Here is a 53,578-nt window from a genome sequence, read left to right on the forward strand (position 1 = left end):
TCGGTCGGATAGACATAGCCAGGGCAATTGACCTCGAAACCCACGTAATAGGCACTCACTGACGTCCTGCTGGTCTTCGGGCATTTGCTTTCACCGGCATGGTAGCCCCAGGACAACCAGTCCATATTCGACGGCAGGTAGATCTTGCCGCTGCGGCTGATCGTGACATAGGCGAAACCCTGTTCCTGGCCGGAGCGCAGCGTGTTCTTGCCGCCCCATTCCGGATCGTCGGCCCCGCGAGAGGGCACGCGCCTGCCGGCATCGTAGTGGACGATCGCACCTTCCAGCCCGTTCGGCCGCGTTCCACGCCAACGGTGCTGCACCGATGGCAGCGTGACGAAATCCGGCTCATCCAGTGATCCCAGATGGTCATCAAGCGTTTCACCGAGATCGCTGCGACTGGGCCGGTCGGGTTCCACGTCCTCCGACGGCGACACCTCCGAAAGAAGGCTCTGCGCCTCTGCCATCAGTCGTTCGACCTTAGCAACATAATCCCGATCGGCGGCGTAGCCTCGGCTTTTCAAGAAGCGAAGATAGCCGCACGGGTCCGTGGCATAGCTTTGCCAGCCGGCATAGATGCTGCGTCCAATGAACCGCCAATATCCCTGGATGAAGGCTTCGGCCGAGGTGAAGGCGCAGTAGTCATCAGCGCCGTCATGGGCGACATATCGGATCTTGGTGGCATAACCGGTCATTTCCTCCCGCCATTTCAGCCCGGCAAAATTGTAGTGCAGCCGCGCCAGATCGGAGGTGCCACGCCCTGACTCCAGGATCCATTGGGCCAGCGTGACGGCGCGCAAGGCGGGTGCCGGGATCTGCGCCACCCGTGCGGCTTGGACTAACTCATTCCAGATGCTCACGTTCTTCCTCCATGATAGGGTCGCGCGTCATCAGCCACGCGGCTGGCCGGCCCCGAGAAATCTGTCGATGATCGATGTGTGTTAGGCGTGGATTTCAGCGGCGCGTGCTGCCGCTATTTAAAGGCTGCGCGCAACTGGTTGACTGCATAGGGAGCAAAGAGCGATGCCCCGGCGAGGAAATAGGTTCCGACTGAGTTGATGACGGTGGCGAGGTCGCCCGCCTTGCCAATCAGCATCATGTAGAAAATGACGTTTCCGAGACCCCACAGGAAGCAGGCCATCACGATCATGCCCACCAGTCCGGTTACCCGGCTGTAGCTGGTTTCAGGATTTTCTACAGATGTACCAGCCGTCTCGGCAACGCCGGAGGTTGTAGTCGGAGCCTTCTCCAGGGCCGCTTCCTTCAGACTGACGCCGGCCAGGATGTATTTGAGAAGGACCATGATCCCGAGGTTGTAGACTGCCAATACCAGAATCAGAACGATAAGATCTTGCGAATTGCCATGCATGGCCCCCTCCATTTGATGGTAATGCAATCTTAAAATGCATAATTAAGAAATACAACTAATTTGTGTATCCATTTGCCGAACTCGCTTCGGTGCCAAGGTGAACATCCGGGAAGGAAGCCTCCGCGACCATCCACCTCCTTTTCATGACAGGCGGTCTGCTCTAGGTATCGGCGCTCAGCCAGCAAAGGAGGCCCAGGCCATGACCCTTCCCGCCACCATGCGATATGTCGATCTGCCGTCCTTCGGCGCGCCTGATGTGATGACGATCAAGTCAGGGCCCTTGCCGGCGGTGCGGCCGGGCGAGGTGCTGGTGCGGGTGGAGGCGGCGGGCGTCAATCGGCCTGATGTCGCGCAGCGCCAGGGTCATTATCCCCCGCCGAAGGACGCAAGCCCCGTTCTCGGCCTGGAAATATCCGGCGAGGTGGTGGCGCTGGGGGAGGGCGTTGTCGATCTGGTGCTGGGCGACAAGGTCTGCGCACTCGCCAATGGCGGCGGCTACGCCGAGTACTGCGCCGTTCCCGCCAGCCAGGCCCTTGCCATTCCCAGGGGATATGACTCGGTCAAGTCGGCGGCCCTCCCGGAGACCTTTTTCACCGTCTGGGCCAACCTGTTTCAGATGGCAGGCCTCACCGAAGGCGAGACGGTACTGATCCATGGCGGCACCTCAGGCATCGGTACGACCGCGATCCAACTCGCCCGCGCCTTTGGTGCCGAGGTGCTGACGACGGCAGGCACGGCGGAAAAATGCGCCGCCTGCGTCGATCTGGGAGCCGCGCGCGCCATCAACTACCGCGAGGAAGATTTCGTCGCCGTGGTGAAAGAGCACACCCAGGGACAGGGCGTCGATGTCGTGCTCGACATGGTCGGCGCCTCCTATTTCCAGAAGAACCTGGCCTGCCTTGCCAAGGATGGCTGCCTGTCGATCATCGCTTTCCTTGGCGGCGCCCAGGCCGAAAAGGTCGATCTTACCCCGATCATGGTGAAGCGCCTGACGGTGACCGGCTCGACCATGCGTCCCCGCACGGCGGAGGAAAAGCGCGCCATTCGTGATGATTTGAAGGCGCAGGTCTGGCCGCTGCTGGAAGCCGGGCAGGTGGCGCCGGTCATCCATACGGTCCTGCCATTCGACAGGGTCGTCGAGGCGCATCGGCTGATGGAATCGAGCGATCACATCGGCAAGATCGTCTTAACCCTGGATTAACCAGTCCTAATACCGGGTTAAAATGGGCTTCCCAGGTCTGCAGGCTGGCGAATGATAGGAGATTCTCGTGAGATATCAACTCACTTATGGATCGAAACCGTTACATAACGTGGCTTGAAACATGAGGCGTCTGCGCCTACCTTTTACCCATCGGCAACGTAACGAAAGGAAGGTGATCCAATGTCTAGTGAGATTTCGGTCTGTGTAGCGGGCAATGGAAAGGTAGCGGTTTTGACGGGGCAGCCCTCGGCCTGAACGCATCTTCCTTCGGACCGTCGAGAGACGGCCCGGGTTCGTTGAACCGGACCAGATTTCATGGAAGGGTCGCTTCGTGCGACCCTTTTTGCGTTTATGGCCAGCCGTACAATGCATCACAAGCCAAGGCTGCCAATGCCGGGCAGCTTGATGGCCGGGCGGGAAAAATCGATGCCCGCCACGAGGCCGAGGAAATGCACCTCCAGCCCGCTGCGCTGGCCGGCGGCAAACCCAAGCAGCCCCTGATAGCTCACATGCACATCGCGACCGTCGCTATCGATGGCAAGCAGCCGCCCATCGGCGATGTAATCGCGCCCCACCGCATCCGGCGGCAGCACGGCTCCGAGTTCCGGCACGGAGCGCAGCACATGGGCGACGAAGGTATTCGAATTCGGTCCGGGATAGATGCGATAGTCACCGGCCGATGAATGCGGATAGTCGGCAATGGCTTTCTCGACCGCCGGGATCAGCCGTTCCGCGGCAGGCCCGTGCACCGCGACAACCTGTTCGGGGGTGTTGGAATACCAGAAGGCATCCGGCGGGCGATGGTTGCGGCGGATCGGGCTTCCCCATCCCACCTTGTCATAGCGCACATAGTCGCCACCCTTTGCCTTGGTGACGATCCAGGCATGGCTGGCCACCGAGCCCTTGAAGCCGCCGGTACGGGCTGAAAACACGTAGATCGCCGCATCGCCGTCATCCGATGCCGGCTTCAACAGACCTGACGATGACCAATCCGCATCCCGCCAGTTGGCCGGATGGTCCCTTGTCACCCACAGGCCGGCCGAAACCAGCGTCGGCAGGATGAACACGACGAGGATGGTGAGCAGGAGCCGTTTGATATGCTTCATCAGGAGTCCCATGGAGCTGAGCGTCTTGATCTTATCGCGAGGGCCTTCCGGCGGGCCATCAACAATCCCGTTACCGCCCCCGGTCAGCCTGGCGCAATTCAGGCGCGATACCGCCCATAATGGAGCTTTGTGGCTGCTTGCGGGCCAAGGCTCCATCGCTGTGGCACAAGGGTCCGGACCCCATCCATGACGCGATCGAAAGCTCTGATCCGGAGGAGGTTGCGGCGTGGCCCAGGCGCTTCAAAAGGCAGTGCGCGAGTATGAGGCAAAGAACCTGCCAAAGGCGCTGACGATGGCGACCCAGTCTCTGGGCCGCAACCGCGCCGAAGATCCGGGGCTGCAGGCGCTGATCGGCAAGATCCAGTTCCAGCTCGGACGTCACCGCGAGGCCGCCGATGCCTTCGTACAGGTGGCCGAATACGGCACCAACGCGCCTCATATGCTGAAGCTCGCCGTTTCCCTCTATCGGACCGCCGGTGCTGATATCGAACTCATGCGCATCGGCCATGCCGCCGTAGACCTCAACCCTGCCGATGCCGATCTGGCCTTCTCCGTCGCCCAGGTCTTCTTCGCGCGCGGGCTTCTCGACGACATGCTGCCGCTGATCCCTAGGCTCGACCGCCGCAAGCCGCAGCATATGGCCCTGATCGTCAATCATCACCGCTTTTCCGGCCGCGACCAGGCCTTGTCCGGCCTGCTGCGCGAGGCGCTGGCTGAAGATCCGGGCAATGGTTTCCTGCAGGCGACCGCCCATATGATCGCGCGGGAAAGCTGCGACTTCGCCACCATGGAGCAACATGCGGCCCTGATGGCCAATCCCGGCCAGCCCCTGGTCGCCGCGATGCGGGAGCACGAGGCCGTGCTCAGTCGCCTGACCTGGAGCGATGACGAGGCCATCAATGCCCTGCCATCGCCGGAAAGTGCCGCCGCTGAGGCCACGCGTCCGGCGCCGGGCACGCCGCGCCGGGCCATCGGGCCAGCGGACCGCAAACTGCGGATCGGCTATCTCTCCAATGATTTCTTCCAGCACGCGACGATGACGCTGTTGCGTGACGCGCTGGAATGCCACGACCGCGACAAATACGATGTCACTCTCTTCTGCCACACGCCGGCCAACAGCCTGCACTTCCAAGCGTCATGGCCTCAAGTGCTGCGCGACAGCATCGTGCGGGTGGACGGCCTGAGCGACGCGGAGGCGGCGGCCCGTATCGACGAGGCCGGCATCGACATCCTGGTTGATCTCAAGGGTCACACGATGGGCGCGCGGCTCGGCATCGTCAATCTCTGCCGGGCGCCGATCAAGGCCACCTATATCGGCTTTCCCGGCAGCGTCACCGGCGTCGATCTCGACTATGCCATCACCGACCGGATCGTCACGCCGGATACATCCAAGCCCTTCTATGCCGAGAAGCTCTGCCGCCTGCCGGACAGCTACCAGGCCAACAGCCACCGCAGCCGCCCCCTGCCGGCACCTGCCAGCCGCGCCGATCACGGCCTGCCAGAGGATGCGCTGGTCATCGCCTCCTTCAACGCCACCCACAAGATCAACCCGCAGACGCTGGATGTCTGGGTTCGCGTGCTGAAAGCCGTTCCACAGGCGATCTTCTGGTGCATGTGCCCGAAGGCCCATGCGGCGGAAAACCTGCTGGCGGAACTGGAGCGCCGCGGCATCACCCGCGATCGCGTCGTCATCGCTGGCATGTGCCTTTATCCCGAGCATATCTCGCGCGTGGCGCTGGCCGATCTCGCGCTGGATACCTGGCCCTATAACGGCCATACCACCACATCGGACATGCTCTGGGCCGGGCTTCCGGTCGCCGCCGTCACCGGCAACAGCTTTGCGTCCAGGGTCTCCGCCAGCCTGCTGCACGCCGCCGGCCTCTCCGATCTCGTGGTCGCCAATCACGACGCCTATGTCGATCTCGTCGCAGCACTCGCCACTGACCGGGACCGTCGTGAGTCCATCCGCCGCCGCATTGAGGCCGCGCGCTTCACCGCCCCGCTGTTCGATGCCGAGCGTTTCGCCCGCCACCTGGAAACGGCCTATGAGATGATGGCGGAGCGCGCCCGCGCCGGCCTGGCGCCCGATCATATCGACGTGCCGGCATTACCGCCCCGTCAGGGTGGTTTTCAATCCGGTCAAACGTGAGGCCATCTACCCTGAAAACGATTCCGCTTTGGCCCGGAATGCGCTAAAGCCTCGCAATCCGTTTCTGCGAGGCTCTCCATGTCCAATCCCGTTACCGTTGAAGTCACCCGCGGCGCTCTTGTCGAAAGCCGCCATCGCGGCCTTGCCGTCGTTGTCGATGGCGACGGTCGGCTGGTGACCGCGCTGGGCGATCCCGATACGCCGGTCTTTCCGCGCTCGGCCTGTAAGGCCATGCAGGCGCTGCCGCTGGTGGAAAGCGGTGCGGCGGATGCCTATGGCTTCGGCGCTCGGGAATTGGCGCTGGCCTGCTCCTCCCACTCCGGCGAAGATGCCCATGTGGACCTTGCCGCCTCCATGCTGGCGCGCGCAGGGCGTGACGTGAACAGCCTGGAATGCGGCGCTCACTGGTCGTCCGACCAGGCGACGCTGATCCACCAGGCCCGCACCATGGACAAGCCGACCGCGCTGCATAACAACTGCTCCGGCAAGCATTCCGGCTTCATCTGCGCCTGCTGCCATATCGGCTATGAGCCCAAGGGCTACGTCACCTATGACCACCCGCTGCAGGCCGATATCCGCGGCGTCATGCAGGCTTTGACAGGCGCTGCCCTGACCCATGAAAACTGCGGCACCGACGGCTGCTCCATCCCCACCTATGCCGTGCCGCTATCGGGCCTGGCCCGCGGCTTCTCGGCCATGGCGACGGGCAGGGGACTTGAGCCGGTGCGCGCCAAGGCCTCGCGCCGCCTGATGGAAGCCTGCATGGCTGAACCCTTCTATGTCGCGGGGACCAAGCGCACCTGCACACGCATCATGGAACTGGCACCGGGCCGCGTCTTCGCCAAGACCGGCGCCGAAGGCGTGTTCTGCGCCGTCATCCCCGAGACCGGCGTCTCGATCGCCGTCAAGGCCGAGGACGGCACCACCCGCGCCGCCGAAAGCATGGTGCTCGCCCTCATCGCCCAGCAATTCGACAAGGGCTCGGCCGAGCGCGAGGGTTACCTTGCCATGGCCAGCCACACCATGAAAAACTGGAACGGCATCGCGGTCGGCGATGTCAGGGTGACGGACGCGTTGTTTGGGTGAGGGGTGATCGCGGCCGCGCGCCTGAACGCGAGGGGGCAGGATTGTCCTTTTCAGTTTGCCAAATAAAGAGCATATTGATGTGATGACCGAGCTACTTGAACATGCGGTTGCGCGCCTTCGCGCTCTACCGCACGATCAGCAGGATGAACTTGCCCGCGTGGTTTTGCGTCTCGCGGGCGAAGATGACGATACGGGTGTTTATCAACTCACCCAAAGCGAAAGGGCGTCACTCGAAAAGTCCCGATTGCAGGCGGCGCGTCGCGAGTTTGCAACGGATGAGGAAGTCCGCAGCGTCTGGGCGAAACACGGCCTGTGAAGCTGGCTCATGCCAGACCGGCTCTGACGCCTTAAGTCTTTGAAGATCAATCACGTCGTTCTTCTCACCTCATCCCCCAATCACCTCCACATCCGCTTCCCGATACGGCGCCAGCATCGCGTCGCTCAAGCCCGCCGGCACGATCAGCCCGGTGATGCCCTCCAGCGGCAAGATCCGGCAGGGTGATATCATGTCCAGTTTCTCGCTTGTCACCGGCAGGTAGGTGGCCGCGCTGCGCTCAGCGATCAGCCGCTTGATTGCCGCCTCCTCGAAATCGCCCGTCGTCAGCCCATGCAGCGGATGCACGGCGGTGGCGCCGAGGAAGAAGATGTCGGGCCGGATCAGCCGGATGGCATCTGCGGCGATTGCGCCGACCGCCACCATCGAGTGCTTGTAGAGCCGCCCGCCGATCAGCAGCACCTCGGCACGGTGATGTTCCAGTGCGGCCGCGATGGTCGGTGAATGGGTGGCGACCGTCAGTGCCATGTCATGCGGCAGCGCCGCGGCGATGGCGGCGGTCGTGGTGCCGCCGTCGAGGAACAGGGTTTGCCCCGGCTTCACCAGCGCCACGGCCAGCGCTGCCAAGGCCACCTTTTCGTCTGTCGCGATCACCTGCCGGCGGGAGAAATCCGGCAGATCGGGCGAAATCGGCATCACCCCGCCATGGACGCGTTTCACCAGGCCCTCCGCCGCCATGTCCCGCATGTCCCGGCGGATCGTGTCTTCGGACACCCCGAGTTCTGAGGCAATGGTCTTGGCGATGGCCTGTCCGTCGCGACGGAGGCAGTCGAGGATATGGGTTTTGCGCCTGTTGGTCAGCATGCACGATCCTGCACGAAATTTAACTTAACTGCACGATAGCACAAAATTTGACTCGACAATCAAGAAACTTCGCGCATATTCGTGCAAATTACCGCATGGGCGGGAAATCACGGAGAAAGACAATGTTGATTTTGATTGCTGGCCCCTATCGTTCGGGCACCGGAGACGATCCGGCCAAGATGGCCGCCAACCTGAAGGTGCTGGAAGCGCCGTCGCACGCGCTGTTCAAGGCCGGGCATGTTCCGATGATCGGGGAATGGGTGGCGCTGCCCATCTGGCATGCGGCCGGTGGACGCCATGTCGGAGACGATCTCTACGAGGAGATATTCCATCCCGTTGCCGGGCGCCTGCTGCAGCTCTGCGAAGGTGTATTGCGCCTGCCGGGAGCGTCCAAGGGCGCCGATAACGACGTGCGCATCGCCACCGAACGCGGCATCCCCGTCTGGTACCGGCTGGAAGACGTGCCCGGCTGCGCGTGAGCCGTTAACCAGCCCGCGATGACACCGGAAGCAATCAGGACTGCGGGCCGAGCCGGCGTTCGATTGCTTCTATCCGCTCGGTCAGCTCGCGCAGCAGAATGTTGTTGTGCGTGCTGCCCTGGATGGCGTTCAGAACGTCGTTATACTGCGAGACGGCTTCGGTTTGCAGCGTCTTGATGTCCAGGCCGTTGCTGTTGACCGCGTTTTCCAGCTCGTCCAGCCGCAATAGGATGCCATCGAGCTGATGCGAAATCTTGGTGTGCATTTGGCTGATGTCGCCGCGCACTTGGCCCATCTCGCCGCGCACCTGCTCCACCCCGGATCTGACGTCGCCGAGATCCTGCCGGTGTTGATGCGCGTGCCGGTTGAGCTTGACGATTTCCGTCTCGAAGCGTCCAACCGCTTCGATATGCCGGCCGATGCCCGTATTCATCACCTTGATCGTTTCGATCAAGGATGAGAACTGACCGTAAAGTCTCTTTGTAAACTCCAGCTCTTCGGACATGTGGCTCTCGCTCTTCAAGCCTTTTGAAGATAGCGGTTTTTGCAGCAAGTTACAACCTGCGGTCTGAGGGTGGCGCAACCAGCGAAGCCGCCGGCGGTTGCCATCCCTACACCGCGAAGATGCCCGCCTCGTCGGCAAAGGCCTTGAACTCCAGTGCGTTGCCGGAGGGATCGTAGACGAACATGGTTCTCTGCTCTCCGGCCTCGCCCTCAAAGCGCAGCTTGGGTTTCAGCCCCCATCGGGTCGCGGGGTCGGCTTGCAGTCGGCTGGCCAGGCTGACGAAGTCATCGACATTGAGGATGACACCGAAATGCGGGATCGGCACCACCTCGCCATCGACGGTGCCGCTTGCCCGGTCCACCGGCATGTCAGGGCGCAGATGGGCCGACATCTGGTGGCCGAAAAGATCGAAGTCGAGCCATTTGCCCGGGCTTTCCCGGCCGATCCGGCAGCCCAGCACATCGCCATAGAAGCGGCGTGTCGCTTCCAGATCGGTCACCGCAAAGGCGAGGTGGAACGGGCGCATGATCTTCTCCCCCGGGAAAATACGTCTCCCCCTTGTTACCGCAGGATCGATCCGGTGCAAACGGGGGAGATGCGTGCAGGGCAGGGCTTCCAAGGAAGGAGCCAGAAGCATGCACCCTTAAAGGCCTCCTCAGGCCGGCTCGGCCAGTCGCTTTTCCCACATCGCCTTGAAAGCGGGGCGGGCCTGGCAGCGCGCAAGCCAGGCCGAGACGGCGGGATGCGCGTCCATCAGCACGGTATAGGGCGAAGCATAGCGCACGATCTCAGCCATGTTGACATCCGCCGCGGTGAAGCGGCCACCCACGGCATAGTCATTTGCCTCGAAATGCTTTTCCAAGACCCCGAACGGGCGTCGCAGCAGGCGCGCATGCACCTCGGCTTCCTCGCGGCCGGCCTCGGTCGCCAGCTTGCCCTCGGCGGACTGCGTGGAGATCTTCAGCGCCGTGCTCTCGATTTCCGTGGCGGCGAACAACGACCACTGGGTCATCAGCGCATCCTCCTCGATGGTCTTCGGGCCGAGGTCGCCGCCATATTTCTTGGCGAGATACAGCGTAATCGCCAGGCTTTCGTTCAGAACCAGGCCATTGTCCTCGAGCGTCGGGATGGCGCCCATCGGATTGACGGCCATGAAGGAGGGGGTGCGGGTGTTAAGCGGCGCGTCGGCGGCATAGGGGTCGGCCAGCCGATAGGCCTGGATCACCGGGATATGCTCGAAGTCCAGGCCGATTTCGCCCGCCATCCAGAGATTGCGCGTGGCGCGGGAACGATAGACGCCATAGATCTTCAGCATGCCGGTCTTCTCCTCAAGAGTGTTTCGCTGGTCGGAAGCTAGCCCCAAACGCCCGCCCGACAAAGCGCGTGGCAGTGATGCCAGCGTGAATTTTTGTGAAGCGTCGGCGGGCAGGCGGGCCTTATGGTCCACCTTGACAACCCATGAGGTCCTGATTTCAGCTGACCCCATGGAAACGATTATTGTCAGCTTGGAACCCGCGCTTCAGACTGAGATCCAGGACCTGTTGCGGCAATCCGATGCCGTGGCCGCCGCGCTCTATCCCGGCGCATTTCGCCGGGCCATTACGGCGGCATCGCTGAATCATCAGGGCACCCATGTTCTTGTGGCACGCCGTGCCGGAAAGGCGGCGGGTCTCTGCGTCCTGTTCGACCGTGGCGATGGGGCGATGGAACTGAAGCGCATGATCGTGGATGAGGCCGCCCGGGCAACCGGTGTGGGCGTGGCGCTGGTGCGTGCTGCGCATTCCACTGCGCGCAATCTGGGAGCCTGCACCCTCCTGCTGGAAGTCGGCACACGCAATCTTGCAGCCCAGGCGCTCTATGCACGCGAAGGCTATCGCCTGCGAGATGCCTTTGCCCCGTATCATCCATCACCGATAAGCCTGTTCATGGAGCGGGATCTGGTTGAGCTGCAACAGGCCCATCCTGATTCTTGACAGAGACAAACCTAGCCGCTATGCGGGTATCAAGGTCGGCAGACCACCTAGGCGTCACCGCCCCGTAAGGGGAGCTAAACCTGCCATCGATACCTTCGACCGACACATTTTTCCGTGCCTCGTCGCAAGCCGGTGACCATCGACACTCCTTTTCGGCACCACCAAAGGGAAAAATGCGATGTCGCGTACGCTCATTCCATATCATGCCGACGACCTGTCGGCGCTTGCCCGCGCGCTGAAGCGCGAAATCGACGCCCGTGAAAAGCTGCCCGGCCATGTCGAATGGCTGAACATCCTGGCCCGTGCCACCGGCCACCGCAACTTCCAGCATTACAAGGCAGAGGTCGCGGCCGTATCACCGCTTGCCTCGACCCCTGTCACGCTACCAGATGTGAGACGGCCGGCGCCTGAAGCCATCGACATGAAAAGGGTCGATGCCGTGGCCCGTTGCTTCGACGACAAGGGCGTTCTGACCCGCTGGCCGGCCAAGACCAACCATCAGCGGCTCTGCCTGTGGCGGCTCTGGAGCGTCTTTCCGGCCGAACGTGATCTCACTGAGCAGGAGGTCAACGCCTTCCTCAAGGCGCGCAATGGTTTTGGCGATCATGTGCTGCTGCGGCGGGAAATGGTCAATGTCAAGCTGATCGATCGTGACCGCGACTGCCGCCGCTATCGCCGCATCGAGCAGCGCCCGCCGGCCGAGGCACTCGCGGTCATCCGCGCCAGGCAGGAACTCGCGGCATAGCGGATCGTCTTCTCCAGACCTCAGATGCACTGGGGTGATTTTCGCCGGACGTTTTCTGGCCTATGGATTAAGAGAATCGTCCCCGCCTGCAGATTGGAAAGAAGATGCCCCATATCGCCGTAAAGATGTTTCCTGGACGCACCGAAACGCAAAAACAGGAGTTCTCCGAAAAGGTCGTGGAACTGGCCATGACCGTATTCGGATCGAGCGCGTCGTCACTCTCGGTTTCCATCACCGAAGTGGAGCCGTCTCAGTGGGACGCAAAGGTCTACGATCCTGAAATCGTCGCGGCAGGAAGCGACCTATACAAGCGTCCCGGCTACGGCGCCTTGGCAGGCTCCTGAACCGGGTCAACTCTTCCGGTTGCCCGTCACCACCAGGTGCGGCCAGTCGGAAGCATCGTCGATCAGTTCGCCTGTGGCGGTATCCTTCCAGCGATAGCCGATAACGGCGCCCTGGGGTGTCCGGTCCATGACGTTGTTCGAGATGATCGCGGTGCCGGAGCCTTCGACCACGCTGACGGCGATGCCGACGGGCGCATTGCGGATCACATTGCCCGACGCCACCACGGATTTCAGATAGGGCCCCCAGCCCAGCGCCATTCCCCATTTCGGCGCGTTCTCGATCACATTGCCGGTCACGGCCGTGTCGCCCTCCACGGCAATCCCGAAGCCGAAGCCGGCACCGTCATGCACATAGGGGCCGTCGAGTTTCAGGTTGCGAACCACATTGCCGGATACCGTGGCCAGCCTGCCGTCCTCGTCGAGATTGACCACCAGGATGCCGTTCGCCGCGCCATCGACAATGTTGTCGGCGATCACCGCCCCCTGGAAGGCGAATTCCGCATAGATCGCCGTCTCGCCGCTGCCGAGGCACTGGTTATCCGTGATCTGCACATTGGAAGCCGAATTGGCGCGGATCGCCGAGAAGGCGCAGTCGGAGACGAGATTGCCCGAGACGATGACGTTGCCGGCGCGGAAGATGTTGATGCCATTGCCGTTCTGGCCCGTGCCGCCGGCAAGTGCCGCGATGCGGCGCACGCGATTGCCGGTCACCACAGTTGCATCGGGTCCGTTGCTCCAGCGATGCACCAGGATGCCGCCATTGCCGCAGTCGGAGACGGTATTGCCCTCGATGGAAAGCCCCGCCGCCTCCACGCTGTAGAGGCCGGCCAGCGCAGCACCAGAGATCCTGCTCTGGAAGACCCGCCCGCCGCAGCGCTCCATCTGCAGCCCGTGCTTGCGGCTGCCGACAATCTCGCAATTATCCAGGATCACCTCGTCCACCCCGCGCAGGGCTATGAGCGCCGGTGCGTAATCGGCCAGCCAGCGGTTTGACCCGTCGAGCGTGATATTGCTGATCTCGATCCGCCGGCCGCCTTCGGCGCGCAGCAGATGGCCTTCCCCGCCATAGACGAGACGAGTCGCACCGGCCACGCCGGTCAGTCTCGCCCCGTCAGGCAGTTCGAGGTTGGAGACGTTGTAGCGGCCGGGCGGCAGGTACAGCGGCAGGCCGCTGCGGGCCGCCTGGTTGATCAGCTTCTGCAGCGCCCGGCTCTGGTTATCGGCCGCGCCGGGCACGATGCCCTCGGCGCTCGCATCGATCGACCCGCGCAATTCGATCGGCGTGATGCTGGGGGAGGCGGCCTTGGCCCTGCCAATGCCGGCCACGCCGCAAAAGGAGGCGGCGAGCGTCCAGGCTACGCCGGATGCCAGGAAGGCGCGGCGCCCGGCCATGTCTCGCGTCTTGTCCATAGGCCTGCATCCATCCAGCTATTTTGTTGCAAAGATTCTGTGCGATTTGCCCTAGATCAAGGCAAATGTCCGCAGGTCACGTAAATTGCTCGCAACATCGTTAATGGAGGCTTCCATGTTACGCCTTGCCGCAGTACTATACATCCTGGTCGCAGCAGCGGCTGCGGGCGCGGCGGTAACAGCGGTGTTGTCCTTGCGCCTTCTGGAGGGCTGGCAGATCGCCGGTGCCTTTCTCGCAGGTTGCGTCGTTGCGTTACCGATTGCGTATGTGCTCGCCCGCAAGATTTATGCGGCCATTGCACCTCGTTCTGTTTGAGTAGTGTTCTCTTCAGTTTGAGATGAGCGTTGGCTGGTGCCTGGCGGGGCACCAGAGGCGGGCCTGTGAATGCCATCTCATTGCAGAGCCTCACGGCGGGAGGCTCGACCGGTCGGCTGCACGGGGCAGCCGACCGGTTAACTCACGTTTGCCTTGCGCCAATCCCAGGAAGCCAGCGACCAAACGCGCAGGTGCGATCTGCTCTATCCGTGATCGCCGGTGATCTCGCCCGGCTCGGCACCAATCTCGGCTTCAAACTGGCGATAGCGCTCCTCGAAGCTGGCGACGAAGCGCTCGTAGAGCCGCGCGAAATCGGCCATGTCCTGCTCCGGCCAGTCTGCGAGGATGCTGGCGACGGCCTCCATCTTCACCTCTTCCATCTGGGCCAGCAGCCGGTAACCATCCGGCGTCAGGGTCACGATGGTCCGCCGGGCATCCTCCTGGGAGGCCTGGCGCTGCAACACGCCGCGCCGCACCAGGTCCGCCACCACGCGGCTGCCGCGGGAGGGGTCGATATGCATCTGCTCCGCAATCGCGCCGATCGTTACTTCCTGCTTCTGGCTGAGCCGCCTGATGATGCCGATTACGTCGATATGCGACAGCTCAAGCCCCGCGCCCATCTTGCGGATGGCAAGCCGGCCGATGAAGCGACGGCCGATCAGAAGGCGCATGCGCGTCATGCTGCGGGCGATACTCGTCGTATCGTCTTCATGTTCGCGGGGCGGGCAGTGGAGAGGTGTCTTGTCCTTCATGGCAGAGCCTATAGCAGGTCCGCTCCGGCTCCGCAATCAAATACATGACATCAGCATATAAATGACATTGACATATAAATGCCAAGGGCACATAACACCGGCATTCCCGATGGAGCACGTCAATGGACAGCAACCGGCCTCTTTCCCTCAAAGCCGCAGCGCCGGTATCCGGCATCGATATCGACATCCCTGCAGCGCCCACCACGCCCATGGCGGAGCCGCCGCTGGTGGCGGATCCGAAGCTGCGGGTCGTAGTCTTCCTGATGCTGCTGACGGCCATGTTCATGGCAACCCTCGACAACCAGATCGTCTCGACGGCCTTGCCGACCATCGTCGCCGAATTCGGCCAGCTCGAGCGCTTCGGCTGGGTCGGCTCCGCCTATCTGTTGGCCACCAGCGCCGTCATGCCGCTTTATGGCAAGCTCGGCGACCTCTTCGGCCGCAAATATGTGATGATCGCGGCCGTCTCCATCTTCACGCTCGGTTCGCTGGTCTGCGGCCTGGCCGTGTCGATGAACACGCTGATTGCTGCCCGCGTGCTGCAGGCGCTGGGCGGCGGCGGCATCATGGTGTCGATCTTCTCCATCAATGCCGACCTGTTCGAGCCGCGCGAGCGCGCCAAGTACCAGAGCTATTCCAGCCTGGTCATCATGGCCTCCGGCGCTGCCGGGCCGATCCTCGGCGGCACTCTCAGCGATCTCTTTGGCTGGCGCTCGATCTTCCTCGTCAACCTGCCGATCGGCATCGCCGTCGTAATCTGTCTCGCCATCCTGCTGCCGTACCGCAAGCCGAAGCGCAAGCCGAAGATCGACTATGCCGGCGCCCTGCTTCTGGCCGGTGCTGCCGCCAGTGTCGTGCTCTGGGCCGATAGCAGCGTCATGTTCGGCTCGTTGATCGCCCCGCAAAGCCTTGCCGTCATCGCCTTTGGCCTTGCCTGCGTCGCCGGATGGATCTTTGTCGAGCGCCGCGTGGAAGAGCCTGTCGTTCCGCTCAGCCTGTTTGGCAACCCCACCATCTGCCGCCTGCTGCTGATCTCGCTTCTGACGGGCGGCATCGGCATCGGCATGGTCAACTACATGGCGCTGTTCCTGCAGACGACGAAGGCGCTGACACCGACGCTTGCCGGCCTGATGTTCGTCGCCACCGCGGCCGGCATCAGCTTCGGCTCGATCTTTGCCGGCCGCATGATCTCCAAAACCGGGCGCTACAAGATCTTCTCGATCATCGGCGCCAGCATCGGCGTCGTCGCCTTCCTGGTCTTCGCCTTCTTCGTGCACCCCACCACATCGATTCCGCTTCTGGTGGTCATCATGCTGGCCCAGGGTTTTGGCATCGGCTTTGGCCAGCAGGTCCCGGTTCTGGGCGTGCAGAATGCGGCCAATCCGCGGGATGTCGGTGCGGCCACCGGCACGGTCACCCTGGCGCGCATGGGTGGTGCTGCGATCGCCATTTCCATCTATGGCGCCATCGTTGCCTCCAGCATCGGCCATCTGCCGGCGCCAATCGCGGGCGTTGGCAATATCGAGGAACTGACGCCGAAAATGCTGGCGGCCCTGCCGCCGGAAACGCAGCACGTCATCGCCAGCACCTATGCCGATGCCTTCTTTCCGCTGTTCCTCACGGCGGCGGGCATCTGCCTCCTGACCCTGCTGACGGCCCTGTCGCTGAAGAACATCCTCTTGCCGGTGGAGACCGCCGGCAAGAAGGCCTGAGCGCACATCGCCACCAGCCTCGCGCCAGCCGCGGGGCTCATACTCGCGGCAATATGCAATTGTCGCGAGCGGTGATCCGATGAAGAAGACTATGTTCCCCCTGGGCCGGCTCATGGGCCATGGCCTCGCGCTGGCCGGCCTTTCGCTGCTCTCCGGCTGCATCCTGGTCACCGATACCAGCCGCATGAATATCGAGACCTTCCAGGACGAAGTGGCGCCGGTCTATTACGATCCGGCACGTGTGCAGCCAAGTCCGGTCCAGCCGGTGCCGCAGACGCGCGAGCTCTACAAGACCCAGTTCCACCAGACCTACGGCCTACCGATCGATCGCCCGCTCAACAAGGTGCTCTACGATACGATCCGCGACGATGGCTATACCCTGCCGCCGATCCCGATCAGCCGCGTCGATCCGCAATATCTGCGCCAGGAAGTGGCCTATCAGACCACCGAAAAGCCAGGCACCATCGTCGTCGATACCAAGACGCGCCATCTCTATCTCGTCCAGAGCAATGGCAAGGCCATCCGCTACGGCGTCGGCCTCGGCCGTGACGGCTTTGCTTGGTCCGGTCGCGGCGTCATCCAGCGCAAGGCCAAGTGGCCGCGCTGGACACCGAGCGACGAGATGGTGTCGCGCCAGCCGAACCTGCGCCAGTTTTCCGCCGCAGAAGGCGGGCTGGAAGCCGGCCGCAACAATCCGCTCGGCGCCCGCGCGCTCTATATCTTCGCCAATGGCAAGGATACGCTCTACCGCGTCCACGGCACCCCGGACTGGCAGTCGGTCGGCCGCGCCACCTCGTCGGGCTGCGTGCGCATGTTCAACCAGGATGTCATCGATCTCTATGATCGCGTCGGCGACAAGGCCGAAATCGTCGTCTTGTAAGACCAGGGCATGATGCCGAAAACTCTATGCGGTTTTCGGTCGACATCATGCTCCGAGAAGGCGTTTGTGGCGCATCTGCCACAGTCACCTCAAGGGTCGCCCCGGGACACGTCGTTGTGAGGGAACTTGATCGAAACGGGACCGTTTCAGGATTGCTCGCAGCCGCAAGCTGCGAGTATCCCTGGGCCGGTTCCGGTGCAGTGCACTGTCTAGGCAGTGCCGCATCACGGTCGTGCACTCACGAATACGGGAAGTCCTTTTTTCATGTCGTCTTCCAACACTTTGTCTCGACGCGGTTTTCTGACGTTTTCGGCGCTTGGCGCCGCAGCTGCGCTCACCTCCTGCGCATCCTACCGCTCTGGCGCCTCCATCACCGCCACCCCCGTCTATGGCGATGGCATCGGCGTGCCGATCCGCGCGTCGGGCTACGGCGCATCGCCGGAACTCGATGCCATGTATGGCGAGGTGCTGGACAACGGTTACCTCATCCCCGCGGTCCCCTATGAGCGGATCGATCCGCGCTTCTATCGCCAGCGGGTCGTCGATCCCACCGGCCAGCCGCCCGGCACCATCGTCGTCGATACGCCCTCACGTTTCCTCTATCTGGTGGAGTCCGGCGGCACGGCCATGCGCTACGGCGTCGGCATCGGCCGCGAGGGGTTTGCGTGGCAGGGGCAGGGCGTTATCCAGTGGCGGCAGAAATGGCCGAAATGGACCCCGCCGGACGATATGATTCGCCGCCAGCCGGAGCTTGCCCAATACTCCGCCGCCAATGGCGGCATGGCGCCGGGGCTCACCAACCCGCTCGGCGCGCGCGCGCTTTATATCTTCCAGGGCGGGGAAGACACGCTCTACCGCCTGCACGGTTCGCCGGAATGGAACTCCATCGGCCGCGCCGTCTCCTCCGGCTGCGTGCGCCTGATGAACCAGGACATCATCGACCTCTACGACCGCGTGCCCAACAAGGCGCGGATTATGGTGATGCAGTAGGAGAGATGTTGGATGGCGGGAAAGATTTCTAAGGTCGTGCCGCCATACCCCCCTCTGCCTTGCCAGGCATCTCCCCCTCAAGGGGGGAGATCGGCCAGAGCCGCTAACGCCTTCAACCTGTAGAAAACACAGCCTGCAAATAACCATGAGAGCGAGGCGCTGCCGCGATTCGATCTCCCCCCTTGAGGGGGAGATGCCCGGCAGGGCAGAGGGGGGTACAAGGACGACGCGCCTGCAGATTTTAGTGCCTGGGGGGATGGCCGCACGACGCGCCAGCAGACTGGAACGCCTGCAGGGCAGGGGGGTGGTATCCGCTCTCGAGCCTACCTCACCCCACCTTGTCCAACTGCGCCTTCAGCGCATTCACCCGGTCGCGCAGGTCCTTGAGGTCGGCCCAGGTGCAGCCGGTGGCGGCGCCGATCGACATCTGGATGCCGAGCGCCTGGCGCTTCAGGGCGGCACCGTCCTCCGTCAGTGAAATCAGCACCTGCCGCTCGTCGTCGGGGTCCCGCTGGCGCGTGATCGAGCCGGCAGCCTCGAGCCGCTTCAAGAGCGGCGACAGCGTGCCCGAATCAAGCCCCAGCTTTTCGCCCAGCGCCTTCACCGTCAGCTGGTCCTGTTCCCACAGGGCCATCATCACGAGGTATTGCGGGTAGGTGAGGCCGAGCGGCTCCAGCAGCGGCTTGTAGGCGCGGTTGAAGGCATGCGCCGCGCCGTAGATGGCAAAGCAGATCTGCTGATCGACCGGGAGGGGGCCTTCCAGCTGCTTCTGGTCCTTCATGCACGTCTCCTGTCAAGTCGAGGCGATTGTCGCAAGTCGTCAATCCCGGCGCAATGCGCAAATATATATTGCGCACAATCGAATTGTGCGATATCTAATCTCTATCGTCAACCCAGACAAGGAGGTTCCCATGCCAATTCTCTATACGACCCAGGCTTCTGCAGCAGGCGGCCGCGCCGGCCGCGCCGTAACCGACAACGGCGTCCTGGACGTCACGCTGACGGTGCCCAAGGAACTCGGCGGTGATGGTGCTACCGGCACCAATCCCGAGCAGCTTTTCGCCGCCGGCTATTCGGCCTGCTTCCTGGGTGCATTGAAATTTGTCGCGGGCAAGGAAAAGGTCAAGATCCCGGACGACGCGACCATCACCACCAAGGTCGGCATCGGCCCGCGCGAAGACGGCACCGGCTTCGGCATCGAAGTCTCCATCACCGCCAACCTGCCGGGCATCGACCGCGACGTCGCCGAAAAGCTGGTCGCCGCCGCGCATATCGTCTGCCCCTACAGCCACGCCATGCGCACCTCGACGGAAGTTCCGGTCTCGGTCGCCTGATAGCTATACCGCAACAGCTCAAGTTGGAAGGCCGGCAGCAATGCCGGCCTTCGACGTTCGGGGCGGCTTCGCTGCCTCAAGTTCCGCAATAATCTTGTCTTCAGCAATAGATGCGCTATCTTCTTTCTTAAGAAAGGATGCGTCCATGCTCCAGACCATTCAGCCCGCCACCACCGCCCCCTCGGAAGCTGCGACCGTCAGCAAGGCCGTCATTGCTGCCGCCGACCGTCTCGGCGTGTCCGCGCGCCAGCTCGCAGGTGTGCTGGGGCTATCGGAAGCCAGCATATCCCGCATGAAAAAGCGGGAATTCCAGCTGGAGCGGGGGACGAAGCCGTTCGAGCTGGCCTTGATCTTCATCCGCCTGTTCCGATCGCTGGATGCGATAACAGGCGGTGACGAGGCCGTGGCGCAGCAATGGTTGCGAAGCCCCAACACGGCGCTCGCCGGCGTGCCGCTCGACAAGATCAGCTCGATTTCCGGAATAACAGATGTCCTTGCCTATCTGGACGCCCGCCGCGCTCTCGTCTGAATCCCGGCCGCTCGCCGGATCGTTCTGGCGCCTCGTCGAGGCCCAGCATCAGGTTTCGACCATGAAGCTGGTGGAGACGGTGGAGGAGCAGGCGCTGCTCGAAAGCCTGCTGGAGGAGACCAAGCCGGTGCTGCCGCCGGAATGCCGGGGGCTCGACTATCTCCTGGCGACACCGTTTCGTTATGGCGCGGTCTATCCGCACGGCTCGCGTTTTCGCCGGGCCGGGCGCACGCTTGGCGTCTATTATGCCGCGCGATCGGTCACCACGGCGCTGGCAGAAATGGTGTTTTACCGGCTGCTCTTTTATGCCGAGTCGCCCGGCCTGCCGTTTCCAGCCAATCCGGCCGAATACACGGCCTTTTCCGCCGAGGTCGCCACCAGCAGCGCCATTGACCTGACGGAGCCGCCGCTTTCGGCGGATGCGCAGCACTGGACGGACCCGCGCAGCTATGACGCCTGTCAGGCCTTGGCGGAGCGTGCGCGCGAAGCGGAGATCGAGGCGATCCTCTATCGCTCGGTCCGCGATCCCGCCGGAGGCGACAATCTCGCATTGCTCAGCGCCCGCGCCTTCAGCCGCCCAGCCCCGTTGGAACGCCAGACCTGGCGCGTGCATCTCCAGCGCCGGACCATCCAGGCGCTATGCGCTTTTCCACGGATGCAGATCGGTTTTTCCATCGCGGATTTCGCGGGCGATGACAGGCTGAAACCGCAGCTGGACTAATGGATCTCGGGCGTCGCGATCTATCGCGATATATGCTGCAGATCCCGGCGCAGCGCATCCGCATCGCCTGATTCCAGTCCCGCCTCGATCTCCGCATGGGTCTCGCGCCAGATCGGCAGCGCCGCTGACAGCACCGCGATGCCGGCCTCCGTCAGCCGCAGCCGCTTGCCGCGTTTGTCTTTGGGGTCCGGCTCGATCGACACCCAGCCACGCCGCTCCAGCGGTTTCAGCGCAGCGGTCAGCGTGGTGCGGTCCATGGCCAGCAGCGAGGCAACCGGCCCCATGGGCGGCGGTTCGGGGCGGTTCAGCGACATCATCAGCGAAAACTGGCCATTGGTCAGGCCCAGGGATTTCAGCGCCGTGTCAAAGCGGCGGGCGAGAGCCCGGGCCGCGCGTTGTGCATGCAGGCACAGGCAGGTGTCGCGGACAAACAGGGTGGTGGAAAAAGGAATCACAGGCTGGTTTGACATATCCAGAATATGTTGATATCAACGTAAAAAGTCAACGAGAACCAAATAGCAACGTCTGCAGGAACTGGGTTCCGGGCCGGCTTTGCCAAACGGACCAATCCAGAGCTTGAGGAGGCAGACATGGATCATCCCGTTGTTTCGCGTGAGGAGTGGCTTGAGGCGCGGCGCGCCTTGCTGGCCGTGGAAAAGGAGGAGACCCGGCTGCGTGACAGGATCCGCGCCGAGCGCCTGGCGCTTCCTTGGGTGCGGGTGGACAAGAACTATGTGTTCCATGCCCCCGAGGGTCAGAAGAGCCTGGCCGACCTGTTCGATGGCCGCAGCCAGCTCTTGGTCTATCACTTCATGTTCGGCCCGGATTGGGAGCAGGGCTGTGAAGGCTGCTCCTTCTTCGCCGATCATATCGATGGCATGCTGGTGCATCTCAACAATCACGACGTCACGCTGGTCTGCGTATCCCGCGCGCCGCTGGACAAGATCGAGCCCTACAAGCGCCGTCTTGGCTGGAAATTTCCCTGGGTGTCGTCCTTTGGCTCGGATTTCAATTTCGACTACCACGTGTCCTTCACGCGGGAGCAGTTGGACTCCGGCTCGGTCTATTACAATTTCCGCCAGACCCCGCGCGAACAGGCCCATGACGAACTGCCGGGCATGTCGTGCTTCTATCGCGACGACAAGGGCGACATCTTCCACACCTATTCCAACTATGCCCGTGGCGGCGAAGAAATGCTCGGCACGCTGATGGCGCTGGATGTCGCGCCCAAGGGACGCAATGAAGGCTCCACCATGGATTTCGTGCGCCGCAATGACGAGTACCAGCAGAAGCCGAAGGCCGGCAGCTGTTGCAGCTGAACCCGAGGACCTGAAGGAGGAGACAGGTATGGAATTTTCCAAGCCAAGCGAGAAACACAAGTTCCTGGAACGCCTGGTGGGCGAGTGGCTCTTCACCAAGACCATGGGCAGTGAGGACTATGATCACACCGATCCGGCCAAGGCCTGGACCGAAAGCGTTCGCTCGCTCGGCGGGCTGTGGTTTATTGCCGAGGGCAGCGGCCCCATGCAGGACGGCACCCGCACCACGATGATCATGACCCTGGGCTATGATCCGCGCAGCGAAAGCTATGTCGGCACCTGGGTCGGCTCTATGATGGACAAGCTCTGGATCTACAAGGGCTGGGTGGAGCCCGATGGCCAGACCCTGACACTGGAATCCGAAGGCCCGTCCTTCGATGATCCCACGAAAACAGACATTTATCGCGATGTCATCCAGTTCCTGGATGACGACCGCAGAACCTTTTCCGGCAGCGTGCGGCAGGCGGATGGCACGTTCAAGACCTTCATGAGCAGTGAATGCAAACGGGTCGGCTGAGACCGACCGCGAGGAGAACACGGATGCACGGAAGTTTTATCTGGTACGAACTGGTCACCCCCGATCCGGCGGCGGCAGTGGAGTTTTATGGCAAGGTAGTCGGCTGGGAGAGCCGCGACAGCGGCATGCCCGGCGACTTCAAATATACGATCGTCCAGGTGCCTGGCTATCCCATGGGGGTGGGCGGCGTTATGGAACTCACGCCCGAAATGGCCGCCGGTGGCGTGCCGCCCAACTGGGCAAGCTACGTTGCCGTTGACGATACCGATGCCATGGTGGCCGCCTTCGTGGCCGAGGGCGGCGTGTCCTGCATCCCAATCAAGGACATTCCCGGCGTTGGCCGCTTCGCCGTGGTCGCCGACCCGCAAGGAGCGGTCATCAACCTGTTGAGCCCGTTCCCGCCGGAAGGCGGCATGCCGCCGGAACCGCCCGCCAATGCTCCCGGCACCTTCGGCTGGCGCGAACTGATGACCACCAACAGCGCCGCAGCCTTTGACTTCTATTCCCGGATGTTCGGCTGGCAGAAGGACATGTCCGTCGACATGGGCTCGATGGGCGTCTACCAGACCGTCAAGCTCGGCGACACTATGATCGCCGGCATGATGGACAAGCTGCCGGAAATGCCGCGCTCTTTCTGGGGCTATTACATCAATGTCGAGGCGGCCCAGGCCGGCCTGGAACGCGTGAAGGCCGCCGGCGGCCAGGTGCTCGAAGGCCCCATGGAAGTGCCCGGACCCTCCTGGATCGTGCAATGCATCGATCCGCAAGGCGCGCATTTCGCGCTGGTCGCGCCGAAGGTGTGACGGGCCGTAAGACGGCATGGTCAGACCTGATCGGGGGAGGGCATCTCCGTCCCGGTCTTCTTTGATCACCCGATCTGACGCGCAGACGTGCTTGGCCGTCTGCCCCTCATCCACCTTTCGGGCACCTTCTCCCCGTAAACGGGGCGAAGGGATATCTGCTAGCGCCGCGACCATCCCCTCTCCCCGCCTGCGGGGAGAGGGCTAGGGTGAGGGGCGGAGCCAGAATTGAAAACAGGTCACACTGGCGGGACAGTGCTCTTATATTGCTCTCCGCACGCATGAATAATCATATCCCCGATCATGAAGCTCACTCCATGAAACTTGCGCATATCAACCTCGTCGCGCGAGATGCGCAGGCCCTGGCAGCCTTCTACATCGACGTGATGAAATGCGAATTGCTTCGCTCTCCCAGGACCCTATCCGGGGAGAAAGTCTCGCGCGGAAATGGTCTTGCGGATTCCGAGATACTTTCCATCTGGCTCAAATTCCCCGGGATCGAGCATCCATTCCTGGAGATTCACCAGCACAAAGTCATCCATCCGCGCGAACGGCCGCGGGTGAATGAACCAGGCTTCGGCCACCTGTCGTTTGAGGTTCACGACCTCGCACAAGCGATCTCGGACATCATCCAAGCAGGCGGCTCGCAGATAGCTGGAACCACCGATTTCGGCACGCCGGGAAAGCCACGCCTGATTGTCTATCTGCGCGATCCCGAGGGCAATGTGCTGGAGCTTGAGCAATCAGGTTCGGCGCAAGGCCTTCCGCAATAGCAATATGGGGCAGAGCAGGGCGCAGATGGCCTCCACCAGCCTTTGTCACGCCTTGCAGCCAGTTACTTCGCCTTGGCTGGAGCGCGCTTGGTCTTCTTCGGCGCCGCGGCTTCGCCGCCGCCTTCGGCCTCGCGCAAAAGACGCAGCGCCTTCAGCTTTTCGGTCTTGTTGTCCCGTGCGTTGGCTTCGGCCTCAATGATGGCGCGTGCCGTCTGGTCGGTTGCAGCCGCCTTGTCGCGGGCATTGACCTTTTCGGGCTTGAAGAATTTGTCTTTGGTCGCAGTCATGAAAAACCCTCCGGTATTGAAATGCGTCGGGTACGCTTCAGCGGCGTCGCACCCGGGCGGGTGCAGATGCGGCGACACCGGGTGCCACCGCTTGTCAGTGCTGGGTCCGGACAGGCCGGACCCGGAACGGCTGACGATCAGCGGGCGCCAGCGCCAGCAGCGCGCATCGGCGCCTTCTTCGGCGCGGGAAGCAGGCCTTCGCGCTGCATCTTCTTGCGGGCGAGCTTGCGGTAGCGGCGAACCGCTTCGGCCTTTTCGCGCGCGCGCTTTTCCGAGGGCTTTTCATAGGCGCTGCGCGCCTTCATTTCCCGGAATACGCCTTCGCGCTGCATCTTCTTCTTGAGCACGCGGAGCGCCTGCTCCACATTGTTGTCACGGACTAGAACCTGCAATTCAATTCCCTTCCGGCAGCCTTGGGGCCGCCCTGATGCTGATGGTTGATCAATGAAGCCTGTTTGAATGTCCGCTTCTCGGGAAGCAACGGACCGCAACGACTGCCAAACGGGCAGCGGCTCGTGAAAAACAGGGTCGATTCCGACCCTTGAACGCTTTCTAACATGCCAAGCCGCCGAACATAACCCCCAATTGTGTCAGGGAGTTTCATGGCGACCGGCAAAAAACAAAAAGGCCGGGCATAACCCGACCTCTTCCCGTCACTCAGCCCTCAAGCCGCCAGTACATCCGTGGTCGGCAAGGGCGAATGACAAATCATGCTGCGCGCAGGTTGTCGGCCGAGCTCTTGCCCGAACGCTTGTCCTGAACGATGTCGTAGCTGATCTTCTGGCCTTCAACGAGCTGGCGCATGCCAGCGCGCTCGACAGCCGAGATGTGTACGAATACGTCGGTGTTGCCCTGGTCAGGCTGAATGAAGCCGAAGCCCTTGGTGCTGTTGAACCACTTTACGGTGCCAGTATGCATAACGATTTCCTTTCAATCGTTTGGTTGGCCGGGGAGATATTCGTCCGGCTGGATCGATGTTGAGAGGAAATCTGACCGTGCGCCGTAGCGCGTAGACGGAGGTCACAAGCAATCTTCGATGCCGCATACATAGTCCTTTTGACGGAATATGCAAGGAAACGCGCCGGCATTTCGGACGGATAACGTTGACATTTTAGCCTAACACACTGATTTAAAAGAAATTCGGTCCGGCATAATATTTTTCGGCTTGGACGTCCGCCGACGGGCTTAAGAGGTCATGCCCTCATGCTTCGGCGCGGGCGGAGGCCGGCAAGCCGAATATCTTGTCGAACGTCAAGTTGAAGACATAGGTGTAGACCAGGAAGTAGAACAGCAGCCCGAGATTCGTCAGGAAGGCCTGGATCAGCGGCATGCCGAGAATCAACGCCAGCACCGGTGTCAGCACGATCACCAGCCCGCCCTCGAACAGAATGGCGTGAACGATCCGGCGCAGCACCGAGCGCCCCTTGACCGGATTGCCCGCCTCCCACTTCTCGAAAGCCGTGGTGAAGATGAAATTCCAGCCCATGGCAACGGCTGAGGATACCACCGCCGCAGCACCCGACTCGACCGCCGGATAGCCCAGCAGCGAAAAGATCATGCTGCTGAACAGGATGGCGAGCCCTTCATAGAGGCTGACATAGACAATGCGACGCATGACGGGAGACATGGGCGGTAACCTCTCTCGGATGGTCAGCGACCATAATCCAGCATCCGCGTCGCGAATAGGGCATGTCGCGCAACAGTGTGCAGCGTTCTTGCGATGACGCCATGCGGAAAAAGCGATGGATCAAGGCGTGCAACGCGAATCTGACAGATCGCGACAGGCCTTGATCGCCTCATTCAGAGCCGCCATCCGCCATCGCTCACCCCTGGCCCGATTGGCATTTATCAATTGCAGGGGAAATATGCAGCAACCCAGGGATTTAACCAAATATTCTAAAATAAGGAGGACTTTAAATAAAACCCGACAGGAACCCTAACCATGCGCGCTCTTTCAAACATGAAAATCTCGTATCGCATCTTCCTCCTGGCAAGCATTGCCTTCCTCGGGCTGGCGGTCAACGCCGGCATCTTCATGGTGCAGCGATCGCTGGATGCAGACTATCGCCAAAAGACCGAGCGTTTCGCCGAACTCAGCCGCGAAATGGCCGGCTTCCGCACCGATCTCCTGGAAAACCGGCGGCGGGAAAAGGATTTCCTGCTGCGCAAGGACGAGCAATCGCAACAAGCCTTTGACAAGGCGGCTGATCAGGCAAACCAGGCCCTGTCGCGGCTGGCAAATGGGGTTGATCCTGACATGCGCGATGCGGTCGCGTCGATTGCGGTTGGCTACAAGACCTATGTGGATGCCACCCACGGCCTTTTTGAAAAAAACCGCGATCTCGGGCTGACCCCTGACCAGGGCTTGGAAGGCGCGATGCGGAAGGCGGTGCACAACATCGAAGCCGTGGTGAAGTCGGTGGAGGCGCGCGATCTCCTGATCAGCGTGTTGACGTTGCGCCGCCACGAGAAGGACTTCATCCTGCGGCGCGATCCCAAATATATCGGGCAGCACGCCACGGAAGCGGAAAAACTTCTTTCGATCGCCCAGGAGCAACTCGCGGCCGAACAGATGGCGACCGTCAAGGCCAGCCTTGATGCCTATGCCCAGGCCTTTGCCCGCTATGCGGCCGTGGTTGTCGAGGAAGAGGCCCTGCGCCAGGCGGCGTCCGGCACCTTCAGCGAACTCGACCCGCTGGTGGTCGACGCCACCAAGCGGCTGGATGAGGCAAGGCTCGCGACCCGGGCGGAAGGCGATGCCGCCGCAGCCCGCAACATGAACATGGTCATCCTTGCCGGCTCGCTGACAGCAGTTCTTCTCGCACTTGCCGTCTTCGTCATCGGCCGGTCGATCTCCCGGCCGATCATCGGCATCACCGCGGCCATGCGCCGGCTCTCCGGAGGCGATGCCGATTTCGAGGTTCAGGGCGTCGAACGCCGCGACGAAATTGGCGACATGGCCTCGGCCCTGGAGGTGTTCCGCCAAGCGGCCCTCACCAATATCAGGCTGGAGCGGGAGGCCGCCGAGGCGCGCAGCCGCGCTGAGGCCGATCGCATTCGCATGCAACAGGAGGCGGAGGCCGCGGCGCAGCAACGGCTGATCGAGGCGACCTCTGCGCTGGCCGAGGGGCTGTCGCGGCTCGCCGCCGGCGATCTCGCCTTCGAACTGCCGCTGCCCTTCTCCCCGGATTTCGAACAGTTGCGCCATGACCTCAACCAGGCGGTCCGGCAACTCGGCAATGTCATGCGCGACATCAGCGAATCCGCCTCGATCATCGATGGCGGCAGCGCCGAGGTCAGTTCCAGCGCCGGGGATCTGGCCCAGCGCACCGAGCGCCAGGCGGCAGCTCTGGAGCAGACCGCCGCGGCCCTCGATGAAATCACCGTCAATGTCGCCAATGCCTCCAAACGCGCCGAGGAAGCCCGCAATGTGGCCCAGCAGGCGACCAGCAGCGCTGTCCGCTCCGCCCAGGTGGTGTCGTCGGCGGTCGATGCCATGCAGCGTATTGAAGATTCCTCCAGCCAGATTTCCAGCATCATCGGCGTCATCGACGAGATTGCCTTCCAGACCAACCTCCTGGCCCTCAATGCCGGCGTCGAAGCGGCCCGGGCAGGGGAGGCGGGCAAGGGATTTGCCGTCGTGGCGCAGGAGGTGCGCGAACTCGCCCAGCGCTCGGCCAATGCGGCGCGGGAGATCAAGGGATTGATCCGCAATTCCGGCGAACAGGTTCAGGGCGGGGTAAAGCTCGTGCGCGACACCGGCGATGCCCTGCGCGGCATTGGCGATCTCGTGGCGTCAATCAATCGACACATGGATGCGATCGCCACCGCCTCGCGGGAACAGTCCACCGGCCTGGCCGAGGTCAACGCCGCCGTCAATCAGATGGACCAGGTGACCCAGCGCAACGCGGCCATGGTGGAAGAGGCGAGTGCGGCCAGCGCCACCCTGGCAAACGAGGCAAATCGCCTGCGGCTGTTGATTTCGGCCTTCCGGCTGGAAGGCGACAAACAATCCGGCGCTCGTGCGACGGCAAGGCCATCCGGCTCTGTGCCTGCGACATCCAGGGCCGCCTGACCGGTGGGTGGCGGTCTGGCCTGGCTTGCCAGGCCGTCATCCCCGCTTTTCTTGCTGCTAAAGCATGTCGCGCAAAAGTGTGCCGCGGTTTTGCGATAACGACATGCTCAAAAACAAAGGACTAAAGCGAGGAAAGCGAATCTGAAAGATCGCGACGCGCTTTAGCCGCTGGTCAGTGCGTCACAGCCCAACGGCCTTGCGCAGCGCTTCGTTCATGCGGGACTGCCAGCCGTCCCCGGTCGCCTTGAACCGGTCGATCACCTCGGCATCCAGCCGGATGCTGATCGCCCGCTTGGGATTATCCGATTTCGGCCGGCCCGCCAGCTTCTTCTCGATTGCCGCGGCAAGATCGGGAAACACCTCGCGAAACGGCCGCAGTTCCGCAATCTGCTCGTCGGTCAGTTCGGGATTGTCGCTGACTTCGTCCCAGTCCTCGCGGCTATATCCGCGACCGTCCTCGAAACCCTTCACGGTCTTGCCTGCCTTCATCGCGCGCTTCTCCTTTCACGGATATTGGCCGGACGCATCGAGATGATCGATATGCCTTCACTGCCAAGCTTCAGGAATATCACCGACAAGGTGCCGTCCTTGAGCCGGCCGATGGCCTGCAGTCGACCTGCCTTTGCGGGACGTATCGAGGCCGACAGGAAATAATCAAGCGTCAGGTCGGCAAAATCGAGCCCGTGCTTGTCAATATTAGCCCGCCGCTTGCGCTCGTCCCAAACGATTTCCATTATTTTTGTATATACAAAAACAATCGTTCACGCAAGCAGGCCAGGCGGCGGCATCGCCGCCGCCCTCAGGCTGCTGACAAACGCTCATTCCAGGTCATTCGACGTTGGTTTTGACCGAAAACCTCGCCGTCATCCCGGCCCCCGAACCGGGATCCAGTGCAATCAAGTCCTTGATTGCGAAAGACTCTTTTCACGGCGCAGACGCGCCGTGGCTGGATTCCGGCCTTCGCCGGAATGACGGACGAATAGGGTCTCGCCGAACACCGATCTTTGTCATCAAGCTGGGCGGCGGCATCGCTGCCGCCGCCCTTTGTCGTTACACCAGTTCGCGCAGTGCTGCGGCGTTGAAGTCCTTGAGTTCGGACTGCCGCCCTTCGCGGATCTTGGCCACCCATTGCGGGTCGTTCAGGATCGCCCGGCCAACGGCGATCAGGTCGAATTCGCCGCGCTCCATGCGCGTCACGAGCTTGTCGATGTCCTGCGCCTGGGAACCCTGGCCGGCGAAGGCGCCGAGGAATTCGCCCGACAGGCCAACCGAACCGACGCTGATGGTCGCTGCACCCGTCAGCTTCTTCGCCCAGCCGGCAAAGTTCAGGCCTTCCTCTCCGTCGATCTCCGGAAATTCCGGTTCCCAGAAACGGCGCTGCGAGCAATGCAGGATATCCACGCCGGCCTCGACCAGCGGCACGAGCCAGGCGCTCATCTCATCCGGCGTCGTTGCCAGGCGGGCGCTGTAATCCTGCTGCTTCCACTGGCTGAGCCGCAGCATCACCGGGAAGTCAGGCCCGACGGCCGCACGGGTTGCCTTGACCACCTCGACTGCAAAACGGCTGCGTTCGGCAATCGTCGCGCCGCCCCAGCGGTCGTCGCGCAGATTGGTGCCGGACCAGAAGAACTGGTCGATCAGATAGCCATGGGCGCCGTGGATCTCGAAGGTGTCGAAGCCCAGGCGCTTGGCATCGGCGGCGGCCTTGCCGAAGGCGGCGATGGTGTCGGCGATGTCGCTGTCGCTCATCACCTTGCCGCGCGGCTTGCCCGGCGCTTCCAGGCCCGATGGGCTTTCGATGTCCTCGATCGGCGGCGCCCAGTCCTTGGAAGCGGTGGTGGAGCCGGTATGCCAGATCTGCGGCCCCATGCGCCCGCCGGCCGCATGCACGGCGGTGATCACGTCGCTCCAGCCGGCAAGCGCCTTTTCGCCGTGGAAGAAGGGGATGCCGGGCAGGTTGCGCGACGCCGGCCGGTCGATGACCGTACCTTCCGAAAGGATCAGCCCGACATCGGCTTCGGCCCTGCGGCGATAATAATCCACCTGCGCCTGCCCGACGATGCCATCGGTGGCAAAGGCGCGCGTCATAGGCGCCATGACGATGCGGTTCTTGAGGTGGAGCGATTTGAGGCTGAAGGGCTGAAACAGTACATCGGTATTGCGCGAGGTCATGCGAGAGTTCCTGTTGATCTTGCGCCTTAGGTATAAAAAATATATCTAGTGTCAAGAAGGTACTGAAAATACACCAGGTAGCCTGGAGGAAACCTGCATGGACACACTCACCCGCAAGATCGACCAGCGCCCGGCGCCAAAGACCTGCCAGCAGCCGTTCAACGTCAATTGCCCCAGCCGCCTGCTGTTCGACCAGATCGCCGACAAATGGTCGATGATGGTGCTGAAGGTGCTGGAGGAGGAGCCGCTTCGCTTCAACGCGGTGAAGCGGCTATTGGAAGGTGTCACCCAGAAGGCCCTGACCCAATGCTTGCGCAAACTGGAACGCAACGGCCTCATCGAACGCCGCGTGCTGAACACCTCACCCGTGGCGGTGGAATACGCCATGACCCCGCTCGGCCACACCTTGCTGGTGCCCTTCAAGGCGCTTTATGGCTGGACAGTGCAGTATCAGGCCGACGTGGACCAGGCTCGGGCGGCGTTTGATGCGCGGAATGGCGGGTAACGTAATAAAGGCTTGATATATTAGGCGTCTTAGCAAGATACCCCCCTCTGTCCTGCCGGACATCTCCCCCTCAAGGGGGGAGATCAGCGTGAGGTCGGCCGCTCGCTTCACCCGGTCGCTTGAGCATTCTGATTGGAAATTAGACATTTGGAGCAAGGCGTGGCCACGAGTCGATCTCCCCCCTTGAGGGGGAGATGTCCGGCAGGACAGAGGGGGGTATGCATGCTCAAGCGCTTGCGACATCACGCCATGCACACCGTTGGCAATTAGCTCTGTACGAACCCTTGGTCTGCCATACACGCCTTGAATGTGCTCTCCGACGCAATTGCCCCCGCGATCCAATAGCGACCCGCTGCAACTTGGGTCTCTCCGGCGCGACCTTCACAAACTGCTTTTGCGCGTTCCAGTTTTCCAGCCGGTGTCTTTGGAACCTCGCGCCACTGCGTAGACTGAGAACTGCTGCAACCTGCTGACAATACTCCCAAGAAGAGTACTAACAATCTACCCATCCTTGCCTCCGGAGATTATTGTTTAACATGCGGCTAGGATACGGTTTGCGCAAGTACGAAAGAATTTCGAGCGCTGTTGAAACGTGCAGGAATGAATACTTGCAATGTTAACAGCAGGCGGCGGTGCTGTTAGAATTGGCCACAAGGCGATTATGAGCCAACGGATCTGCGATTTCCGATCTTATTCAAGGCTTGCGGTCTCGGCATTCCCCCCTCTGGCTTGCCAGCCGTCCCCCCTCAAGGGGGGAGATCGACTCGTGGCAACGCCTTGCTCCAAATGAACAAAATTCAAATTGGAATGCTCAGGCTAGCGGGTGAAGCGAGCGGCCGACCTCAAGCCGATCTCCCCCCTTGAGGGGGAGATGTCCGGCAGGACAGAGGGGGGGTACGCATGCTTAAACGCTGGCTATGCCAAAGCCAAGATTACCCGCCTCGCCATCCCCTATCGCCTCAAACTCCCCAAGATCCCGCGCACCAGGGCGCGGCCGATCTCGTTGGCCACCTTGCTGGAGATCGAGCGGGCGGCGCTCTTCATCGCCGCCTCGATCACCGTTTCGCGCTGGTAGCCGGAGGTCTTGCGGGTCGTCTCGCGGGTGTCCTTCGGTGCGCGCTCTTCGAAGCCGGGGAGCTTCCAGCGGCCGCCGGCGCTGTTGTCGTCGGCGCCGCGGGCGGCGCGATCCTCGGCCGCTTGGCGGGCCGCCTCGGCTTCCGCAGCCTTTTCGGCCCGTTCTGCCAGGATCTCGAAGGCCGATTCCCGGTCGAGGTCCTTGTCATACATGCCGGCGACGGGGCTGACATTCATGATCGACTGTCGCTCGGCCTCGGTGATCGGCCCGAGCCTGGAGGAGGGCGGGCGGATCAGCGTGCGTTCCACGATCGATGGTGCGCCCTTGCCCTCCAGCGTCGAGACCAGCGCCTCGCCGGTGCCGAGCGTGGTGATCACGGTGGCGCAGTCGAAGGCCGGGTTGGGGCGGAAGGTTTCCGCCGCCGTCTTCACCGCCTTCTGCTCGCGCGGCGTATAGGCGCGCAGCGCATGCTGCACCCGGTTGCCGAGCTGCGCCAGCACGGTTTCGGGCACGTCGAGCGGGTTCTGCGTCACGAAATAGACGCCGACCCCCTTGGAGCGAATGAGCCGCACCACCTGCTCGACCCGTTCCACCAGCACCTTCGGCGCGTCCTTGAAGAGCAGATGCGCCTCGTCGAAGAAGAACACCAGCCGCGGCTTTTCCGGATCGCCCACTTCGGGCAGTTCCTCGAACAGCTCCGACAGCAGCCACAGCAGGAAGGTGCCGTAGAGGCGCGGGTTCATCATCAGCCGGTCGGCCGCTAGCACGGAGATCGCGCCGCGCCCATCATTGGTGGTGCGCATGATGTCCTTGATCTCCAGCGCAGGCTCGCCGAAGAAATGCTCCGCCCCCTGCTGCTCCAGCACCAGAAGCCCGCGCTGCAGCGAGCCGACCGAGGATTTCGAGATCAGCCCGTATTGGCTCGACAGCTCCGTGGCATGCTCGCCCATGTAGTTCAAAAGCGCCTGCAGGTCCTTCAGGTCGAGCAGCGCCAGGCCACCCTGATCGGCGATCTTGAAGGCGATGTTGAGCACGCCTTCTTGCGCTTCCGAGGCGTCCATCAGCCGGGCCAGCAGCAGCGGTCCCATCTCGGCGATAGTCGTGCGCACCCGGTGGCCTTTTTCGCCATAAAGGTCCCAGAAGATCACGGGAAATTCCTGGAAATCGTAAGGTGCTAGGCCGATCTGCTCGGCCCGCTTCAAGAGAAAATCCTTGGGCTCGCCCATCGCCGCGATGCCGGAGAGATCGCCCTTGATATCGGCGCAGAACACCGGCACGCCGGCATTGGAAAAGCTCTCCGCCAGGATCTGCAGCGTCACCGTCTTGCCGGTGCCGGTGGCGCCGGTCACCAACCCGTGGCGGTTGCCGAATTTCAGGTCGAGATATTCGCCCTTGTTGATCGTGTCGTCGGGATTGCGGCTGGCGCCGATGAAGAGTTTGCCGTCCACAAGCATTGCCGCGTCCCTCGCTGTCTGGGGCAGATGACCGCAGCGGGGCATCGCTCCCAAGCCTATCTTTTCATTGAATCATCACTGGGCTCTTATAAGGTGCGCAGGAGACATCGACAACAGGCCGCGTCGCCCGGCAGCCAGGGGCGAAAATCCGGGATAACCCGAGGTGCGCCGCTTGTGCGGACCGGTGGAATGACTTAACATTACCTTTACGTACACGTAATTGCCAGAGGAGGCACGCATGAATGAAATCGTCACACGGATCGCCGATAATGTGGGCCTGGAGCCGGCGGTTGCCGAGAAGGCACTGGGCATGATGTTGGGCTTCCTGCAGCGCGAAGCCGCTGACGGCCCGGTTGCCAAGATGATCGAATCCATTCCCGGTGCTGTCGAGCTGGTCGCCCAGTTCAACGGCGAAGGCGCTGGCAAGGGCCTGCTCGGCGGCCTGATGAGCGCCATCGGCGGCGGCGGCATCATGGGCCTCGGCCAGCAGCTGATGTCCCAGGGCCTTGGCATGGGCGAAATCACCGCACTCGCCAAGGAAACCATGGCCGTCGCCCGCGAATATGCCGGCGCCGACGTGGTGGATGAAGTGGTTGCTTCGGTTCCGGGCCTGAGCCAGTTCGTCTGAGCCTGTAGGTCGTATCGCGTGAAAAAGCCGCCGGAAGCAATTCCGGCGGCTTTTTCGTGTGGTCCTCACCAAGGGAGCGGATACCCGATCGTGGCAACAAGTTATCCCTCATCCCGCACGTGATGCGGGATCCAGCCACGGCGCATCCGCGCCGCGAGAGGAGTCTCTCGCGATCAAGGATTTGATCGCGCTGGATTCCGACATTCGCCGGAATGACGGTTGATCTTTGCCAGCCGAGCCCCTTTGCCGAAACGCCGGCGGCCGGGGTGATGGGCTCCGTTCTGCACTGTAGCTTATGGTTGCAGAAACCCTCGCCCACCGCTAGCCTCTCGATCAGACCAAAACCCTGGGGCGCGCATGCTGATCCGAACCTATGCCGATATCACGAAACTCAAAGGCAAAGCCGCGCTCAGCCCCGCCGAAAGGACACTGATCGACAACTGCACGCTCGGCGAACCGACTGTTCTTGGCGATGGCACGAGACCCGAAGGCCCAAGCCCCGAACGCACCATCCGCGCCGATCTGCTGCGCTACTTGATCCTCGGCGGCTGCGAGCAGTGCCGGGTTCATGAGCGGGGTGTGCAATTGGTGGGGGCGTGGATTGAGGGCGAGCTGGATTTGAGCTTTGCGACTGCCAAGGGCCTGGTGCACTTGTTTCGGTGTGCTTTCGACACATCCCTTATGGCACGTCAAGCACATCTCGATGGTTTGATACTCTCCGGCAGCAGCTTGCCGGCCCTCGACGCGAGTGGTTTCACAGTTAGAGGAAGTGTTTTTCTCGACAAACTTAAGGGCACTGGCGAAATCTCGCTTTCCGGCGCTGAGATTGGGGGACAATTATCGGGCAACGGCGCCGTGCTGAATGGCGAGGACGGCCAAGTCCTGACCGCGCAGGGAGCCATTATCAGGGGCGGTGTCTTCCTCGACAACATTATGAGCGTCGGCGAGGTATCGTTTTCCGGCGCCCAGATTGACGGTCAACTTTCCTGCGAGGGCGCCGAAATGAGCGGGGGCCGAGGCTTTGCCCTGAATGCGCAGGGCGTCTCGATCACGGGAGGTGTTTTTCTCAGGAAGCTAAAGAGTACTGGCGAAGTCTCCTTTTCCGGCGCCAAAATTGATGTCCAACTTGTGGTAAACGACGCCGGGCTAAATGGCGTGGTGGGTAATGCGCTGAGTGCGCAGCGCGCAAAAATCAGAGGTGGTGCCTTCCTCAACAACGTGAAGAGTATCGGCGAAGTATCGTTTTCCGGCGCAGAGATCGACGGTCAACTCTCTGTTGAGGGTGCCGAGCTAAATGGCGGGGGTCGCAAGGCACTCAATGCCCAAGGCGCCAAGATAATGGGCAATTTGACTCTCAAGCGGCTGAAAAGCACGGGCGAAGTCTCGCTCTCCGGTGCCGAGATCGGCGGTCAGCTCTCATTTGTGGGTGCTGCCTTGAACGGCGGTAAGGGCATGGCAATGAATGCGCAGCGTATTGTCGTTAGCGGCGGCCTTATATGGCGGCAGATAAACTCGATTGTTGGGCAGGTAGGCCTTAGCGCGGCCCATCTCGGCGATTTGGTCGATGATGAGCAAAGCTGGAATGCGGTACCTTCGCTGAGGTTGCTTGGAGCTACTTATGACAATCTCGTCGGCCCCCTTGATCTCTCCTTCCGCAAACGCTGGCTAGTTGAAGGTGCAAAGCTTAGGGGCCAATTCCACCCCCAGCCCTATCAGCAACTGGCCAAATTCTATCGCGAGACCGGCCATCGCCATGAGGCACGGGAAATCCTGATTGAGAAGGAGAAGGAGCAACGCAAGGCGGTGCGAAGCTCAATTGCGAATGGCCGTGGCAAGGAAGACAGCGCTCTTCACCCCTACGTCAGGATATTGGGAAACTGGCTCTGGGACTGGGCCACCCGCTTGGTCGCCGGCTATGGCTACAAGCCCTGGCTCGCCCTCGGCTGGCTGACCGGCATGGTCGCCACCGTCGCGGTCCTTGCGAACCTCACCTGGAACGCCGGCGATTTCGCGCCGAATTCCGCCGTCGTGCTGACGTCTCCAGACTGGAAAGCCATCGCCGATGGTCCGTCTGCCAATCCTGCCGCTGATTGGTCCGCTACACTTGCGCCCGGCAAGGATTTTGAGACCTTCTTCTCGCTTGCCTATGCGCTCGATGTCGTCGTCCCCGTGCTCGACCTCGGCCAGACCGATGCCTGGGCGCCGTCGCCGGCGCGGGGCGGCTGGGGAACCTGGATGTTCTACCTGCAAAAACTGTTCATCGTCTTGGGCTGGGTCGTCACTGCTATTGCCGCCGCGGCCATCTCCGGCATGATCCGCCGCGACGACTGACGAATTCTTCCCGCCCGCCCGCATCCCCGGCCTTTTGCCCGCCACATCGCGCCACGCATAAAAACCGGTTTATTTTCTATAGCTTGCTGGGTAATGTGCGGCCGGCGACAACGCGGCACAGGCGGATGGCATGCGTTTCTTGTCTATGGTGAAGTCATGGCTGCGCGGCGCTGCGGGTGTCAGGGCCTATATGGTGGGGCTCGCGCTCATCACCACGCTTCCGCTCGCCATTTTTTCGGTGCTGATCGTCGGCGAGTTGCGCGAGGGCCAGATCGAGGATCTGCGGCATCGGGCCTCCCAGGAGGCCGAAAGCCTGGCCCGCACGGTGGAGCGGCAGTTCCACGACATGACCACCACCTTGATGGTGATCGAAACCGCGCCGGAATTGCAGTTCGAAAATTACGAGCAGTTTCATGACAGGGCCAATGCCGCGCTGGCGCGCAGCGGCTGGTATCTGCTGGTCGTGGATCGCAACGGCCAGCAACTGGTCAATACCCGCGTTCCGTTCGGGCAGGTCCTGGGCAAGACCTCCAACATGGATGCCCTGAGACGGGCAATCGAGACCGGCGATATCGTCGTCTCCAACGTCTTTTTCGGCCGCACCAGCCAGGCCTTTGTCTATAACGTCATGAAGACGATCAAAGTGCCGGGCAGGACTGAGGGGGAACGGACCCTCATCATGACCCAGAGCGCCTCTGACGTGAAGCGGCTGCTGGGAGAGCGGCCGCTGCCGCCGCGATGGAACTATGCGCTGATCGATGACAGGAATGTGGTCGTGGCCTCCAGCACGGATCTGGCGGCGGGCGATGCCTTTCCGGCGGATCGGCTGGACAGGGCAAAGGCGGTCTATGCCCAGGCCGAACTGCCTGACGAAACCGACGAAATGCTGGGTTATGCCACCATCGGCATGAGCCATTGGCAGGTGGTGGTCTGGGGGCCGGCGGGTACGGCCATGGGCTCGCTCGGCACCATCTGGCGAAACCTCATCCTGGCGGCCATCGGCTTTTTCGTGCTGTCGATGATCTGCGCCGTCATCTTCGGCTGGCGGCTGCAGGCCGGCATCAAGGGCATAGCCGGCCGGGCGGCAGGCGTCGGGCGCGGCGAGATCGTTTCGCCGCTCAACACCGGCATCCGCGAGCTGGACCAGGTGTCGCGGGCGCTGTCGGAAGCCTCCTTCGATCGCCACCAGGCCGAGGAGCGGCTGCAGGTGGTGCTGCGCGAAATGGCCCACCGCACCAAGAATGTCATCCTCGTCGCCCAATCCCTGGTGCGCCAGACCGCGCGCCACAGCGGCGACAAGGCGGCCTTCGCCAGTGCCATCAATGGCCGGCTCGGCTCGTTTGCCCGCTCGCTGGAACTGCTGATGTCCGACCGCACATCCGCGCCAATGATGCGCGAACTCGTATCGGTCCAGCTTGCGACCTTCGTGGAAACCGAAAACCGCCTTGTCATCGATGGCGAGGATTTCCCCGTGGCGGCCGATGCCGTGAAGGAAGTCGGCATGGTGCTGCATGAGCTGGCCACCAACGCCATGAAATACGGGGCACTCTCGACGCCGGAAGGCCGACTTCACCTTGAATGGCATGGTGTGCAGCACGAGGACCGGCCGATGCTCCGCCTGGTCTGGCGCGAAACCGGCGGCCCGCCGCCCGCCACGCGCACCACGGAGCCGGGGGCGCGCAGCCCCGGCGAGAAGGCCACGGGCGAAAAGGGTTTCGGCTCCGTCCTGATCGACGCCACCATTGGCAGCCTGCAGGGCAGCGCGCGATGCGACTACCAGCCAGAGGGCGTCGTCTGGACCATCGAGATCCCGCAAGCCATGATCCGCGCTGCCGAATGAAGCGGACGGGATCGCTCGCAGCAGCTCAGTCCTCCACGATCTCCAACTCCGCCGTGCCGTCTATCTCGATCCGCACTTGTCCCCGATCCGGCCGGCTGAGGCGGATCGGCCCGCCCTTTTCCTCCAGCCGTCGGCGCAGAAGGATCAGCCGGGTCTCGAGATTATCCTTGAAATCGGGCAGTTGCAGGCTGCGGTCGCGGCGGATTTCGCGGTTGAGGAAGTCGCGGCGCCCATGGCACACATAGCCCTCGACGAAGTGCTTAAGCAGGCGGCCCGGCACGCCGCGGATCAGATAGTCCTTATCGATGAAAATCGAGCCGTCCCGCGCATAAAAGCGCAGCCGCACCGGTTCTCCCGCAGCCGCTGTCGTCTCGGTTGGGGAGGGGGGCGCAGGCGGTTGCGCCTCGGGCCGCTCCCGCTCCTGGGCGTTGAGCCCCATGGCAAGCGCCAGATGCGCGGCCAAGATGCCAAGCGCCTCCTCGTCCCGATGTCGAAACGCGAAGGGAAATTCCGATTCGACGAACAGGATGCCGGCCAGGCGATCCTGCGCCACCATCGGCATCGCCAGCTGGCTCAGCGGTGCCTCCAGCGCCGGCAGCGGCAGCGGTTCGGCATGGCCAAAACCGCTGGCCGAGCCGATAGCCTTGACATAGCGCCTGACGCGCCTGGTGTCGCTGATGCGGATGGCCCGCCGCGTCGCCGCCGCCATGCCGATGATGCCGCTGCCGAAGGCCACTTCCGAGCCGATGCCGAACCGGTCATAGCCGCGGCTGGCGATGGTTGAAAGCTGCATCCGTTCCTCGTCCGGCACCAGCACCATGGAATGGGAATAGCCGAACAGGGCCTCCAGCCCCTCCAGTGCCGTATCCAGCAGGCCCTCGGTGTCGACCTGCGATGCCAGGCGCTCCGCCAGCCGGCGGGTCAGTTCCAAATGGTCGCGCCGGTCCTCCGCCGCAGGCGCAAGCTGTTCCAGCGGATGGGCCGGCGGCACGGCCCGGCAATCCTCAACGCGGTAGATATCGACGGCGCGCAGCTTCATGATCCCGGCGAAACCCTGCTCGCTGCTGGTGACGTCGAGATGCACGCTGATCCGCTCGAAGATCTCGCCGTCCGTCTGCGAGTGGTCGTAGACCAGGTCGAGGATGTATTGCAGCCCGCTGTGGCCATCCACCACCATGACGGTGGCAAGCCCGTTCGCTCCGACATTCCTGGAGGTCTTGGAAAAGAACTGGTTCGACAGCGCCACATGCTGGTCGTCGATGTAGTGCACATGCGACAGGTACGAGGCATTGGGCATGCCCTCGCCATCCGTGGTGGCGATCACCGAGGGGATGACGCCTTCGAAGGCATCGCGTATGCTGCTGAGGCGGATCAAGAGGCCACTGCCTCCGCAATGCCCAACCGGCTGCCGGCCTTGGGGCCGGGCGTCTGCACGAAGAGATCGCGCGGCGTAAACGAGATGCGCACCAGCTCCCTGTCGCTCAGCGTGCTGGAGAGTTGCAGGCGGGTCACGCCAAGCGCCCCCATGGTCGCCAGCATATCCTCGACATAGCGCGTGCCGCGGGCCTGCTCGATCGCATTGGCCGGGCGCAACTCGCTGATCAAGCCCTTGATCTGATAAGCCTCGTAGGTATCGGGTTGCACGAAGGTTGCCGAAATCGGGCTGCCGGGCAGGGCATGGGCCACAGCATCCGGCCACTGGCTGGAGGAGACCAGGAGCGTGATGCGGCCGCTATCGGCATCGAAACGCGCGCCGGTCGCGCGGCCGATCATCGGCCGATGCGCCGCATTGCGGGTGGCGATCAGCACCATCACCCGTCCCTCCAGGAAGCTTGCCACGCCCGCCTCGATCACCCCACATCCCCCGTTTTTTGCAATCTTAGGAAGATAGGAAAATTTTAGCAACGCGGCTGCCGCCTTAGGATGCATTTAGGAAGCGGCGGGCAGGGCGGCGGACTATGCACCGTTTCACCACGCCGGCGGATGATCCGACCGGCCTGAACCAACAGGAACCGCCATGTCCCACCATCATCCCTCCCTCACCGATATTCCCGATCTCGCCGGCCGTTACGATCTCTACGGCGCCGTGCACAAGGGCCTGCGCAAGGCCGGCTGCGAATTGCTCATCCGCCTCGGCGCTGCCGATTTCGCCGATCAAACCGAGTGCGACGCCGTCCTCGACATCCTGCGCGGCTATGTCCTGCTTGCCGGCTCCCATGTGATGCACGAGGACGAGCATATCCACGGCATGCTGCGCGGGCGCGGCGGCTCGACCGACATCGTCGACGAGCAGCATGACGACCACCGCGCGGCCTTCGCCACCCTGGAAAAGCTGGCAGCCGATATCGAGCGCGCATCGCCGCAGGAAAAGCCCGCCCTTGGCCGCCGGCTCTATCTCGCCTTTGCCGCCTATCTCGCCGAAGACCTCGCCCATATGCACGAGGAGGAGACGGTGACGGCGCCGGCGCTGTGGGCTGGTTTCACCGATGAGGAACTGGTGGTGCTGGAAATGCGCATCATCGCCTCCATGCCGCCGGAAGAGAACATGGCCTTCATGCGCATCATGATCCCGGCCATGAACCCGGCCGAGCGCGCGGCCCTTCTGGGCGCCATGCGCAAAGGCGCACCGCCGGAGATCTTCAATGCCGTGATCGAATTCGCCGTGCGTCCGGGCCTGACGGACAGGGCCTTCGGCGACCTGGCAAACCGGCTTCAGCTTGCGGCCTGAGCCTTACCCTCCACCCTTTTTACTCTCCCATGAAAGATATAAGACCATGCACAGACTTGCCTTCCTGCTTCTGCTCTCCGCCGCGGTTCCGGCCCTTGCCGCCGAGCCGCCGAAACCTGCGCCGAGCGGCAAATATATTGCCGATCCCGCCCATACCAGCCTGACCTGGAGGATCGGTCACTTCGGCCTGTCGCACTATACCGCCCGCTTCACCTCCGTCAGCGCCACGCTGGATTGGAATGCCGAAATGCCTGGCGGTTCGGCGCTGAAGGTCGATGTCGACCCCAAGTCGGTCCGCACTGATTTTCCCTTCCCCGAGGTCGAGGATTTCGACAAGAAGATCGGCACCGCGCCCGAGTTTCTCGCCGGGCAACCGATCAGCTTCGTCGCCAAGGACATCACCATCGAGGGCGACAGGACCGGCTCGGTCACCGGCGATCTCACCTTCCGCGGTGAAACTCATCCGGTCACGCTGGATGTCACCTTCAACGGCTCCTTTGCCGAGCATCCCATGGACAAGACGCCACGCCTTGGTTTCTCCGCCACGGGCAAGCTCCGCCGCTCCGACTGGGGCCTCGATTTCGCCCGCCCCGCTTTGGATGACGAGGTCGAACTGCTGATCGAGACCGAGTTCCTGGTGCCAAAATCCTGAGCCCCCGCGCGCGGGCGCAACACCCGAACTCCCCCACCGCCTCGGCCCCGTTGCGCCCGCGCGGCCCCCGCTATCCGGCGGGTGCTGCTTACGTCTCCGACTTTGTCGGCCGTGTGACATCCGTCGCAGCCAATATCACACCATCCATGCTATCCTCTGCGCATTTCAAACCGTCGAACAATCGCTTTGAGGTTCGCCATGCGTTTTGCTGCCGTGATTTCGCTTTTGCTGTTTTCCATGCTGGGTTTTCCGGCCCTGGCGCGGGATGTCGCCGGCGGCAGGGATCATGAGCTCGTCGGGCGCTATGAGGGCGCCACGATGACGCTTTACAAGATGCGCGACTACGAGGAGCAGCGCCTTCTGGTCAAGCCGATCAGGAGTGCGGATCTGCGAGCCGCCGGCCGGCGCCTGTCGGATGCCAATAGCCTGTCCATCTCAGGCAAGGCCTATCGCATCCGCTATCAGGGGCCGGCCGGACGGTCTGCGCTCGAAGTGGCGCGCAATTTCCATGCGGAGCTCAAGGCCAAGGGGTTTGAGACGCTGTTCGAATGCCGGGGGCGCGACTGCTCGGATGCCGGCGGTTCGGAACTCTATTTTGCCCTGCATGACGAAAGCCCCATGGGCACGGGCGATATCCATTCCAGCCCCGAGAGCCAGGTGTTTGCCGCGATGAAGCTCGTGAGGCCTCAGGGCGATGTCTATGTCTCCGTCTATGTCATCGATTTTGCCAAGATGCCGGAGGTGCTGGTCGATGTCACCGAGACGCAGCCCATGGAGAATGACAAGATCGTCTTCATCGATGCGGCCGAGATGGAGCGGCAGATTGCGCAGAATGGCCGCGTCTCGCTCTATGGCATCCTCTTCGATTTCGACAAGGCCACCATCAAGCCGGAGTCCCAGCCGACGCTTGATGAGATTGTCAGCCTGCTGAAATCCGCCACCGACCTGAAGGTGGTGGTCGCCGGCCATACCGATGCCAAGGGCGGCTTCGACTACAATATCGACCTGTCGACACGCCGCGCCGAGGCGGTGGTCGCAGCCCTTGCCAGGGCCGGCATTGCCACGGCGCGGCTAAAACCCTTCGGCGTCGGCATGGCCGCTCCGGTCGCCAGCAATGACAGCGAGGCCGGCCGCGCCAAGAACCGCCGGGTGGAACTGGTCAAGGCCGACGAGCCTTAGGGTCAAAACTCAATCAGGATAGGTGTTCTGCAAGTCGCATCTTGTGCCTGAGTAGAAGGAAAGGTGCAGGAAATGCTCATCATTTTCAAACCTTTCCGACGCCCGCAGGCGCAAGACGCGACTTGCCCGAAGGGTTTGACATGATGGGCCGCCTGATCGCAAACAATGCTCGACAAGACCTTAGGGTCTTGCCTTGCGCTTGTTTGCTTCCATTCAATCCCATCATCACCAACAGAACACCTATCCTGATTGAGTTTTGGCCCTAAGCCCGTCCCGCCATTCAAGGGCTTGACATCCGCCACCAGCAGGTCCATCCGCAACACAGATGCGCCGTTCGCTGCGCATCACTCAAGAGGAACAGGAAGATGAACCCCGACAGTCGAAGTTCGACGTCATATCACCGCGACTGACGGTCATCCCCAAGCCCTGTTTTCAAGGCGCCCGGGTGGCCTCTAGAGGTCGCCAAGGGAGTGCCCATGCTGCGCAGCTATTCGCGTGAAGCCGATCACATCGTGCCCGCCGATCTGGCCACGGCCGATCAACAAACGCTGGTCTGGTTCGATCTCGTCAACCCCACCCCGCAGGAAGACCGCGAGGTCGGCGCCCGTCTCGGGCTTGACATCCCGACCCGCGACGAGATGGAGGAAATCGAGCTTTCCGCCCGGCTCTACCAGGAGGACGGCGCCGAGTTCATGACGGTGACGGCCTTGACCGGGCTTGATACCGACGATCCGCAGAAGACGCCCGTCACCTTCATCCTCAAGGACCAGGTGCTGGTCACCGTGCGCTATGCCGAGCCAAAACCGTTTGCCGCCTTCATCGCCCGGGCGCGGAAGGCCAATGGCCTGCATTGCACCAGCGGCGAGACGGTCATGGTCGGCATCCTGGAATCGATCATCGACCGCATGGCCGACGTGCTGGAGCGTCTGGGCAACGAGATCGATGCCGTCTCGCGCGAAGTGTTTCGCAGCAAGGTGTCCAACGTCACCAAGAAGACCCGCGACCTGCAATCGCTGATCGAGCAGATCGGCCGCAAGGGCGATTTCCTGACGGCGACGCGCGAAAGCCTGGTCACCATCTCCCGCCTCGTCGCCTATCACGCCGCGCTGGAAACGCCCGGCCGCAAGCCGCCCAAGGAAACCCGCCAGCGCATCAAACTGTTGCAGCGCGACGCGGTCTTCCTCAGCGACCATGCGCAGTTTCTCTCGGGCAAGATCAATTTCCTGCTGGATGCGACCCTGGGGCTGATCAACCTGGAGCAGAACCAGATCATCAAGATCTTCTCCGTCGCCGCGGTGGTCTTCCTGCCACCCACCCTGGTCGCCTCGATCTACGGCATGAATTTCGATGTCATGCCGGAGCTGAAATGGCAGATCGGCTATCCGCTCGCGCTCGGCCTGATGATCCTCTCGGCCATCATGCCCTATCTCTATTTCAAACGGCGTGGGTGGCTGTAAGGGGCAGGGGGCTGAAGCTGAGAGGCGAACACCCCCCCTCTGTCCTGCCGACGTTCGGCATTGCAATCGATTCACTGGATCGATTGCTCGGCTTCGCCGACCACGCCTCACCCCCCTCAAGGGGGGAGATCGACTCGCGGTCAATGCCTCGCCATATCTGCTGCGAAGTACAGGTGGCGCGCCGAGGGTGCCGCATTTTCCCTCTGCCCCCTGTGGGAGAGGCTTCGGAGCGATGGCCGAAGGCCGGAAATCGATCCAGTGAATCGATTTCAGCGAACGGAGGCCTGAGCGCGCCGTCGCGCGAAGGCAATCGAGGGCTTAGCGCAGCTAAACCTCAGATTTTGTTGGTGAGGGGAAATTGTCTCCCTCTCGCCTCACACCACCCGTAACCACCCGCGATAATGCACCACCGCACCGATGCCGGGCAGCGCGATCGCCACGTCGAAGCAGAACTGGTCGCCCTCGGCCCATTCGCGTGCCTCGCTTTTCGGCGCGAGCCACAGCGGCAGCGGCAGGCCGAACATGAACCAGCGCTGCATCCGCATCCGCAGGCCGGTCTCATCGCCCTCGAGCGTGAAATGAAACCGCAGGGGGCCAAACCGCTCCACCAGGAAGTGGCCGGACTGGCTGAGTTCGCTGGAAAAGCGCCGGCCGGCGAAATCGCGGGTCCAGCGCTCGATGCCGTCTTCCTCCTCGAAGTCGACATGCAGGGCATGCTCTCCCGTCGGCGGAAAGCCGATGATGGCGCAAGCGAGGCGCGCCAGCAGCGATGTACCACGGGTCACTACCGCCCGGCCGGCGGCGCTGCCATCGCCGATCACGTCGTGCAGCGCCTGCACGGGCGCCGGCGTCCGCGCGAAATCCGCCGCCAGCACCCGACGATAGAGCGGCACATAGGTCTTTTCCGTTGTCTCGTGCCGGATCGCCAAGCCGTCAAAAGCCGGCTGGAAGTCCGCAAGCTGCAGCAGCGCCTCAGAGGATCGGGCGCCCGGCGCGATGCCTCCGTCGACAATGGCACGGGCAATCAGCGGTGCGGCGAGCGTCGGGATCTCAGGGCCGTCGCCTCTCTCTGCGATCAGCGTCCAGCGTCGCACCCGACCAGCGCCGGCCGCCACGCCCTTGACCTCGATTGCCATGGCGGAGCGATCCGATCCGAACCTCGATGTCAGCGCCTGCAGCGGCAGCAGATAGGGCGCCAGCGATACGGCGGATGTAAGCCAGCCCCAGCGCACGAACCAGCCAAGCAACCAGACGGAAAACAGCTGGAAGGAAAATTCCGGCCCGGCGCGGAATATGGTCGCGGGCCGGCCCGGCAGCCCATCGGGCACGATCTGATGGTCCGGCACGTCGGACAGGGCCACCAGCCGGCTGATCGGCTGGCTGCCGCTGATCTCGTAGCGCTCGCGCTTCACCATCTGCCAGCCGGTCCGCACCTGCCAGCGCCGCCCCCGCCAGAGCCGAACCGGCTTGCCGACATAGCTCAGGATCGCCGCGGCCACGGAGGCGCCGGCGCTCGCCTTGCTGGAGGCGCTGAGCGCCATGCTCACGGACCGCACTGTGTCGAGACCCTCGGTCAGTTGCCGCAGCACCGCACCCGATAGCGCCGGCACGCTGGAGGCGCCGGATACCACTGCGACGCCGGCCCGTCGCGCCGCATCATCAAGCGCGCCGATGCCGAGCACAAAATCCCGTGCGTCTGCGAGGTCGATATAATGCACGCCGGCGCGGATGCAGGCCTCGGCCACGTGATAGCCGCTGCCCTGGAACGGACCGGCCGCATCGATCAGCAGCACGGGTTTTTGCGCGCGCAGCACCGAGTCGAAGTCGCCATTGCGGTCTGCAACAATGGCCACGGCACCGGGCAAAGACTGGGCCATGGCTTGCGCCTTGTCCCCATTGCGTCCTGCCACCAGCACCGTCCAGCCCTCGGCCGCCAGCCGGCGTGACAGCCGCGCGCCAAAGCCGCCATAGCCACCCAGCACCATCACGCGCGTCACAAAATCCGCTCCCGGTCGGCGGGGGAGGGCAGCCAGCAGGTCTCCCGCCGGCCGAACAGGCGGTAGCGGTTGCGGGCAATCATGCGGTAGACCGGATCGCGCAGCGCCCGCGGCACCACGCGCAACACAGCCATCAGCCGCCACGGCCAGCCGAGCCCGGCATAGATGGAAAGCACCGCATCGCTGTCGCGCAGCGCCGTGTCGCCATCCACCACCACAAGGCTTTCGGGATTGTCGGGATTGATGCCAAGCCGTCGATAGATCGAAGCGCCCACATCCCCCTGCATCGAGGCCAGCCGGAAGCGCCGCGCCTTGTCATGCCGCAGCACGAATTGCGCATTGGCCGAGCAGAGCACGCACAGCGCATCGAAAACGATGATCGGGCCGTCGGATGGGGGTGGTGTGGGACCGGACAAGGCAGCCTCGGCTGAAGGACGAAAGACCGGACCAGCCTACTGCATAATTTCCTGAACCGGAATCGATTCAAAGTGAAAAATAGGCAGCAGATAGAAAGCGCTACAGCGAGCCTTTGTGCGCCCAATTCGGCGCACGGCGCTGTAGCAGTCACGAACGAAAAGCGGTAGGCCCGACCGCCGCCGCCAGGTCGGGCCTACCGCTCCGCTCAATGCCGCGTCAGGGGCACGGCATCGACCAGGGCCGATCGCAGCGCATCGGAAAGCGCTGTGATGGTGTCTTCATCATTGCGCGTCCTGGCGATTTCCAGGGCCAGCAGACAGTGGTGCAGCAGGGGGTCGATGGCGATCTCGTCCTCGTCCAGGACCTCCGCTTCCACCGGCACGCCGGCGGATGCCACCATCATGCCCGAGCAATACAGGGGCGTGCCGTGTTCGTCGCGAAAACAGGCGCCGAAACCGGAGACCGCGACGCAGGTGCCGTCAGGCCGGCAGACGCGATAGTCTTCCTGGAAGGGCACGCCGGTCTTCAGCATATCTTCGACGGCCTCGGCAAAACGCACGACGTCATCGGGATGAATGCGGGCGCGAAAGGCAGCCCGTGGCAGGCCGGATTTCGTCTCCGCCGCCGAGAAGCCGAACAGCGCCGCTGCCGCCGCATCCGCATAGAAGGTGTCGCTTTGGATGACCCAGGTAAACACGCCTGACGCCGACTGTTCCGCCGAGATTTCCTGCGGCGGTAAATTCTCTGCAATGTCGTTTTCGTAGCTCTTCACGTCAGTCTCTCCGCACCCAAGGCAAAGTCGCTTTGTGACAGCAATATTACCATGGATGGTTGTGGAGGAATTTGATCGAACGCAAATTCGAAGCGGTTTTAGCGAGCCCCCGGCGAAAGTCTAATATTAACGCTTGCAACCGCTGCGGCGAGCGTTCAGCCCGCACCCACCAGCGCCCCGATTGTGCCGCCCACCAGCAGGATCAGCCCGATGATCGCGGTGAGTGCCGCACCCCGCCCGCGGCGCTTGGCGTCGGCATAATATTCCACGGCATAGAGCGCGCGAGCCCCCGTCCAGCACAGGCCAAGAAAGCCGGCGATCGGGTCGGAGACATAGTAGCCGAAGATCCAGAGCGATGGCAGGAAGGCGACAAGGTGCTCCACGGTGTTCTGCTGCACCCGGAAGATCCGCTCGAACTGCGCATTACCCGTGGTGCGCGGCGCCTCGATGCCGAAGGTCTTGCGAGCCCGCCCCACCTTGATCATCAGCCAGACATAGGTGATCAGCGCGGAAAAGGTGGCAAGGACGGTAAAGCGCATGCTGGCTCCCAGGGCGTAAAATCAGGCATCAAATCAGGGCGCCAAAGGGTTAGGCGATGCGTCGGGCCGGCGCAATACCGGTCGCGCCTTGCGGGGTGTCCGCCTTAGCCGGCTTGTCTCCCGGCGTGATTTCCCGCATGATACGGGTCATGATTTGCTGTTGTCTTCCGGCATGGCCGGTGGTGTTGGAATGATCGAGAACTACCCCTTCGGGCGGCCTTATGATTTTCACGAATTGCTGGCCGATGGCATTGTCCACGGCATCGGCGTCGTCTTCGCCCTGATCGGCGTCACCGCGCTGATCTTCTATGCCACTGTTTATTCGGACTACCGCGATATCGCTGCTGCCTGGATCTATGGGCTCGGCCTCGTCGTGTCGCTCGGCGTGTCCTTCACCTATAACATGCTGCCCCATTCGCGCATCAAATGGGTGTTTCGCCGGCTCGACCATTCCGCCATCTTCATCCTGATCGCCTCGACCTACACGCCCTTCCTGATCCAGGGCGCCGAGCAATGGAGTATCCTGGCGCTGCTTATCGGCATCTGGCTCACGGCCTGTCTCGGCATCTGGCTGAAGTTCCGCTATCCCGGCCGCTATGACAAGCTGGCCATCCTGCTTTATCTCGCCATGGGCTGGAGCGGCGCCTTTGCGATGGGACCGATCTCGGAGATCATTCCGGAGGTCACGCTGCTCCTGATCATCATTGGCGGCTGCATCTATTCCGCCGGCGTCATCTTCCATGTCTGGGAACGGCTGCGCTTCCAGAATGCCATCTGGCATGGCTTCGTGGTCACCGCCGCGGCTGTGCATTACTCGGCCGTGTTCACCGCCATCAGCGTCTGATATCGGCGCTGGACAGCGGCGCGGCTTGTCCTGTAAAGCGGACAATCATCAATTATAGTGGACAAACCCATGGCAGCCGAGGTCATCATCCGCGACGCTGGCGAGGCCGACCTTGCCGCGATCCGCGACATCTACAACCATGCGGTGGAGCATACCACCGCGATCTGGAACGAGGCGCTGATAGATCTCGACAACCGCCGCGCCTGGATGGAGTTCCGCCACGCCCGCGGTTTCCCGATCCTGGTGGCGGAGCAGGCCGGCAAGGTCGCGGGCTACGCCTCCTATGGCGACTGGCGCGCCTTTGACGGCTATCGCCACACCGTGGAGCATTCAGTTTACGTCGAGAAGGATTGCCGCGGCGCCGGCATCGGCAAGCTCCTGATGCAGGCGCTGATCGAGCGGGCGCGCGCGGCCAGGGTGCATGTCATGATCGCTGCCATCGAGGCGGAAAACCGGCCCTCCATCGCGCTGCACGAGAGCCTCGGCTTCCGGCTTGTCGGCATCCACCGGGAGGTCGGCACGAAGTTCGGCCGCTGGCTCGACCTGGCGGCGATGGAACTGCGGATCCCGGATTGAAGCCCAGGCTTTACCACACGCTGAAAATCTGACAGAACTCGGAAGGATTACAAGGCCTTGCGCAAGAAATGACCGGTTTCTCAGCGGCTTGGTTGGTTGGAGGTAATCGGCGGGGAGGGGAACCGGCGTCATGCAGCATGCGAAACTGATCGACACGATCTATGAGGCCGCCTTCATTCCGGAACTGTGGCAAGAGGTCTGTGTCGGCCTCAGCGACTGCGTCGATGGGTTTTCGGCTGCCCTGATCACCCTGACCGAGGGCAGCTCGTTCCGCTGGGTCTGCAGTCCCGCGGCTCAGGAGGGCATGGAGTTCTTTGCCAAGAGCCCGTTGCGGTTCCAGAATGTCCGCCCGCAGCGGCATCTCGCCTTGTCGACCTTTTCCTTCACCCGGGATATCGACCTCATGACTGAGGAGGAACTGGCGACCGATCCGATCTACAACGAATTCTTGAGGCCCCAGGGACTGGGCTGGACGGTCGGCGACATGGTGCTTGAGCCATCGGGCCACACCATCATCTTCGACCTGATCCGCGAGACCGACAAGGGACCATTCGGCGAACAGGATGTGGCGCTGTTGAACACGCTGCGCCCGCATCTGGCGCGCGCGGCCACCATGTCCAGCCGACTGGAATTCGAGCGCATCAACGCGGCGGTCCAGGCATTGGAATTGACCGGCCTTCCCGCCGCGGTGATCGGCGCGTCCGGCAAGGTGCTCACTGCCAATGCCCTCATGCAGAAATTCGAGCCGCAGGTGGTGCTGACCGCCTTCGAAAAGGTGGTCTTCGGTTTTGCCGAGGCCAATGCCAAGTTCCGCGAGGTGCTGGACAGCGGCGAGGGCATGCGGCCGGCCGGTTGTTCGTTTCCGCTGCCCAAGACCGAGCACAACGCGCCGGCCGTCGTCCATCTCGTGCCGATCTGTGGGGATGCGCGGGATATCTTCGCCCAGGCGCGCTTCTTTCTCATCGTCACGCCAGTGGATCGCTCCCGCGTGCCGAGTGCGGAGACCATCCAGGGCCTGTTCGATCTCTCGCCCGCCGAAGCCCGCGTGGCGCGCTCCCTGTCTCTCGGCAATGACGTCGCCCGGACGGCGGCCGAGTTTTCCATCGCCACCGAGACGGTGCGCAGCCATATCCGCTCCATCCTGGGCAAAAGCGGCATGTCGCGGCAAGCGGACTTTGTCGCCGCCGTCTCCAGCATCAGGCCGCTTGGGGATGATGTGATGTAGCCGCCCTCCGGCGCCCGATACGAGACCGGCAAGCCGCATAGACGTTTGATTTATTAGAAGATCTTCAGAGCCCAGGCGAAGGGCACGACCGTCACCAGGGCGGTGATGGTCGCCAGCAGCAGCACCACGACATTGTCGTTCATGCTGGTCGCGATGCGCGTGCGCGCGGCCTCTGCCGTCACCCGCGAATGCCGGCGCGACACGATCACCAGCAAGGGCAGGGCCAGCGGCCAAGCCAGGCAGCCGGCCAGACCGGCGAACCGCCAGAAATCCCAGTCACGACGTCCGACGCTCGCGCCCTCGGCATAGGTGAGTGCCAAAAGGACGAAAGCCGGAACGAGCCAAGTGATTAGGAGCCAAAATGCCATGCAGTCAACGAACCTCAATACGCGAATCGTTCGCCAACGTTCGCTCTGTTGGCCGTCGCTGTCATCCCCAATATTGAGGATGATAGGCAATTTTTTACTGCGGCGTTAAAGCTTTTTCAGGGTGTTTTTCGCGGCGGGGGGCGTTGTCCCTGTGCCATCGGCGGGGTGGAAGCCGGCAGGGACGCGAGCTGCGCCGGTGTTCCCCAGCTTGAAATCGGCTGGCCGCCCCGGGTCAGCACGCGGCTGTCATAGAGTGCCAGCGAGCCCTCGAGCTGTCGCGTATCGGTACAGCGGTTGATGATGCCGCCGATATAGCTGATGCAGTCGGAGGTCGAGCCCTGCACCGAGCCGGTCGCCCAGTCCTTCACGATGCCGTCCGTGCCGACGAGGAAATAGGAGAGCCGCATATTGGTGGATTGCCTTGACGTGCCGACCAGCCCGCCAAAATCCGAGCCGGTCTCCGTCTGCGCGCCCGGCGCCATGTGGCGGTGGATCACCGAGCCATCGGCAAGCGGCGTAGACCCGATCGACGGCCCGAAGGTGGCGCGGTCATTGCCCGCCAGCTGTTCCAACGGCGATTGGCCGAGCGCTGCAACCTGCTGATAGGGCTTGCCCAGGGCATAGCTGGTAAAGGAGCGATTGGCGGCATTCTCTGCCTTTTCCGCCATGGAAGAACAGCCGGCCAGCACCAATGCCAGACCCATTGCCACCAGCTTTGCCCGTCGCATCCGCCCCTCCCAGATCGTCGCACCTAGTCCGTCCCGCCCCCATGAAAGCGCCAAAGCGCCCGGCGCGCAAGAGGCCGAGATTGATGGCCGTTCACGACTGCGCTATTCCGGCTGGGGATGGAGGTGACCATGGCGCGCATTCACATTCTCGGGGCTTCCGGATCCGGCACGACGACGCTCGGCGTGGCACTGTCACGGCATCTCGGCATTGCCCATGTCGATACCGACAGCCTTTACTGGATGCCCACCGATCCGCCATTCACCACGCCGCGACCGCTGCCCGAGCGGCAGGCACTGCTGGTCGACCGGCTGCCGGATGATGCCGACTGGGTTCTCTCGGGTTCGGCGCTGAAATGGGGCGAGCCGGTGGAGCCGCTGTATGATCTCGTGGTGTTCCTGACGCTCGATCCGAAGGTCAGGATGGCGCGCATCCTCAAGCGCGAGCAGGAGCGATACGGTCCCCGGATTGCCCCCGGTGGCGATATGTTTTCGACCAGCCAGGCCTTCATCGCCTGGGCGGCGGCCTATGACACCGCCGGTCCCGAGCAACGCAGCCGCAAGGCCCACGAGGCCTGGTTGTCCTCAGGCCGCTGGCCCGTCCTGAGGCTCGATTCCGCGGAGCCTGTCGAGGCCCTCGTGGCGGCCGTGAGCCGCCACCTCGACCAGACGACCTGACACGCTCACCTGATCGGCGTGAACATCATCGAGTGGCCGTTGATGCAGTAGCGCAGGCCTGTGGGCTTCGGTCCGTCCGGGAAGACGTGGCCCAGATGCCCGCCGCAATTGGCGCAGCGGATTTCCGTGCGCACCATGCCGAAGGACATGTCGCGATGTTCGGTCACGGCATCGGGCGTGACAGGCTCGAAATAGCTCGGCCAGCCGCAACCGGCATCGAACTTGGTGTCCGAAACGAACAGCGGCGTATCGCAGGCGGCGCAGCTATAGACCCCCTTTTCGAAATTGTCCCAGTACGGTCCGGTAAAGGCCCGTTCCGTGCCGTGCTCGCGCAGGATGCGATATTGCTCCGGCGTCAGCTGCTCGCGCCATTCGGCATCGGTCTTTTCGATTTTCGGCTTGGTTTCCTGTCTCATGGTGTGGATCTCCTTGTCGCCCCATAGATAGGGCGCCGAGGGCGGGACAGCAATCGCCCTGGCATCACGTTGACGCGGTCAAAGCATCCGCGGCTCCTCCCGCATCAGACCCACATCCCATGCCCAGCGCATGAGCGCTCAAAAAATCCATGCAAAATCATATGTGAGATGTCAGTTTGCAGTGAAAGCCGCCCGTTTCCCCTTGAGGACGCGGTTGCAATGGCCTAACACTTCGGCCCTGGCGCATGGAATGACCGACAAGTCGATGCGCAGGCCCGTGAATACAAGGACATGTAATGTTCGAAAATGTCGCCATTTTGACATTCGTCGCCATGCTGCTGCCCTTTGCCGGTGCCGTCGTAGCGCCGGTTTTGACTCGGTCGTTGGGGCATAATACGGCCTGGGTTCTCGTGCTCTTTCCGCTCCTTGCCTTCCTGCATTTCGCCGGTTTCCTGGGCGAGATTTCGGCTGGTGGCGTGGTTACCGGCGG

Annotated in this window: 61 protein-coding genes (2 of these 61 only partly in view); 33 read left to right on the forward strand and 28 right to left on the reverse strand. The window is 62.6% G+C overall.

The annotated features are described in order from the left end of the window. Both B9A97_RS15955 and B9A97_RS15960 read right to left on the reverse strand, forming a co-directional pair. Positions 1-860, reverse strand: the 5' portion of a protein-coding gene (locus B9A97_RS15955; RefSeq protein WP_084366348.1) for a glucosaminidase domain-containing protein. 418 nt of this gene lie to the left of the window's left edge; only the first 860 of its 1,278 coding nucleotides appear in the window; the start codon lies at positions 858-860; its stop codon lies off the left edge, out of view. Positions 861-973: 113 nt separating this feature from the next. Continuing rightward, positions 974-1,369 carry a hypothetical protein gene (locus B9A97_RS15960; protein WP_084366349.1) on the reverse strand — a complete coding sequence of 132 codons (396 nt, stop codon included), beginning with the start codon at positions 1,367-1,369 and terminating at the stop codon, positions 974-976. A 199-nt stretch (positions 1,370-1,568) separates the two neighbouring features. Here B9A97_RS15960 and B9A97_RS15965 point away from each other — a divergent pair, with 199 nt between their 5' ends. After that, positions 1,569-2,570, forward strand: coding sequence for an NAD(P)H-quinone oxidoreductase (locus B9A97_RS15965; RefSeq protein WP_084366350.1), 1,002 nt, complete (start codon positions 1,569-1,571; stop codon positions 2,568-2,570). 371 nt (positions 2,571-2,941) lie between these two features. Here B9A97_RS15965 and B9A97_RS15970 read toward each other — a convergent pair whose 3' ends face one another. Beyond that, on the reverse strand, positions 2,942-3,676 hold the full coding sequence (locus B9A97_RS15970) for a DUF3750 domain-containing protein (protein WP_084366437.1): 735 nt from the start codon (positions 3,674-3,676) through the stop codon (positions 2,942-2,944). Between the two features lie 226 nt (positions 3,677-3,902). Between B9A97_RS15970 and B9A97_RS15975 the strand changes: the two genes are divergently transcribed. The 3 genes from B9A97_RS15975 to B9A97_RS15985 all read left to right on the forward strand — a co-directional run bounded on the left by B9A97_RS15975 (position 3,903) and on the right by B9A97_RS15985 (position 7,227). Beyond that, positions 3,903-5,825, forward strand: a complete 1,923-nt coding sequence (locus B9A97_RS15975; RefSeq protein ID WP_084366351.1) for an O-linked N-acetylglucosamine transferase, SPINDLY family protein — start codon at positions 3,903-3,905, stop codon at positions 5,823-5,825. A gap of 78 nt (positions 5,826-5,903) precedes the next feature. After that, complete coding sequence (locus B9A97_RS15980; protein ID WP_084366352.1) at positions 5,904-6,911, forward strand: asparaginase; 1,008 nt, start codon at positions 5,904-5,906, stop codon at positions 6,909-6,911. Between the two features lie 82 nt (positions 6,912-6,993). Next, positions 6,994-7,227, forward strand: coding sequence for a hypothetical protein (locus B9A97_RS15985; protein ID WP_084366353.1), 234 nt, complete (start codon positions 6,994-6,996; stop codon positions 7,225-7,227). A 69-nt stretch (positions 7,228-7,296) separates the two neighbouring features. On the opposite strand, the gene B9A97_RS15990 is transcribed toward B9A97_RS15985, so the two are convergent. Further along, positions 7,297-8,049, reverse strand: a complete 753-nt coding sequence (locus B9A97_RS15990; RefSeq protein WP_084366354.1) for a DeoR/GlpR family DNA-binding transcription regulator — start codon at positions 8,047-8,049, stop codon at positions 7,297-7,299. A gap of 122 nt (positions 8,050-8,171) precedes the next feature. Here B9A97_RS15990 and B9A97_RS15995 point away from each other — a divergent pair, with 122 nt between their 5' ends. Further along, positions 8,172-8,528: a DUF4406 domain-containing protein gene (locus tag B9A97_RS15995; protein WP_084366355.1), complete on the forward strand. Its 357-nt coding sequence runs from the start codon at positions 8,172-8,174 to the stop codon at positions 8,526-8,528. 34 nt (positions 8,529-8,562) lie between these two features. On the opposite strand, the gene B9A97_RS16000 is transcribed toward B9A97_RS15995, so the two are convergent. From B9A97_RS16000 to B9A97_RS16010, 3 genes are all read right to left on the reverse strand, one after another. Further along, the gene (locus B9A97_RS16000) at positions 8,563-9,081 is read right to left on the reverse strand and encodes a hypothetical protein (RefSeq protein ID WP_143530504.1); all 519 of its coding nucleotides are present in this window, start codon (positions 9,079-9,081) and stop codon (positions 8,563-8,565) included. 58 nt (positions 9,082-9,139) lie between these two features. Continuing rightward, on the reverse strand, positions 9,140-9,559 hold the full coding sequence (locus B9A97_RS16005; protein WP_084366357.1) for a VOC family protein: 420 nt from the start codon (positions 9,557-9,559) through the stop codon (positions 9,140-9,142). Positions 9,560-9,688: 129 nt separating this feature from the next. After that, a complete protein-coding gene (locus tag B9A97_RS16010; protein WP_084366358.1) occupies positions 9,689-10,348 on the reverse strand; it encodes a glutathione S-transferase family protein in 660 nt (219 codons plus the stop codon). A 169-nt stretch (positions 10,349-10,517) separates the two neighbouring features. On the opposite strand from B9A97_RS16010, the gene B9A97_RS16015 reads away from it, so the two are divergent. The 3 genes from B9A97_RS16015 (at position 10,518) to B9A97_RS16025 (ending at position 12,095) form a co-directional block, all read left to right on the forward strand. Continuing rightward, positions 10,518-11,006: a GNAT family N-acetyltransferase gene (locus B9A97_RS16015; protein WP_179145306.1), complete on the forward strand. Its 489-nt coding sequence runs from the start codon at positions 10,518-10,520 to the stop codon at positions 11,004-11,006. Positions 11,007-11,184: 178 nt separating this feature from the next. Next, positions 11,185-11,751: a DUF2087 domain-containing protein gene (locus B9A97_RS16020; RefSeq protein ID WP_084366360.1), complete on the forward strand. Its 567-nt coding sequence runs from the start codon at positions 11,185-11,187 to the stop codon at positions 11,749-11,751. A gap of 104 nt (positions 11,752-11,855) precedes the next feature. Continuing rightward, positions 11,856-12,095 carry a tautomerase family protein gene (locus B9A97_RS16025; protein ID WP_084366361.1) on the forward strand — a complete coding sequence of 80 codons (240 nt, stop codon included), beginning with the start codon at positions 11,856-11,858 and terminating at the stop codon, positions 12,093-12,095. 6 nt (positions 12,096-12,101) lie between these two features. Here the strand turns inward: B9A97_RS16025 and B9A97_RS16030 are convergent, their stop codons facing one another. Beyond that, positions 12,102-13,505, reverse strand: a complete 1,404-nt coding sequence (locus tag B9A97_RS16030) for a TIGR03808 family TAT-translocated repetitive protein (RefSeq protein WP_244564256.1) — start codon at positions 13,503-13,505, stop codon at positions 12,102-12,104. 115 nt (positions 13,506-13,620) lie between these two features. On the opposite strand from B9A97_RS16030, the gene B9A97_RS16035 reads away from it, so the two are divergent. Beyond that, positions 13,621-13,821 (forward strand): hypothetical protein, encoded by a 201-nt coding sequence (locus tag B9A97_RS16035; protein WP_084366362.1) that lies wholly within the window; start codon positions 13,621-13,623, stop codon positions 13,819-13,821. Between the two features lie 203 nt (positions 13,822-14,024). Here the strand turns inward: B9A97_RS16035 and B9A97_RS16040 are convergent, their stop codons facing one another. Next, entirely contained in the window at positions 14,025-14,573 is a 549-nt protein-coding gene (locus B9A97_RS16040) for a MarR family winged helix-turn-helix transcriptional regulator (protein WP_084366363.1), read from the reverse strand. A 209-nt stretch (positions 14,574-14,782) separates the two neighbouring features. Between B9A97_RS16040 and B9A97_RS16045 the strand changes: the two genes are divergently transcribed. The 3 genes from B9A97_RS16045 (at position 14,783) to B9A97_RS16055 (ending at position 18,155) form a co-directional block, all read left to right on the forward strand. Further along, positions 14,783-16,285: an MDR family MFS transporter gene (locus B9A97_RS16045; RefSeq protein ID WP_244564261.1), complete on the forward strand. Its 1,503-nt coding sequence runs from the start codon at positions 14,783-14,785 to the stop codon at positions 16,283-16,285. A gap of 91 nt (positions 16,286-16,376) precedes the next feature. Continuing rightward, a complete protein-coding gene (locus tag B9A97_RS16050) occupies positions 16,377-17,165 on the forward strand; it encodes a L,D-transpeptidase (RefSeq protein WP_244564262.1) in 789 nt (262 codons plus the stop codon). Positions 17,166-17,429: 264 nt separating this feature from the next. Continuing rightward, complete coding sequence (locus B9A97_RS16055; protein ID WP_084366366.1) at positions 17,430-18,155, forward strand: L,D-transpeptidase; 726 nt, start codon at positions 17,430-17,432, stop codon at positions 18,153-18,155. 328 nt (positions 18,156-18,483) lie between these two features. On the opposite strand, the gene B9A97_RS16065 is transcribed toward B9A97_RS16055, so the two are convergent. Next, a complete protein-coding gene (locus B9A97_RS16065; protein ID WP_084366367.1) occupies positions 18,484-18,936 on the reverse strand; it encodes a MarR family winged helix-turn-helix transcriptional regulator in 453 nt (150 codons plus the stop codon). 130 nt (positions 18,937-19,066) lie between these two features. Between B9A97_RS16065 and B9A97_RS16070 the strand changes: the two genes are divergently transcribed. The 3 genes from B9A97_RS16070 (at position 19,067) to B9A97_RS16080 (ending at position 20,739) form a co-directional block, all read left to right on the forward strand. After that, positions 19,067-19,489 (forward strand): organic hydroperoxide resistance protein, encoded by a 423-nt coding sequence (locus tag B9A97_RS16070; RefSeq protein WP_084366368.1) that lies wholly within the window; start codon positions 19,067-19,069, stop codon positions 19,487-19,489. 145 nt (positions 19,490-19,634) lie between these two features. Next, a complete protein-coding gene (locus tag B9A97_RS16075) occupies positions 19,635-20,018 on the forward strand; it encodes an MbcA/ParS/Xre antitoxin family protein (RefSeq protein ID WP_084366369.1) in 384 nt (127 codons plus the stop codon). After that, on the forward strand, positions 19,978-20,739 hold the full coding sequence (locus tag B9A97_RS16080) for an RES family NAD+ phosphorylase (protein WP_084366370.1): 762 nt from the start codon (positions 19,978-19,980) through the stop codon (positions 20,737-20,739). The genes B9A97_RS16075 and B9A97_RS16080 overlap by 41 nt, the downstream gene beginning before the upstream one ends. Before the next feature lie 20 nt (positions 20,740-20,759). Here the strand turns inward: B9A97_RS16080 and B9A97_RS16085 are convergent, their stop codons facing one another. Continuing rightward, positions 20,760-21,209 carry a MarR family winged helix-turn-helix transcriptional regulator gene (locus B9A97_RS16085; RefSeq protein ID WP_084366371.1) on the reverse strand — a complete coding sequence of 150 codons (450 nt, stop codon included), beginning with the start codon at positions 21,207-21,209 and terminating at the stop codon, positions 20,760-20,762. Positions 21,210-21,329: 120 nt separating this feature from the next. On the opposite strand from B9A97_RS16085, the gene B9A97_RS16090 reads away from it, so the two are divergent. The 4 genes from B9A97_RS16090 (at position 21,330) to B9A97_RS16105 (ending at position 24,148) form a co-directional block, all read left to right on the forward strand. Further along, positions 21,330-22,058: a DUF899 domain-containing protein gene (locus tag B9A97_RS16090; RefSeq protein ID WP_084366372.1), complete on the forward strand. Its 729-nt coding sequence runs from the start codon at positions 21,330-21,332 to the stop codon at positions 22,056-22,058. A 28-nt stretch (positions 22,059-22,086) separates the two neighbouring features. Next, positions 22,087-22,575, forward strand: a complete 489-nt coding sequence (locus B9A97_RS16095; protein ID WP_084366373.1) for a DUF1579 domain-containing protein — start codon at positions 22,087-22,089, stop codon at positions 22,573-22,575. A gap of 23 nt (positions 22,576-22,598) precedes the next feature. Continuing rightward, positions 22,599-23,378 (forward strand): VOC family protein, encoded by a 780-nt coding sequence (locus tag B9A97_RS16100; RefSeq protein ID WP_084366374.1) that lies wholly within the window; start codon positions 22,599-22,601, stop codon positions 23,376-23,378. A gap of 263 nt (positions 23,379-23,641) precedes the next feature. Then, entirely contained in the window at positions 23,642-24,148 is a 507-nt protein-coding gene (locus B9A97_RS16105; RefSeq protein ID WP_244564257.1) for a VOC family protein, read from the forward strand. A gap of 62 nt (positions 24,149-24,210) precedes the next feature. Here B9A97_RS16105 and B9A97_RS16110 read toward each other — a convergent pair whose 3' ends face one another. The 4 genes from B9A97_RS16110 to B9A97_RS16125 all read right to left on the reverse strand — a co-directional run bounded on the left by B9A97_RS16110 (position 24,211) and on the right by B9A97_RS16125 (position 26,062). Further along, on the reverse strand, positions 24,211-24,435 hold the full coding sequence (locus tag B9A97_RS16110; RefSeq protein WP_084366376.1) for a hypothetical protein: 225 nt from the start codon (positions 24,433-24,435) through the stop codon (positions 24,211-24,213). Between the two features lie 137 nt (positions 24,436-24,572). Continuing rightward, the gene (gene rpsU / locus B9A97_RS16115) at positions 24,573-24,827 is read right to left on the reverse strand and encodes a 30S ribosomal protein S21 (RefSeq protein WP_084366377.1); all 255 of its coding nucleotides are present in this window, start codon (positions 24,825-24,827) and stop codon (positions 24,573-24,575) included. A gap of 316 nt (positions 24,828-25,143) precedes the next feature. After that, positions 25,144-25,353 carry a cold-shock protein gene (locus B9A97_RS16120; protein WP_084366378.1) on the reverse strand — a complete coding sequence of 70 codons (210 nt, stop codon included), beginning with the start codon at positions 25,351-25,353 and terminating at the stop codon, positions 25,144-25,146. A gap of 283 nt (positions 25,354-25,636) precedes the next feature. Then, entirely contained in the window at positions 25,637-26,062 is a 426-nt protein-coding gene (locus B9A97_RS16125; RefSeq protein WP_084366379.1) for a PACE efflux transporter, read from the reverse strand. Positions 26,063-26,377: 315 nt separating this feature from the next. Here B9A97_RS16125 and B9A97_RS16130 point away from each other — a divergent pair, with 315 nt between their 5' ends. Further along, the gene (locus tag B9A97_RS16130) at positions 26,378-28,510 is read left to right on the forward strand and encodes a methyl-accepting chemotaxis protein (protein ID WP_244564258.1); all 2,133 of its coding nucleotides are present in this window, start codon (positions 26,378-26,380) and stop codon (positions 28,508-28,510) included. Positions 28,511-28,690: 180 nt separating this feature from the next. Here the strand turns inward: B9A97_RS16130 and B9A97_RS16135 are convergent, their stop codons facing one another. The 3 genes from B9A97_RS16135 to B9A97_RS16145 all read right to left on the reverse strand — a co-directional run bounded on the left by B9A97_RS16135 (position 28,691) and on the right by B9A97_RS16145 (position 30,682). Continuing rightward, positions 28,691-28,999, reverse strand: a complete 309-nt coding sequence (locus B9A97_RS16135) for a BrnA antitoxin family protein (RefSeq protein WP_084366380.1) — start codon at positions 28,997-28,999, stop codon at positions 28,691-28,693. Continuing rightward, entirely contained in the window at positions 28,996-29,244 is a 249-nt protein-coding gene (locus tag B9A97_RS16140) for a BrnT family toxin (RefSeq protein ID WP_084366381.1), read from the reverse strand. Before B9A97_RS16140 ends, B9A97_RS16135 begins: the two co-directional genes overlap by 4 nt. A gap of 316 nt (positions 29,245-29,560) precedes the next feature. After that, positions 29,561-30,682, reverse strand: a complete 1,122-nt coding sequence (locus tag B9A97_RS16145; RefSeq protein WP_084366382.1) for an NADH:flavin oxidoreductase — start codon at positions 30,680-30,682, stop codon at positions 29,561-29,563. Positions 30,683-30,863: 181 nt separating this feature from the next. Here B9A97_RS16145 and B9A97_RS16150 point away from each other — a divergent pair, with 181 nt between their 5' ends. Next, complete coding sequence (locus tag B9A97_RS16150; RefSeq protein WP_244564263.1) at positions 30,864-31,187, forward strand: winged helix-turn-helix transcriptional regulator; 324 nt, start codon at positions 30,864-30,866, stop codon at positions 31,185-31,187. Positions 31,188-32,138: 951 nt separating this feature from the next. Here the strand turns inward: B9A97_RS16150 and B9A97_RS16165 are convergent. Next, positions 32,139-33,716: a helicase HerA-like C-terminal domain-containing protein gene (locus B9A97_RS16165; protein ID WP_084366440.1), complete on the reverse strand. Its 1,578-nt coding sequence runs from the start codon at positions 33,714-33,716 to the stop codon at positions 32,139-32,141. 238 nt (positions 33,717-33,954) lie between these two features. On the opposite strand from B9A97_RS16165, the gene B9A97_RS16170 reads away from it, so the two are divergent. The 3 genes from B9A97_RS16170 (at position 33,955) to B9A97_RS16180 (ending at position 38,515) form a co-directional block, all read left to right on the forward strand. Continuing rightward, on the forward strand, positions 33,955-34,344 hold the full coding sequence (locus B9A97_RS16170) for a hypothetical protein (protein ID WP_084366385.1): 390 nt from the start codon (positions 33,955-33,957) through the stop codon (positions 34,342-34,344). A 357-nt stretch (positions 34,345-34,701) separates the two neighbouring features. Then, positions 34,702-36,675, forward strand: a complete 1,974-nt coding sequence (locus B9A97_RS16175; RefSeq protein WP_084366386.1) for a hypothetical protein — start codon at positions 34,702-34,704, stop codon at positions 36,673-36,675. 130 nt (positions 36,676-36,805) lie between these two features. Next, entirely contained in the window at positions 36,806-38,515 is a 1,710-nt protein-coding gene (locus B9A97_RS16180; protein WP_084366387.1) for a sensor histidine kinase, read from the forward strand. Between the two features lie 25 nt (positions 38,516-38,540). On the opposite strand, the gene B9A97_RS16185 is transcribed toward B9A97_RS16180, so the two are convergent. Together B9A97_RS16185 and B9A97_RS16190 are read right to left on the reverse strand one after the other, a co-directional pair. Further along, positions 38,541-39,890: a GAF domain-containing protein gene (locus tag B9A97_RS16185; RefSeq protein ID WP_084366388.1), complete on the reverse strand. Its 1,350-nt coding sequence runs from the start codon at positions 39,888-39,890 to the stop codon at positions 38,541-38,543. After that, complete coding sequence (locus B9A97_RS16190; protein WP_084366389.1) at positions 39,887-40,369, reverse strand: hypothetical protein; 483 nt, start codon at positions 40,367-40,369, stop codon at positions 39,887-39,889. The genes B9A97_RS16185 and B9A97_RS16190 overlap by 4 nt, the downstream gene beginning before the upstream one ends. A gap of 163 nt (positions 40,370-40,532) precedes the next feature. On the opposite strand from B9A97_RS16190, the gene B9A97_RS16195 reads away from it, so the two are divergent. The 4 genes from B9A97_RS16195 to corA all read left to right on the forward strand — a co-directional run bounded on the left by B9A97_RS16195 (position 40,533) and on the right by corA (position 44,531). After that, positions 40,533-41,243: a hemerythrin domain-containing protein gene (locus B9A97_RS16195; protein ID WP_084366390.1), complete on the forward strand. Its 711-nt coding sequence runs from the start codon at positions 40,533-40,535 to the stop codon at positions 41,241-41,243. 46 nt (positions 41,244-41,289) lie between these two features. Then, on the forward strand, positions 41,290-41,895 hold the full coding sequence (locus B9A97_RS16200) for a YceI family protein (protein ID WP_084366391.1): 606 nt from the start codon (positions 41,290-41,292) through the stop codon (positions 41,893-41,895). 198 nt (positions 41,896-42,093) lie between these two features. Beyond that, entirely contained in the window at positions 42,094-43,074 is a 981-nt protein-coding gene (locus B9A97_RS16205; RefSeq protein ID WP_084366392.1) for an OmpA family protein, read from the forward strand. Positions 43,075-43,550: 476 nt separating this feature from the next. Further along, positions 43,551-44,531, forward strand: a complete 981-nt coding sequence (gene corA, locus B9A97_RS16210; RefSeq protein WP_084366393.1) for a magnesium/cobalt transporter CorA — start codon at positions 43,551-43,553, stop codon at positions 44,529-44,531. A 374-nt stretch (positions 44,532-44,905) separates the two neighbouring features. Here corA and B9A97_RS16215 read toward each other — a convergent pair whose 3' ends face one another. The 4 genes from B9A97_RS16215 to B9A97_RS16230 form a co-directional block, all read right to left on the reverse strand. Beyond that, entirely contained in the window at positions 44,906-46,528 is a 1,623-nt protein-coding gene (locus B9A97_RS16215; protein WP_244564259.1) for an SDR family oxidoreductase, read from the reverse strand. Continuing rightward, a complete protein-coding gene (locus tag B9A97_RS16220) occupies positions 46,525-46,944 on the reverse strand; it encodes a thiol-disulfide oxidoreductase DCC family protein (RefSeq protein ID WP_084366394.1) in 420 nt (139 codons plus the stop codon). The genes B9A97_RS16215 and B9A97_RS16220 overlap by 4 nt, the downstream gene beginning before the upstream one ends. Positions 46,945-47,150: 206 nt before the next feature. After that, positions 47,151-47,717, reverse strand: coding sequence for a PAS domain-containing protein (locus B9A97_RS16225; RefSeq protein WP_179145307.1), 567 nt, complete (start codon positions 47,715-47,717; stop codon positions 47,151-47,153). Between the two features lie 155 nt (positions 47,718-47,872). Beyond that, the gene (locus B9A97_RS16230) at positions 47,873-48,256 is read right to left on the reverse strand and encodes an MAPEG family protein (protein ID WP_084366396.1); all 384 of its coding nucleotides are present in this window, start codon (positions 48,254-48,256) and stop codon (positions 47,873-47,875) included. A gap of 190 nt (positions 48,257-48,446) precedes the next feature. Between B9A97_RS16230 and B9A97_RS16235 the strand changes: the two genes are divergently transcribed. The 3 genes from B9A97_RS16235 to B9A97_RS16245 all read left to right on the forward strand — a co-directional run bounded on the left by B9A97_RS16235 (position 48,447) and on the right by B9A97_RS16245 (position 50,901). Next, a complete protein-coding gene (locus B9A97_RS16235) occupies positions 48,447-49,100 on the forward strand; it encodes a PAQR family membrane homeostasis protein TrhA (RefSeq protein WP_084366442.1) in 654 nt (217 codons plus the stop codon). A 69-nt stretch (positions 49,101-49,169) separates the two neighbouring features. Further along, a complete protein-coding gene (locus tag B9A97_RS16240) occupies positions 49,170-49,676 on the forward strand; it encodes a GNAT family N-acetyltransferase (RefSeq protein WP_084366397.1) in 507 nt (168 codons plus the stop codon). Positions 49,677-49,806: 130 nt separating this feature from the next. Beyond that, positions 49,807-50,901: a helix-turn-helix transcriptional regulator gene (locus B9A97_RS16245; protein WP_084366398.1), complete on the forward strand. Its 1,095-nt coding sequence runs from the start codon at positions 49,807-49,809 to the stop codon at positions 50,899-50,901. Between the two features lie 53 nt (positions 50,902-50,954). On the opposite strand, the gene B9A97_RS16250 is transcribed toward B9A97_RS16245, so the two are convergent. Beyond that, positions 50,955-51,269: a hypothetical protein gene (locus B9A97_RS16250; protein WP_084366399.1), complete on the reverse strand. Its 315-nt coding sequence runs from the start codon at positions 51,267-51,269 to the stop codon at positions 50,955-50,957. Between the two features lie 116 nt (positions 51,270-51,385). After that, positions 51,386-51,997: a hypothetical protein gene (locus B9A97_RS16255; RefSeq protein ID WP_143530506.1), complete on the reverse strand. Its 612-nt coding sequence runs from the start codon at positions 51,995-51,997 to the stop codon at positions 51,386-51,388. A 129-nt stretch (positions 51,998-52,126) separates the two neighbouring features. Here B9A97_RS16255 and B9A97_RS16260 point away from each other — a divergent pair, with 129 nt between their 5' ends. Continuing rightward, the gene (locus tag B9A97_RS16260) at positions 52,127-52,672 is read left to right on the forward strand and encodes an ATP-binding protein (RefSeq protein WP_084366400.1); all 546 of its coding nucleotides are present in this window, start codon (positions 52,127-52,129) and stop codon (positions 52,670-52,672) included. A gap of 5 nt (positions 52,673-52,677) precedes the next feature. On the opposite strand, the gene msrB is transcribed toward B9A97_RS16260, so the two are convergent. Then, positions 52,678-53,088 carry a peptide-methionine (R)-S-oxide reductase MsrB gene (gene msrB / locus B9A97_RS16265; RefSeq protein WP_084366401.1) on the reverse strand — a complete coding sequence of 137 codons (411 nt, stop codon included), beginning with the start codon at positions 53,086-53,088 and terminating at the stop codon, positions 52,678-52,680. Positions 53,089-53,384: 296 nt separating this feature from the next. On the opposite strand from msrB, the gene B9A97_RS16270 reads away from it, so the two are divergent. After that, positions 53,385-53,578: the beginning of a putative monovalent cation/H+ antiporter subunit A gene (locus tag B9A97_RS16270; protein WP_084366402.1), read on the forward strand. The gene runs 2,143 nt beyond the window's last position; only the first 194 of its 2,337 coding nucleotides appear in the window; its start codon is at positions 53,385-53,387; its stop codon lies off the right edge, out of view.

The sequence above is a fragment of the Rhizobium sp. RU36D genome (assembly GCF_900176345.1).
In the GTDB taxonomy this organism is placed as follows: domain Bacteria; phylum Pseudomonadota; class Alphaproteobacteria; order Rhizobiales; family Rhizobiaceae; genus Allorhizobium.

What these genes read in the sequence shown, in the direction of transcription:
- B9A97_RS16245 (WP_084366398.1), top strand. Translation starts at nt 49,807, where the DNA reads ATGCAGCATGCGAAACTGATCGACACGATCTATGAGGCCGCCTTCATT.
- B9A97_RS15995 (WP_084366355.1), top strand. Translation starts at nt 8,172, where the DNA reads ATGTTGATTTTGATTGCTGGCCCCTATCGTTCGGGCACCGGAGACGAT.
- B9A97_RS16200 (WP_084366391.1), top strand. Translation starts at nt 41,290, where the DNA reads ATGCACAGACTTGCCTTCCTGCTTCTGCTCTCCGCCGCGGTTCCGGCC.
- corA (WP_084366393.1), top strand. Translation starts at nt 43,551, where the DNA reads ATGCTGCGCAGCTATTCGCGTGAAGCCGATCACATCGTGCCCGCCGAT.
- B9A97_RS16055 (WP_084366366.1), top strand. Translation starts at nt 17,430, where the DNA reads ATGTCGTCTTCCAACACTTTGTCTCGACGCGGTTTTCTGACGTTTTCG.
- B9A97_RS16175 (WP_084366386.1), top strand. Translation starts at nt 34,702, where the DNA reads ATGCTGATCCGAACCTATGCCGATATCACGAAACTCAAAGGCAAAGCC.
- B9A97_RS16145 (WP_084366382.1), bottom strand. Translation starts at nt 30,682, where the DNA reads ATGACCTCGCGCAATACCGATGTACTGTTTCAGCCCTTCAGCCTCAAA.
- B9A97_RS16140 (WP_084366381.1), bottom strand. Translation starts at nt 29,244, where the DNA reads ATGGAAATCGTTTGGGACGAGCGCAAGCGGCGGGCTAATATTGACAAG.
- B9A97_RS16045 (WP_244564261.1), top strand. Translation starts at nt 14,783, where the DNA reads ATGGCGGAGCCGCCGCTGGTGGCGGATCCGAAGCTGCGGGTCGTAGTC.
- B9A97_RS16065 (WP_084366367.1), bottom strand. Translation starts at nt 18,936, where the DNA reads ATGAAGGACCAGAAGCAGCTGGAAGGCCCCCTCCCGGTCGATCAGCAG.
- B9A97_RS16230 (WP_084366396.1), bottom strand. Translation starts at nt 48,256, where the DNA reads ATGCGCTTTACCGTCCTTGCCACCTTTTCCGCGCTGATCACCTATGTC.
- B9A97_RS16195 (WP_084366390.1), top strand. Translation starts at nt 40,533, where the DNA reads ATGTCCCACCATCATCCCTCCCTCACCGATATTCCCGATCTCGCCGGC.
- B9A97_RS16240 (WP_084366397.1), top strand. Translation starts at nt 49,170, where the DNA reads ATGGCAGCCGAGGTCATCATCCGCGACGCTGGCGAGGCCGACCTTGCC.
- B9A97_RS16110 (WP_084366376.1), bottom strand. Translation starts at nt 24,435, where the DNA reads ATGACTGCGACCAAAGACAAATTCTTCAAGCCCGAAAAGGTCAATGCC.
- B9A97_RS16025 (WP_084366361.1), top strand. Translation starts at nt 11,856, where the DNA reads ATGCCCCATATCGCCGTAAAGATGTTTCCTGGACGCACCGAAACGCAA.
- B9A97_RS16125 (WP_084366379.1), bottom strand. Translation starts at nt 26,062, where the DNA reads ATGTCTCCCGTCATGCGTCGCATTGTCTATGTCAGCCTCTATGAAGGG.
- B9A97_RS16130 (WP_244564258.1), top strand. Translation starts at nt 26,378, where the DNA reads ATGCGCGCTCTTTCAAACATGAAAATCTCGTATCGCATCTTCCTCCTG.
- B9A97_RS16020 (WP_084366360.1), top strand. Translation starts at nt 11,185, where the DNA reads ATGTCGCGTACGCTCATTCCATATCATGCCGACGACCTGTCGGCGCTT.
- B9A97_RS16135 (WP_084366380.1), bottom strand. Translation starts at nt 28,999, where the DNA reads ATGAAGGCAGGCAAGACCGTGAAGGGTTTCGAGGACGGTCGCGGATAT.
- B9A97_RS16005 (WP_084366357.1), bottom strand. Translation starts at nt 9,559, where the DNA reads ATGCGCCCGTTCCACCTCGCCTTTGCGGTGACCGATCTGGAAGCGACA.
- B9A97_RS16180 (WP_084366387.1), top strand. Translation starts at nt 36,806, where the DNA reads ATGCGTTTCTTGTCTATGGTGAAGTCATGGCTGCGCGGCGCTGCGGGT.
- B9A97_RS16070 (WP_084366368.1), top strand. Translation starts at nt 19,067, where the DNA reads ATGCCAATTCTCTATACGACCCAGGCTTCTGCAGCAGGCGGCCGCGCC.
- B9A97_RS15960 (WP_084366349.1), bottom strand. Translation starts at nt 1,369, where the DNA reads ATGCATGGCAATTCGCAAGATCTTATCGTTCTGATTCTGGTATTGGCA.
- B9A97_RS16100 (WP_084366374.1), top strand. Translation starts at nt 22,599, where the DNA reads ATGCACGGAAGTTTTATCTGGTACGAACTGGTCACCCCCGATCCGGCG.
- B9A97_RS16095 (WP_084366373.1), top strand. Translation starts at nt 22,087, where the DNA reads ATGGAATTTTCCAAGCCAAGCGAGAAACACAAGTTCCTGGAACGCCTG.
- B9A97_RS15990 (WP_084366354.1), bottom strand. Translation starts at nt 8,049, where the DNA reads ATGCTGACCAACAGGCGCAAAACCCATATCCTCGACTGCCTCCGTCGC.
- B9A97_RS15970 (WP_084366437.1), bottom strand. Translation starts at nt 3,676, where the DNA reads ATGAAGCATATCAAACGGCTCCTGCTCACCATCCTCGTCGTGTTCATC.
- B9A97_RS16010 (WP_084366358.1), bottom strand. Translation starts at nt 10,348, where the DNA reads ATGCTGAAGATCTATGGCGTCTATCGTTCCCGCGCCACGCGCAATCTC.
- B9A97_RS16120 (WP_084366378.1), bottom strand. Translation starts at nt 25,353, where the DNA reads ATGCATACTGGCACCGTAAAGTGGTTCAACAGCACCAAGGGCTTCGGC.
- B9A97_RS16260 (WP_084366400.1), top strand. Translation starts at nt 52,127, where the DNA reads ATGGCGCGCATTCACATTCTCGGGGCTTCCGGATCCGGCACGACGACG.
- B9A97_RS16255 (WP_143530506.1), bottom strand. Translation starts at nt 51,997, where the DNA reads ATGCGACGGGCAAAGCTGGTGGCAATGGGTCTGGCATTGGTGCTGGCC.
- B9A97_RS16080 (WP_084366370.1), top strand. Translation starts at nt 19,978, where the DNA reads ATGTCCTTGCCTATCTGGACGCCCGCCGCGCTCTCGTCTGAATCCCGG.
- B9A97_RS16205 (WP_084366392.1), top strand. Translation starts at nt 42,094, where the DNA reads ATGCGTTTTGCTGCCGTGATTTCGCTTTTGCTGTTTTCCATGCTGGGT.
- B9A97_RS16235 (WP_084366442.1), top strand. Translation starts at nt 48,447, where the DNA reads ATGATCGAGAACTACCCCTTCGGGCGGCCTTATGATTTTCACGAATTG.
- B9A97_RS16040 (WP_084366363.1), bottom strand. Translation starts at nt 14,573, where the DNA reads ATGAAGGACAAGACACCTCTCCACTGCCCGCCCCGCGAACATGAAGAC.
- B9A97_RS15980 (WP_084366352.1), top strand. Translation starts at nt 5,904, where the DNA reads ATGTCCAATCCCGTTACCGTTGAAGTCACCCGCGGCGCTCTTGTCGAA.
- B9A97_RS16050 (WP_244564262.1), top strand. Translation starts at nt 16,377, where the DNA reads ATGTTCCCCCTGGGCCGGCTCATGGGCCATGGCCTCGCGCTGGCCGGC.
- B9A97_RS15985 (WP_084366353.1), top strand. Translation starts at nt 6,994, where the DNA reads ATGACCGAGCTACTTGAACATGCGGTTGCGCGCCTTCGCGCTCTACCG.
- B9A97_RS16250 (WP_084366399.1), bottom strand. Translation starts at nt 51,269, where the DNA reads ATGGCATTTTGGCTCCTAATCACTTGGCTCGTTCCGGCTTTCGTCCTT.
- B9A97_RS16030 (WP_244564256.1), bottom strand. Translation starts at nt 13,505, where the DNA reads ATGGACAAGACGCGAGACATGGCCGGGCGCCGCGCCTTCCTGGCATCC.
- msrB (WP_084366401.1), bottom strand. Translation starts at nt 53,088, where the DNA reads ATGAGACAGGAAACCAAGCCGAAAATCGAAAAGACCGATGCCGAATGG.
- B9A97_RS16075 (WP_084366369.1), top strand. Translation starts at nt 19,635, where the DNA reads ATGCTCCAGACCATTCAGCCCGCCACCACCGCCCCCTCGGAAGCTGCG.
- B9A97_RS16035 (WP_084366362.1), top strand. Translation starts at nt 13,621, where the DNA reads ATGTTACGCCTTGCCGCAGTACTATACATCCTGGTCGCAGCAGCGGCT.
- B9A97_RS16170 (WP_084366385.1), top strand. Translation starts at nt 33,955, where the DNA reads ATGAATGAAATCGTCACACGGATCGCCGATAATGTGGGCCTGGAGCCG.
- B9A97_RS16085 (WP_084366371.1), bottom strand. Translation starts at nt 21,209, where the DNA reads ATGTCAAACCAGCCTGTGATTCCTTTTTCCACCACCCTGTTTGTCCGC.
- B9A97_RS16090 (WP_084366372.1), top strand. Translation starts at nt 21,330, where the DNA reads ATGGATCATCCCGTTGTTTCGCGTGAGGAGTGGCTTGAGGCGCGGCGC.
- B9A97_RS16015 (WP_179145306.1), top strand. Translation starts at nt 10,518, where the DNA reads ATGGAAACGATTATTGTCAGCTTGGAACCCGCGCTTCAGACTGAGATC.
- B9A97_RS16165 (WP_084366440.1), bottom strand. Translation starts at nt 33,716, where the DNA reads ATGCTTGTGGACGGCAAACTCTTCATCGGCGCCAGCCGCAATCCCGAC.
- B9A97_RS15965 (WP_084366350.1), top strand. Translation starts at nt 1,569, where the DNA reads ATGACCCTTCCCGCCACCATGCGATATGTCGATCTGCCGTCCTTCGGC.